The 55619-nt window shown below is 74.0% G+C and carries 54 protein-coding genes, 2 pseudogenes and 1 riboswitch (1 of these 57 cut by a window edge); of the genes and pseudogenes, 22 read left to right on the plus strand and 34 right to left on the minus strand.

The window, feature by feature from the left end; translation table 11 throughout:
* Positions 1 to 5 precede the first annotated feature (5 nt).
* Positions 6 to 818 carry an HAD family hydrolase gene (locus tag H958_RS0132590; RefSeq protein ID WP_037412246.1) on the minus strand — a complete coding sequence of 271 codons (813 nt, stop codon included), beginning with the start codon at positions 816 to 818 and terminating at the stop codon, positions 6 to 8.
* Entirely contained in the window at positions 815 to 1990 is a 1176-nt protein-coding gene (locus H958_RS0132595) for an acetyl-CoA C-acetyltransferase (protein WP_028061719.1), read from the minus strand. Before H958_RS0132595 ends, H958_RS0132590 begins: the two co-directional genes overlap by 4 nt.
* 41 nt (positions 1991 to 2031) lie before the next feature.
* Between H958_RS0132595 and H958_RS0132600 the strand changes: the two genes are divergently transcribed.
* Positions 2032 to 3471 (plus strand): leucyl aminopeptidase family protein, encoded by a 1440-nt coding sequence (locus tag H958_RS0132600; RefSeq protein WP_028061720.1) that lies wholly within the window; start codon positions 2032 to 2034, stop codon positions 3469 to 3471.
* A gap of 8 nt (positions 3472 to 3479) precedes the next feature.
* Here H958_RS0132600 and H958_RS0132605 read toward each other — a convergent pair whose 3' ends face one another.
* From H958_RS0132605 to H958_RS0132620, 3 genes are all read right to left on the minus strand, one after another.
* Positions 3480 to 4373: a methyl-accepting chemotaxis protein gene (locus H958_RS0132605; protein ID WP_028061721.1), complete on the minus strand. Its 894-nt coding sequence runs from the start codon at positions 4371 to 4373 to the stop codon at positions 3480 to 3482.
* A 29-nt stretch (positions 4374 to 4402) separates the two neighbouring features.
* Complete coding sequence (locus H958_RS44555; protein WP_028061722.1) at positions 4403 to 4675, minus strand: HAMP domain-containing protein; 273 nt, start codon at positions 4673 to 4675, stop codon at positions 4403 to 4405.
* Positions 4676 to 4771: 96 nt separating this feature from the next.
* Positions 4772 to 4966, minus strand: a complete 195-nt coding sequence (locus H958_RS0132620; RefSeq protein ID WP_028061723.1) for a hypothetical protein — start codon at positions 4964 to 4966, stop codon at positions 4772 to 4774.
* On the opposite strand from H958_RS0132620, the gene H958_RS0132625 reads away from it, so the two are divergent.
* The 3 genes from H958_RS0132625 to H958_RS42095 all read left to right on the plus strand — a co-directional run bounded on the left by H958_RS0132625 (position 4965) and on the right by H958_RS42095 (position 9104).
* Positions 4965 to 6110, plus strand: a complete 1146-nt coding sequence (locus H958_RS0132625) for an acyl-CoA dehydrogenase family protein (RefSeq protein ID WP_028061724.1) — start codon at positions 4965 to 4967, stop codon at positions 6108 to 6110. The two genes, H958_RS0132620 and H958_RS0132625, sit on opposite strands and share 2 nt — an antisense overlap.
* Before the next feature lie 84 nt (positions 6111 to 6194).
* Positions 6195 to 7592 (plus strand): hypothetical protein, encoded by a 1398-nt coding sequence (locus tag H958_RS0132630; protein WP_028061725.1) that lies wholly within the window; start codon positions 6195 to 6197, stop codon positions 7590 to 7592.
* A gap of 90 nt (positions 7593 to 7682) precedes the next feature.
* The gene (locus H958_RS42095; RefSeq protein WP_051325126.1) at positions 7683 to 9104 is read left to right on the plus strand and encodes a pyridoxal phosphate-dependent decarboxylase family protein; all 1422 of its coding nucleotides are present in this window, start codon (positions 7683 to 7685) and stop codon (positions 9102 to 9104) included.
* A gap of 214 nt (positions 9105 to 9318) precedes the next feature.
* Here H958_RS42095 and H958_RS0132640 read toward each other — a convergent pair whose 3' ends face one another.
* The gene (locus H958_RS0132640; protein ID WP_028061726.1) at positions 9319 to 10536 is read right to left on the minus strand and encodes a TolB family protein; all 1218 of its coding nucleotides are present in this window, start codon (positions 10534 to 10536) and stop codon (positions 9319 to 9321) included.
* A 55-nt stretch (positions 10537 to 10591) separates the two neighbouring features.
* Positions 10592 to 11545, minus strand: a complete 954-nt coding sequence (gene meaB / locus H958_RS0132645; RefSeq protein WP_028061727.1) for a methylmalonyl Co-A mutase-associated GTPase MeaB — start codon at positions 11543 to 11545, stop codon at positions 10592 to 10594.
* Between the two features lie 36 nt (positions 11546 to 11581).
* Between meaB and H958_RS42100 the strand changes: the two genes are divergently transcribed.
* Positions 11582 to 12247, plus strand: a complete 666-nt coding sequence (locus H958_RS42100; RefSeq protein WP_037412252.1) for an acyltransferase — start codon at positions 11582 to 11584, stop codon at positions 12245 to 12247.
* On the opposite strand, the gene H958_RS47995 is transcribed toward H958_RS42100, so the two are convergent.
* The 4 genes from H958_RS47995 to H958_RS0132670 form a co-directional block, all read right to left on the minus strand.
* On the minus strand, positions 12244 to 12906 hold the full coding sequence (locus H958_RS47995; protein WP_028061728.1) for a transglycosylase family protein: 663 nt from the start codon (positions 12904 to 12906) through the stop codon (positions 12244 to 12246). The two genes, H958_RS42100 and H958_RS47995, sit on opposite strands and share 4 nt — an antisense overlap.
* A gap of 13 nt (positions 12907 to 12919) precedes the next feature.
* Positions 12920 to 13081, minus strand: a riboswitch (cyclic di-AMP (ydaO/yuaA leader).
* 61 nt (positions 13082 to 13142) lie between these two features.
* Positions 13143 to 14435 (minus strand): 1,4-alpha-glucan branching protein domain-containing protein, encoded by a 1293-nt coding sequence (locus H958_RS0132660; protein WP_028061729.1) that lies wholly within the window; start codon positions 14433 to 14435, stop codon positions 13143 to 13145.
* Entirely contained in the window at positions 14432 to 15202 is a 771-nt protein-coding gene (locus H958_RS0132665) for a class I SAM-dependent methyltransferase (RefSeq protein ID WP_028061730.1), read from the minus strand. Before H958_RS0132665 ends, H958_RS0132660 begins: the two co-directional genes overlap by 4 nt.
* 47 nt (positions 15203 to 15249) lie before the next feature.
* Positions 15250 to 16623, minus strand: a complete 1374-nt coding sequence (locus H958_RS0132670) for a cryptochrome/photolyase family protein (protein ID WP_028061731.1) — start codon at positions 16621 to 16623, stop codon at positions 15250 to 15252.
* A gap of 47 nt (positions 16624 to 16670) precedes the next feature.
* Here H958_RS0132670 and H958_RS0132675 point away from each other — a divergent pair, with 47 nt between their 5' ends.
* The gene (locus tag H958_RS0132675; RefSeq protein WP_051325158.1) at positions 16671 to 17294 is read left to right on the plus strand and encodes an LON peptidase substrate-binding domain-containing protein; all 624 of its coding nucleotides are present in this window, start codon (positions 16671 to 16673) and stop codon (positions 17292 to 17294) included.
* The gene (locus H958_RS42110) at positions 17291 to 17947 is read left to right on the plus strand and encodes a metallophosphoesterase family protein (protein WP_051325127.1); all 657 of its coding nucleotides are present in this window, start codon (positions 17291 to 17293) and stop codon (positions 17945 to 17947) included. The genes H958_RS0132675 and H958_RS42110 overlap by 4 nt, the downstream gene beginning before the upstream one ends.
* Positions 17948 to 17973: 26 nt before the next feature.
* Here the strand turns inward: H958_RS42110 and H958_RS42115 are convergent, their stop codons facing one another.
* The gene (locus tag H958_RS42115; RefSeq protein WP_037412259.1) at positions 17974 to 18579 is read right to left on the minus strand and encodes an ankyrin repeat domain-containing protein; all 606 of its coding nucleotides are present in this window, start codon (positions 18577 to 18579) and stop codon (positions 17974 to 17976) included.
* 103 nt (positions 18580 to 18682) lie between these two features.
* Positions 18683 to 19327 carry a DUF899 domain-containing protein gene (locus tag H958_RS0132690; protein WP_028061733.1) on the minus strand — a complete coding sequence of 215 codons (645 nt, stop codon included), beginning with the start codon at positions 19325 to 19327 and terminating at the stop codon, positions 18683 to 18685.
* Between the two features lie 82 nt (positions 19328 to 19409).
* Here H958_RS0132690 and H958_RS0132695 point away from each other — a divergent pair, with 82 nt between their 5' ends.
* On the plus strand, positions 19410 to 19868 hold the full coding sequence (locus H958_RS0132695; RefSeq protein WP_028061734.1) for a winged helix-turn-helix transcriptional regulator: 459 nt from the start codon (positions 19410 to 19412) through the stop codon (positions 19866 to 19868).
* A gap of 226 nt (positions 19869 to 20094) precedes the next feature.
* Positions 20095 to 21507, plus strand: a complete 1413-nt coding sequence (locus H958_RS42120) for a TIGR03118 family protein (RefSeq protein ID WP_051325128.1) — start codon at positions 20095 to 20097, stop codon at positions 21505 to 21507.
* Here the strand turns inward: H958_RS42120 and H958_RS0132705 are convergent, their stop codons facing one another.
* From H958_RS0132705 to H958_RS0132715, 3 genes are read right to left on the minus strand one after another with little or no spacing between them, the layout of a single operon-like run.
* Complete coding sequence (locus tag H958_RS0132705; protein ID WP_028061735.1) at positions 21508 to 21909, minus strand: hypothetical protein; 402 nt, start codon at positions 21907 to 21909, stop codon at positions 21508 to 21510.
* On the minus strand, positions 21906 to 22277 hold the full coding sequence (locus H958_RS0132710; RefSeq protein WP_156028457.1) for a hypothetical protein: 372 nt from the start codon (positions 22275 to 22277) through the stop codon (positions 21906 to 21908). The genes H958_RS0132705 and H958_RS0132710 overlap by 4 nt, the downstream gene beginning before the upstream one ends.
* Before the next feature lie 13 nt (positions 22278 to 22290).
* Positions 22291 to 23844 (minus strand): Na+/H+ antiporter, encoded by a 1554-nt coding sequence (locus H958_RS0132715; RefSeq protein WP_028061737.1) that lies wholly within the window; start codon positions 23842 to 23844, stop codon positions 22291 to 22293.
* 16 nt (positions 23845 to 23860) lie between these two features.
* Here H958_RS0132715 and H958_RS42125 point away from each other — a divergent pair, with 16 nt between their 5' ends.
* A complete protein-coding gene (locus H958_RS42125; RefSeq protein WP_037412260.1) occupies positions 23861 to 24100 on the plus strand; it encodes a sulfurtransferase TusA family protein in 240 nt (79 codons plus the stop codon).
* 78 nt (positions 24101 to 24178) lie between these two features.
* Here H958_RS42125 and H958_RS44565 read toward each other — a convergent pair whose 3' ends face one another.
* The gene (locus H958_RS44565) at positions 24179 to 26134 is read right to left on the minus strand and encodes an MFS transporter (RefSeq protein ID WP_051325130.1); all 1956 of its coding nucleotides are present in this window, start codon (positions 26132 to 26134) and stop codon (positions 24179 to 24181) included.
* A gap of 74 nt (positions 26135 to 26208) precedes the next feature.
* Entirely contained in the window at positions 26209 to 26793 is a 585-nt protein-coding gene (locus H958_RS44570; protein ID WP_051325131.1) for an ArsR/SmtB family transcription factor, read from the minus strand.
* On the opposite strand from H958_RS44570, the gene H958_RS0132735 reads away from it, so the two are divergent.
* Entirely contained in the window at positions 26792 to 27697 is a 906-nt protein-coding gene (locus H958_RS0132735; RefSeq protein ID WP_196807674.1) for a dihydrodipicolinate synthase family protein, read from the plus strand. The genes H958_RS44570 and H958_RS0132735 overlap by 2 nt on opposite strands.
* On the opposite strand, the gene H958_RS42145 is transcribed toward H958_RS0132735, so the two are convergent.
* Entirely contained in the window at positions 27686 to 28318 is a 633-nt protein-coding gene (locus H958_RS42145; RefSeq protein ID WP_051325132.1) for an HAD family hydrolase, read from the minus strand. The two genes, H958_RS0132735 and H958_RS42145, sit on opposite strands and share 12 nt — an antisense overlap.
* A gap of 67 nt (positions 28319 to 28385) precedes the next feature.
* Here H958_RS42145 and H958_RS48605 point away from each other — a divergent pair.
* The 4 genes and pseudogenes from H958_RS48605 to H958_RS0132765 form a co-directional block, all read left to right on the plus strand.
* Positions 28386 to 28596: pseudogene (locus H958_RS48605) on the plus strand (catalase); the annotation flags it as partial.
* A gap of 689 nt (positions 28597 to 29285) precedes the next feature.
* Positions 29286 to 29492: pseudogene (locus H958_RS49295) on the plus strand (catalase); the annotation flags it as partial.
* A 109-nt stretch (positions 29493 to 29601) separates the two neighbouring features.
* A complete protein-coding gene (locus tag H958_RS0132760; RefSeq protein ID WP_196807677.1) occupies positions 29602 to 30156 on the plus strand; it encodes a TetR/AcrR family transcriptional regulator in 555 nt (184 codons plus the stop codon).
* 162 nt (positions 30157 to 30318) lie between these two features.
* Positions 30319 to 31695 (plus strand): FAD-binding oxidoreductase, encoded by a 1377-nt coding sequence (locus H958_RS0132765; protein WP_037412263.1) that lies wholly within the window; start codon positions 30319 to 30321, stop codon positions 31693 to 31695.
* 21 nt (positions 31696 to 31716) lie between these two features.
* On the opposite strand, the gene H958_RS42150 is transcribed toward H958_RS0132765, so the two are convergent.
* The gene (locus tag H958_RS42150) at positions 31717 to 32529 is read right to left on the minus strand and encodes an NAD(P)H-binding protein (RefSeq protein ID WP_051325133.1); all 813 of its coding nucleotides are present in this window, start codon (positions 32527 to 32529) and stop codon (positions 31717 to 31719) included.
* A gap of 57 nt (positions 32530 to 32586) precedes the next feature.
* On the opposite strand from H958_RS42150, the gene H958_RS0132775 reads away from it, so the two are divergent.
* Positions 32587 to 33546, plus strand: a complete 960-nt coding sequence (locus tag H958_RS0132775; RefSeq protein WP_156028459.1) for an NAD(P)H-binding protein — start codon at positions 32587 to 32589, stop codon at positions 33544 to 33546.
* A 28-nt stretch (positions 33547 to 33574) separates the two neighbouring features.
* Here the strand turns inward: H958_RS0132775 and H958_RS42155 are convergent, their stop codons facing one another.
* The 5 genes from H958_RS42155 to H958_RS0132800 form a co-directional block, all read right to left on the minus strand.
* The gene (locus H958_RS42155) at positions 33575 to 37327 is read right to left on the minus strand and encodes a phosphodiester glycosidase family protein (protein WP_051325134.1); all 3753 of its coding nucleotides are present in this window, start codon (positions 37325 to 37327) and stop codon (positions 33575 to 33577) included.
* Positions 37328 to 37425: 98 nt separating this feature from the next.
* Positions 37426 to 38457, minus strand: a complete 1032-nt coding sequence (locus H958_RS0132785) for a formimidoylglutamate deiminase (RefSeq protein ID WP_156028460.1) — start codon at positions 38455 to 38457, stop codon at positions 37426 to 37428.
* 11 nt (positions 38458 to 38468) lie between these two features.
* Positions 38469 to 39647 carry an imidazolonepropionase gene (hutI, locus tag H958_RS42160; RefSeq protein ID WP_051325135.1) on the minus strand — a complete coding sequence of 393 codons (1179 nt, stop codon included), beginning with the start codon at positions 39645 to 39647 and terminating at the stop codon, positions 38469 to 38471.
* Positions 39644 to 41254 (minus strand): urocanate hydratase, encoded by a 1611-nt coding sequence (gene hutU / locus H958_RS0132795; protein WP_028061744.1) that lies wholly within the window; start codon positions 41252 to 41254, stop codon positions 39644 to 39646. The genes hutI and hutU overlap by 4 nt, the downstream gene beginning before the upstream one ends.
* Before the next feature lie 79 nt (positions 41255 to 41333).
* Positions 41334 to 41990 (minus strand): IclR family transcriptional regulator, encoded by a 657-nt coding sequence (locus H958_RS0132800; RefSeq protein ID WP_028061745.1) that lies wholly within the window; start codon positions 41988 to 41990, stop codon positions 41334 to 41336.
* 142 nt (positions 41991 to 42132) lie between these two features.
* Here H958_RS0132800 and mug point away from each other — a divergent pair, with 142 nt between their 5' ends.
* Complete coding sequence (gene mug / locus H958_RS0132810; RefSeq protein WP_028061746.1) at positions 42133 to 42684, plus strand: G/U mismatch-specific DNA glycosylase; 552 nt, start codon at positions 42133 to 42135, stop codon at positions 42682 to 42684.
* On the opposite strand, the gene H958_RS0132815 is transcribed toward mug, so the two are convergent.
* Positions 42603 to 43475, minus strand: coding sequence for a helix-turn-helix transcriptional regulator (locus H958_RS0132815; RefSeq protein ID WP_231379422.1), 873 nt, complete (start codon positions 43473 to 43475; stop codon positions 42603 to 42605). The two genes, mug and H958_RS0132815, sit on opposite strands and share 82 nt — an antisense overlap.
* Positions 43476 to 43481: 6 nt before the next feature.
* On the opposite strand from H958_RS0132815, the gene H958_RS0132820 reads away from it, so the two are divergent.
* From H958_RS0132820 to H958_RS0132830, 3 genes are all read left to right on the plus strand, one after another.
* Entirely contained in the window at positions 43482 to 44165 is a 684-nt protein-coding gene (locus H958_RS0132820) for an SDR family NAD(P)-dependent oxidoreductase (protein ID WP_028061748.1), read from the plus strand.
* 4 nt (positions 44166 to 44169) lie between these two features.
* Positions 44170 to 44628, plus strand: coding sequence for a hypothetical protein (locus H958_RS0132825; RefSeq protein ID WP_028061749.1), 459 nt, complete (start codon positions 44170 to 44172; stop codon positions 44626 to 44628).
* Between the two features lie 62 nt (positions 44629 to 44690).
* On the plus strand, positions 44691 to 45002 hold the full coding sequence (locus tag H958_RS0132830; protein ID WP_028061750.1) for a luciferase domain-containing protein: 312 nt from the start codon (positions 44691 to 44693) through the stop codon (positions 45000 to 45002).
* On the opposite strand, the gene H958_RS0132835 is transcribed toward H958_RS0132830, so the two are convergent.
* The 8 genes from H958_RS0132835 to H958_RS47145 all read right to left on the minus strand — a co-directional run bounded on the left by H958_RS0132835 (position 44978) and on the right by H958_RS47145 (position 54365).
* Positions 44978 to 45691 carry a class I SAM-dependent methyltransferase gene (locus tag H958_RS0132835; RefSeq protein WP_028061751.1) on the minus strand — a complete coding sequence of 238 codons (714 nt, stop codon included), beginning with the start codon at positions 45689 to 45691 and terminating at the stop codon, positions 44978 to 44980. The genes H958_RS0132830 and H958_RS0132835 overlap by 25 nt on opposite strands.
* Positions 45692 to 45727: 36 nt before the next feature.
* The gene (locus H958_RS44575; RefSeq protein ID WP_051325136.1) at positions 45728 to 46456 is read right to left on the minus strand and encodes a VOC family protein; all 729 of its coding nucleotides are present in this window, start codon (positions 46454 to 46456) and stop codon (positions 45728 to 45730) included.
* 29 nt (positions 46457 to 46485) lie between these two features.
* Positions 46486 to 47961 (minus strand): histidine ammonia-lyase, encoded by a 1476-nt coding sequence (gene hutH / locus H958_RS0132845; protein WP_028061752.1) that lies wholly within the window; start codon positions 47959 to 47961, stop codon positions 46486 to 46488.
* A gap of 42 nt (positions 47962 to 48003) precedes the next feature.
* A complete protein-coding gene (locus H958_RS0132850) occupies positions 48004 to 49326 on the minus strand; it encodes a hypothetical protein (RefSeq protein ID WP_028061753.1) in 1323 nt (440 codons plus the stop codon).
* A gap of 153 nt (positions 49327 to 49479) precedes the next feature.
* A complete protein-coding gene (locus H958_RS0132855) occupies positions 49480 to 50943 on the minus strand; it encodes a gamma-glutamyltransferase family protein (RefSeq protein ID WP_037412269.1) in 1464 nt (487 codons plus the stop codon).
* A gap of 17 nt (positions 50944 to 50960) precedes the next feature.
* Positions 50961 to 52298, minus strand: a complete 1338-nt coding sequence (gene ftsZ / locus H958_RS0132860) for a cell division protein FtsZ (RefSeq protein ID WP_231379423.1) — start codon at positions 52296 to 52298, stop codon at positions 50961 to 50963.
* A 16-nt stretch (positions 52299 to 52314) separates the two neighbouring features.
* Entirely contained in the window at positions 52315 to 53622 is a 1308-nt protein-coding gene (locus H958_RS45705) for an MFS transporter (protein ID WP_156028461.1), read from the minus strand.
* Between the two features lie 41 nt (positions 53623 to 53663).
* Positions 53664 to 54365: a hypothetical protein gene (locus tag H958_RS47145; RefSeq protein ID WP_156028462.1), complete on the minus strand. Its 702-nt coding sequence runs from the start codon at positions 54363 to 54365 to the stop codon at positions 53664 to 53666.
* Positions 54366 to 54462: 97 nt separating this feature from the next.
* Between H958_RS47145 and H958_RS42180 the strand changes: the two genes are divergently transcribed.
* Both H958_RS42180 and H958_RS42185 read left to right on the plus strand, forming a co-directional pair.
* Positions 54463 to 54999, plus strand: coding sequence for an eCIS core domain-containing protein (locus H958_RS42180; RefSeq protein WP_051325138.1), 537 nt, complete (start codon positions 54463 to 54465; stop codon positions 54997 to 54999).
* Positions 54996 to 55619, plus strand: partial view of an ATP-binding protein gene (locus tag H958_RS42185; RefSeq protein WP_051325139.1) — the 5' end (the start) only. Its footprint extends 1359 nt past the window's final position; the window shows 624 of its 1983 coding nt (coding positions 1-624); its start codon is at positions 54996 to 54998; its stop codon lies beyond the right edge, outside the window. The genes H958_RS42180 and H958_RS42185 overlap by 4 nt, the downstream gene beginning before the upstream one ends.

Here is a 55619-nt window from a genome sequence, read left to right on the forward strand (position 1 = left end):
GATGGTCAACGGACGGCCCTCGCGCGCACCGCGACCGCCGACCCGACGCCGCTCAGCACCGCGGCGGCCGCCGCCACCCGCAACCGCCTGCCCAACCGCTCGAAGCGCATGATCTCCCACCCCTCCTCTCGCGCCACCCGCGCGAGCGCCGAATCCGGATTGACCGCGACAGGATGGCCGACGAGCCGCAGCATCGGCAGGTCGGACTCCGAGTCCGAGTACGCGTAGGACGCGCTCAGGTCGATGTCCTCGCGCTGCGCGAGCTCGCGCAGCGCCTGCGCCTTGCCCTCGCGGTAGGTGAACGGGCCGCCGGGCCTGCCGGTGTAGACGCCGTCGACCACCTCCGCGACCGAGCCGACCGCGCCGTCGAACGTCAGCACGATCGCCATCAGCTCCGCCAGCTCCTGCGCCGCCGCGGTGCAGATGAACACGGGCCGGCCGGCGTCCTGATGCGCGTAGGCGATCTCGAGCATGCGCGGGTAGACGCGCGGCAGCACGCCCGCCAGCACGGCGGGCGAGAGCCGCTGCAGGTCGCGCACGCGCGCGCCCTCGAGCAGGGTGCCGATGCGCTCGCGCAGCGCGTCGGCGGTGGCGTCCGTCGAGCCGCGCAGGCGGAAGAGGAGGTTCTCGTACGCGTCCTGCGCGAGCCGGCGGCGGGAGATCATCCCCGCCCTGTAGGCGGCCCGGCCGAACTGGAACGTGCTCGAGCCGGCGATCAGCGTGCGATCGAGGTCGAAGAAGGCCGCGCCGCGGTCGTCGGCGCGGCGGATGGCGCCCCCGCCCGGAGGCGGGGGCAGAAGGTGGGGGCGTTCCGTCACACGTGCACTATGACGGCGTCGCCCTGACCGCCGCCGGAGCAGATCGCCACGCAGCCGTAGCCGCCGCCGCGCCTGCGCAGCTCGAGCACGAGCGAGCCGAGGATGCGAGCGCCCGACGCCCCGATGGGATGCCCGAGCGCGACCGCGCCGCCGTTGACGTTCACGCGCTCTTCGTCGATGTTGAGCATCCGGACGCTGTTGAGGGCGACCGAGGCGAACGCCTCGTTGATCTCCCACAGGTCGATGTCCGACGGCTGCAGCCCGGCCTTGTCGAGCGCCTTCAGCGCCGCGTTGGCGGGCGTGCGGGCGAGGTAGGCGAACTCGTCGGCGACCGCCGCCTGCGCGATGATCGTGGCGAGGATCTCCTTGCCGTTGCGCTCGGCCCAGTCCTCGGAGGCCAGCACCAGCGCGCCGGCGCCGTCGTTGACGCCCGGCGAGTTGCCGGCCGTGTGGCTGCCGTCCTTGCCGGTCAGCCCCGGGAGCTTGGCGAGCGCCTCGAGGGTGGAGCCGCGGCGCGGCGCCTCGTCGACCTCGACGACGGTGTCGCCTTTGCGGCCGTTGACCGTCACGGGGACGATCTCCTCCGGCAGGCGGCCCTCGTCGGTCGCGGCGACCGCGCGCTCGTGGCTGCGCAGCGCCCACTTGTCGAGGTCCGGGCGGGTCAGCTCGAGCTCGTCGCCGACCTCGGTCGCCTCCTCGAACATCTGCTTGCCGCTGAACGGGTTGCGCAGGCCGTCCTGGATCATCGCGTCGAGCGCCTTGACGTCGCCCATGCGGAAGCCGTCGCGCGCGCCGGGCAGCAGGTACGGCGCCTGCGACATCGACTCCATCCCGCCGCCGACCGCGACGTCGAGGTCGCCGGCGCGGACCGACTGGTCGATCATCCCGACCGCGCGCACGCTCGACGCGCACACCTTGTTGATCGTCTCGGAGGTGACCTCGATCGGGATGCCGGCCTCGATCTGCGCCTGGCGCGAAGGGATCTGCCCCTGGCCCGCCTGCAGGACGGTGCCCATCACGACGTGCTCGACCTGCTCGGGGGCGACGTCGGCGCGCGACAGCGCCTCGCGGATCGCGATGCCGCCCAGGTGAGTCGCCGGCAGGGTGGAGAGGCCGCCGCCGAGCTTGCCGATCGGCGTGCGGGCCGCACTCAGGATCACGGTTCGAGGCATCACCCGAGGATAGATGGCGCTGGGGTAACGTCCGCCGCCTTATGCGTGTACGAGCGACTACTGAGGCCCCTCCGAGCACCGACGCCGACACGATCGTGGTCGGCGTGTTCGAGGACGAGGGGGTCGCGCACGACTACCCCGGCGCCTTGCAGGCCCTTGTGGACTCCGGCGAGGCGCGCAGCGGCCTGCGCAAGCTCGCCGTCACGCACGCCGACCGGCGCCGGTACATCGTCGCCGGCCTCGGCGCCCGCGCGGCGTTCGACCCCGAGCGGGCGCGCGTCGCCGCCGCCACGGTGGCCGGGCGCGCCCGCGAGATAGGCACGAAGGTGCTGTGCTGGGAGGTGCCGCATCACGTCGGCGACGCGGTCGCCGGCGCGCTCGTCGAGGGCACGGTGCTGGCGTCGTACGCGTACACGGCCTACAAGAACGCCGACGACGACGGGCCGGCGCTCGAGTCGCTGATCGTCTCCTCCCACCACGACGTCTCGACGCCGGTCGTCGAGGCCGCGCTGGTCGCCGAGGCGGTCAACTCCGCGCGCGACCTCCAGAACGCGCCCGCGAACGCGATGACCCCGACGCAGCTCGCCGAGCACGCGCGCGAGCTGGAGGGCGTGACGGTCGAGGTGCTCGACCGTCACGGCATCGAGGCGGCCGGGATGGGCGCGTTCGCCGCCGTCGCGCGCGGCTCGGACGAGGAGCCGCGGCTGATCACGATCCGCTACGACCCGGTCGACGTCGCCGGCCCGCTGCTGGGGCTCGTCGGCAAGGCGGTCACCTTCGACTCCGGCGGCATCTCGATCAAGCCGGGGGCGAAGATGGCGGACATGAAGTTCGACATGTCGGGCGGCGCGGCCGTGCTCGAGGCCACCGGCGCGATCGCCCGGCTCGGCCTGCCCGTGCGCGTGGTGGCGGTGATCGGCGCGACGGAGAACCTGCCGTCCGGGCACGCCGTCAAGCCCGGCGACATCGTGCGCGCCAAGACCGGCACGACGATCGAGATCATCAACACCGACGCCGAGGGCCGGCTCGTGCTGGCCGACTGCCTCGCGCACGCCATCGACCTGGGAGCCGAGCGGCTCGTCGACCTCGCGACGCTGACGGGCGCGATCACGGTCACGTTCGGCAAGACCTACGCCGGCCTGATCGGCAGCGACGAGGACTGGTGCTCGCACGTCGCCGCGGCCGGCGAGCGGACCGGCGAGCTGTGCTGGCGGCTGCCGCTTCACGAGGAGTACGCGAAGGCGATCGAAGGCAAGTACGCCGACATCGCCAACTCCGTCGAGACGCGCCTCGCGGGCTCGATCGTCGCGGCGGAGTTCCTCAAGCGCTTCACCGGCGACGTGCCGTGGGCCCACCTCGACATCGCGGGCACGGCGTGGGACCTCGGCCGCGCGTACGCGGCCAAGAACGGCTCAGGCTGGGGCGTCCGCCTGCTCGTCGAGCTGGCCCGCGCCAACGGCGGCGCCCCGGACCTGCACTGAACCGGTGCTCAGAGCCTGAACCCGCCGACGAGCTGGTCGAGCCGCTTCGCGGTCGCGGCCAGCCGCGTCGCGGAGGCGGCGATCTCCTGCGTCGAGGCGGAGGTCTCCTGCGTGGAGGCGGAGACCTCCTGGGCCGACGCCGACGACTGCTCGGCGACGGCGGCGACCTCGACGACGTCGGCCTGGATGCGGGCGGTGCCGTCGGAGATCTGCGCGGTCGCGCCCGCGATCTCCTGGATCCGCGCGGTGACGTCGGAGACGGCCGCCTCGATGCGGGCGAACGCCTCGCGCGTCTGCTTGACGGTCTCGGTGCCCGCGGCGGTGCGCTCGGCGCCGGCCTCGACGACCGAGACCACGCGCGCGGTCTCGGCCTGGATCTGCCCGATCAGCTCGGCGATCGACTGCGCCGCGGCCTGCGAGCCCTCGGCGAGCTGGCGGACCTCGTCGGCGACGACCGCGAACCCACGGCCCTGCTCGCCCGCGCGGGCCGCCTCGATCGCGGCGTTGAGCGCCAGCAGGTTGGTCTGCGCGGCGATGCCGGAGATCGTCTCGACGATCGTGACGATCTCGCCGGAGCGCTGCGCGAGGTCGCGGATCGCTCCCGTGACGTCGCTCGAGGACTCCTGCACGGCCTGCATCGCCTCGAACGCGTCCTGCGCGGTGCCGGCGCCGTCGCGGGCGACGTCGCGCGCCTCGCCGGCGGCCGCCGCCGCGCCCTCGGCGCGCTCGGCGCTGTGGCGCGCCGTGCCGGCGGCGGAAGCGGCGGTCTCCCGCACGGCGTCGACGCTGCGAGCCTGGCGCTCGGCGCCCGCGGCGACCTCGCCGACCGCGGACGCGATCTCGTTGACGGCGTAGCCGGCGTCGGCCGAGCTGGAGGCCATGTGCTCCGAGGCCGAGGCCACCGTACGAGCCGACCCGGCGACCTCGCCGATCAGGCCGGAGAGCGATCGCGCATGCTGTTGTAGGCCTCGACGGAGCCGGCGATGCGGTCGCGGATCCCGTTGGTCGCGGCGGCGATCTGGCCGATCTCGTCGTGGCCGGGGTTCTCGATCGGCGGCGTGCTCGCGACCACCTCGACCGTCAGGTCGCCGGCCGCGACGGCGTCGAGGCCGGCGCGCAGCTCGGTCGCGCAGCGCCGCTCGAGGGTGCGCAGGCGCTCGAGCACCGCGGCCGCCGAGCGGCGGATGCCGCGGCTGACCAGCACCGTGATGGCGATCGCCAGCAGGGAGCCGAGCAGGCCGGCGACGATGCCGGCGCGCGTGGCGCTCGCGGCGGCGGCGTTGGCGCGTGCCTCGTCCTTCTAGCACAGCATCACGGCGAGGACGCCGGCGAAGGCAAGCGCCAGCTTGGATCCCAAGCTGAGGCGGAGGGCGGGAATGCGCATGGTGCCCGGCTGATCGGCACCGCGCCCGGCTTGTTGAGAACGGCACGAGCGGACCAGGTCGTCCGGCTCGAACGTCGCCGCCGGGCGAGCGGTCGCCACAATGACCGCCATGGACTTCGATCTCTCCGACGATCACGAGCTGATCCGCCGCACCGTTCGCGACTTCGCGGAGAACGAGATCGCGCCGGTGGCCGAGGAGCTCGACAGGACCAAGTCGTTCCCCTACGCGATCGTCCGTCAGCTCGGCGATCTCGGGCTGATGGGCATCCCCTTCCCTGAGGAGTACGGCGGCGCAGGCGGCGACACGCTGGCCTACGCGATCGCCGTCGAGGAGCTCACGCGGGTCGATTCGTCGGTCGCGATCACGCTGTGCGCGCACACGTCGCTCGGGACCCAGCCGATCTACCTGTTCGGCACCGAGGAGCAGAAGCGCGAGTGGCTCCCGGACCTCACCGCGGGACGCAAGCTCGGCGCGTTCGGCCTCACGGAGCCGGAGGCCGGCTCGGATGCCGGCAACGTCCGCACGCGGGCGCGGCTCGAGGACGGCGAGTGGGTCATCGACGGCGCCAAGCAGTTCATCACCAACGCGGGGACCGACATCTCCGGCGTCGTCTGCATCACCGCGAGAACAGGGCACCCCACCCACCCGGACGAGATCTCCAACCTGCTCGTGCCCAACGGCACACCGGGCTACGAGCAGGGCGAGCCGTACCGCAAGATGGGCTGGAACGCGTCCGATACGCGGCCCCTGAGCTTCGACGACTGCCGGGTGCCGGAGGAGAGCCTCGTCGGGCGGCGAGGCGACGGCTTCAAGCAGTTCCTGCGCGTCCTGGACATCGGCCGCATCGGCGTCGCGGCGATGGGCGTCGGGCTGGCGCAGGGTGCGCTCGACCAGGCGCTCGCCTACGCGAAGGAGCGCAAGGCGTTCGGGCAGCCGATCTCGAAGTACCAGGCGATCCAGGTCAAGCTCGCAGACATGGCGACCGAGATCGAGGCGGCGCGGCTGCTGACCTACAAGGCGGCGCGGCTCAAGGACGCCCAGCGCGACTTCACGCTGACGGCGGCGCAGGCGAAGCTCAAGACGGGGCGGCTGGCGGTGCGCTGCACCGAGGAGGCGGTCCAGATCCACGGCGGCTACGGCTACATCGAGGAATACCCCGTCTGCCGCATGTACCGCGACGCGAAGATCCTGACGATCGGCGAGGGCACCGATGAGGTCCAGCAGATGGTGATCGCCCGCGCGCTCGGCGCATGACGTGAGAGGCGACGTCTCGCCAAGACGGCTCGCGTCGCCGGGAGCGATCGCCCAGGGGGCGATCCTCCCGGGCGAGGTGATGCGATGAGGCTGGTGGCGCTCTGGCTGATCCTCTTCGCGGCCTACGCCGCGACGCTGGGCGTGCCTGCGCGCCCCGGACTCGACTACGCCGGCTCCGAGCCGCATCACCTGCTGGCGGCGGAGTCGATCGTCTCCGACCATGACGTCGACCTGCGCGACGACTACGCCGACCGCGCGTACGCGAGCTGGTACCCGCGCGAGCTCAAGACCGACGGGCGCGAGATCGGCGGCCGGCTGGTGGAGCCGCACGGCATCGGCTTCGCCGCGCTGATCGCGCCCGCCTACGCGCTCGGCGGCGCGCGCGCCGTCCAGGCCGAGATGGCGATGCTGCTGGCGCTCGCGTTCGTGTTCGCCGCGCTGCTCGCGCGCCGGCTGGTGCCCGAGCCGTGGGCGACCACCGGCGTGGCGCTCGCGGGCCTCTCCCCTCCCGCGCTGGCCGCGAGCACGACGATCGCACCCGGCGTCGCCGCCGCCGCGGCGCTGACCGGCGCGGCGGTCTGCGCGCTCGCGGTGCGCGAGCGCCCGCGCGTGCGCTACGTCGGCTGCGGCGCGCTGCTGCTCGCGGTGCTGCCGTGGCTCGGCTGGTCGTTCGCGATCCCCGGTCTCGTCGTCGCGTACGCGCTCGTGACGTGGACGATGCGCGAACGGCGCCGGCTCGCGGCGCTGATCGCGGGCGAGGCGCTGGCGGGCTCGCTCCTCTTCTACGCCACGCTCAACGACCGCTTCTACGGCGGGATCACGCCGCGGTCCGCGGGCGCGGGGGACGAGCCCAGCTTCCCGCTCGGCTACGCCGCCCGGATCCCGCGCCTCGCGTCGCTGTGGCTGGACCGCGACTTCGGGCTGCTGCGCTGGGCGCCGGTGCTGGGTCTCGTGTTCTTCGCCGCGTGGCTGCTGTACCGCTCGCGGCGCGACCAGCTCGCGCGCGTCGCGCCGGCCCGGCGCGAGACCGAGGCGGCGGCCAAGCTCGCGCTCGGCATCCTAGGCGCGCAGGTCGCCGTGACGGCGTTCGCGGGCATGAGCCCGCTGGAGGGCGCCGCCTTCCCCGGCGTCGCGCTGGTCGCCGCGCTGCCCGCCGCGGGCGCGCTCACGAGCTGGGGGCTGCGGCATGTGCCGCGTCCGCTCGCCGGCGTGCTGGCGGCGGTCACGCTCGGCACCGGCGCCTGGGTGGTGATCGCGGGGCGCGACGGCCACATCGGCGGCTGGCTCGACGTGCGCTCGGATGCCCCTTGGGGACCCCTCGTGAACGGGTTCCCCCACTTCGACGGCGCGCCGGTGTGGCCCGCGCTGGCGTGCGCGCTGCTGCTCGCCGGGCTCGCCGCGCTCGCCCTGCGCGAGCGCCGGGCGGCAGGGGAGTGGCGGCGCTCGGTCGCCGCCGCGCGCACCTCGCGCGCCCTCCACTAGCGGCGGGTGAACCGTCACTCGAGAAGGGCCGCACCCGGCGCCGGACGTGACGCGCCGGCTCGACGCCGCGCGGGCGGCCATGATGACGGCGTGACGACGCCGGAGTTCGTATCCGCAGACCCCGATTCCCACGCCGCGCTGCGCGCGGCGACCGCCGCCGTGGTGGAGGCGCTCGCGCGCACCGCCTCGCTGCCCGGGCCGCGCACGCCGCTGCTGCCCGCCGAGCTCGCGGCGCTCGCCGACGCGCTCGATCCCTGCCCCGACGAGGGCGCGCCGCTCGAGCGCGTGCTCCAGGACGTCGACGGCGTGCTCGCCGGCGGCATCCGCGTGCCCGACGCGGGCTACGTCGCGCATCTGCATCCGCCGCCGCTGATCGCCGCCGCCGCGAGCGAGCTCGCGGTCGCGGTCACCAACCAGTCGCAGGACGCGTTCGACGGCTCGCCGGCCGGCACGTACGTCGAGGACCGGCTGGTGCGCTGGCTCGCGCGCCTGCACGGGCTCGGCGCCGAAGGCTCGGGCGTGATGACGATGGGCGGGACCGCGTCCAACCTGCTCGGCCTGCTGCTCGCGCGCGACCGCGCCGGCGAGCACGTGCGGCGCGACGGCCTGCCGCCCGATCACCGCACGTGGCGGATCGTGGCGTCGGACTCCTCGCATGACAGCGTGCGGCGCTCGGCCGCGCTGCTCGGGCTCGGGCTCAACGCGGTCGCGGAGGTCGAGACCGACGCGCGCGGGGCGATGGACGTCGCGGCGCTCGACGCGCGCCTGGAGGAGCTGCGGGCCGCGGGCCTGCGGCCGATCGCGTTCGTGGGGACGGCCGGCACGACCGATCTCGGCGCCATCGATCCGCTCGAGGCGCTGGCGGACCGCGCGCAAAAGCTCGGCGCGTGGCTGCACGTCGACGCCGCCGTCGGGTCAGGCCTGACGCTCTCGCCCGCGCTGCGCGGGCGCCTGCGCGGCATCGAGCGCGCGGACTCGGTGACGTGCGACCTGCACAAGCTGTGGTGGCAGCCGTTCCCGGCCAGCGCGCTGCTGGTCCCGGGCGTCGAGCGCCTGCGCGCGGTCCACCACGCGAGCGTCTATCTCAACCGGCCCGAGGACGAGGCCGAGGGGCAGCTCAACCTCGTCGGCCGCTCGCTCGACACCTCGCGCCGCTTCGACGCGCTGAAGGTCCTGATCGCTCTGCGCGCGACCGGCCGGCGGCGGCTCGCCGAGCTCGTGGAGCGCTGCGTCGGGCTGGCCGCGCACGGCGCCGCCGCGGTGCGCGCGCGGCCCGCGCTCGAGCTCGTCGCCGAGCCCTCGACGGTGATGGTGTGCTTCCGCATCCGCGGCGAGGACGCGCTCAACACGCGCGTGCAGCGGGAGCTGTTCGCCTCCGGCGAGGCGGTGCTCGGCCGCACCCGCGTGCGCGGCGCCGTCGTACTCAAGCTCACGCTCGTGAACCCGCTGATCGAGCCGGCGCAGATCGACGCGCTGCTCGACCGCGTGGTCAGCGCTTCAGCGGCTGTGTGAAGGCGCGCGAGCGGCCGTCGGGGCCGCTCACGCTCCCGACGATCCGCGCGCTCGCCACCTTGCGCCGCGCGGGAAGCTCGCGCGGCCGTGACGGTCGAGCTTCGGCGCGCCGATCACCGTCAGCTTCGGCGCGGCCGGCTTCGGGGTGACGGTGATCGCGACCGTGACGAGGTTGGAGAGCCTAAGTGATCAGCGCGTGTGCGTCCATTGATCCTCACGCGATGGTCACCGGGATCCGGACCGAGCGCTTGCGGCCGTCCTCGCCCTTCACCGTCCCACGCACCCAGGCGCGCACGAGGCGCCGCCGCTCGGGCGCGCGCATGCGCAGCCGCATGACCGCCCGTGCGCGCAGCCTGCGCGAGAGCGGGCGGCCGTCGATCGTCCTGCCGCCGTGCAGCTTCACCACGAGGCGCAGCGAGACGGTGCAGTCGGCGTCGCAGCGCACGAGCAGCCAGCCGCGGCCTTTGCCGTCCAGGCGCGGCGTGGAGAGCGCGCTGAGGTACGGCGCGCGCGGCGGCGGCGGCGCGACGACGGGAACCGGGAGACGATTCACCGCGCCGGGCGGCGCGCTCGCCGGATCGGCCGGCGGCGGCGCGCCCCCGGAGCGGCAGCTGGTCGTGACGCCGGCCACGCACGGTTGCCAATCGGGCTCGGCCAGCACCGTCTGGCCGTCCGCGGGAAGGAGGACCGCACGCGTCGCGCCGCCGTCCACCGCGCTCACGCGCACGCCGCCGGCGAACGCGTAGACGAGCTCGCGGCCGTCGGGCGCCCAGTCGGGCTGGTCGCCGCCGGTGCGCGTGAGATCGAACGGGTCGCCGTCGCCGCCGGCGGGCGCTATGCGCAGCCGGGCGCCGTCGCGGTAGGCGATCCGCGCCGAGTCGGGCGACCAGGCGGGTTCGCCGAGGTCGGGCCCCGTCGCGAACGCGCGGTCGCCTGCGCCGTCGAGCCCGATCGTGCGCAGCATGCCCGACGTGCCGTAGGCCAGGCGCTCGCCGTCGGGCGACCAGCTGAGCCAGCTCAGCTGGCCGGAGAACGGGATCGGCAGCGGCTCCGCAGCGGTCCCGTCGAGGCGCATCGTGACCGCCTGCGACCCGCGCAGCAGCGCCAGCCGCGCGCCGTCGGGCGCCCACGTCGGGCCGGCCGCGCCCGGCTCGTCGAGCACGGTGCGGGCGGCGCCGGTGGCGAGCTCGAGCACCAGCACGCGCTGCCCGTCGACGACCGCGATGAGGTTGCCGTCCGGCGACCAGCCGGGGCTCGAGAGCCGCTGCCCGGAGAGGATCGTCCGCACGCCGCCGCCGTCGGAGTTGAACGTCACCAGCCGGTCCCCCGAGGGCGTGCGGACGATCGCGATCAGCTGCCCGTCGGTGGCGGCGTCCGCGGGCGCGCACAGCAATGCGAGCGCGCAGCAGAGCGCGCCGATGACCCGCGGCATGGCGCGGAATTAGATCCCGTCGCGCCGGCCGGCGCAACGAGGACTGGACGTTCGGCTATGGGTTGTGGGCCGACTCGCTGCGCGCGAGCACCGCGGTCGCCGCACTCGACGGATCCAGGCGGCGCGCGACGACCTCGTCGAGCAGCTCCTGGATCTCCGGATCCTGCTCCAGCGATGCCTCCAGCGCGCGCCGCATCCGCATCGTCGCGATGCCGAGCACCTCGCTCAACAGGTTGCGCCGGCGGCGCTCGGACAGCGTGCCCTCCGCCTCCACGTATGCGCGGTGCTCGGCGAGCTTGGCCGCCAGCTCCTCCACGCCCTCGCCGCGGGCCGCCTCGGTCTTGACGATCGGCACGCGCCACCCGTGCTGCGGCGCGAGCGAGAGCACGCCGCGGATCTCACGCACCATCGTGTCGGTCAGCGGATGGTCGGCCTTGTTGACGACGATCACGTCCGGGATCTCCATCACCCCGGCCTTGAGCGCCTGGATCGAGTCCCCGGAGCCGGGGATGAGGACGAGCACGACGCTGTCGGCGTGATCGATCACGTCGACCTCGGCCTGGCCGACGCCGACCGTCTCCAGGAACACGTCGTCCTTGCCGGCGGCGTCCATCAGCAGCGCGGTCTGCAGCGCCGCCTCGGCGAGCCCGCCGAGCGCGCCGCGCGTCGCCATCGAGCGGATGAACACGCCGGGATCGAGGAAGTGCTCGGAGAGCCGGATCCGATCGCCGAGCAGCGCGCCGCCGCGGAACGGCGAGGACGGGTCGATCGAGAGCACGGCGACCTGGCGGTCCAGCGCGCGCTGGTGGCGGATCAGCGCGCCGATCAGCGTCGACTTGCCCGCGCCGGGCGGCCCGGTGAAGCCGACGACGGCAGCCTTCCCGGTCCGTGGGTAGACCTCCTTCACGAGCGCCCAGCCCTCGGGGTCGTCGTCCTCGACGAGCGAGATCCCCCGCGCGAGGGCACGCTTGTCGCCCGCCAGGAGGCGCTCGGCCAGGGAGTCCGCCATGAAGGCGAGCAGGATAGGCGACTAGCATCGGGCGGGATGGCGACGGTGACCCGTCCCGCCCCGCCGCCTGTCCACGGCGTCCCCGAGCCCCTCCACGGCGGCCCGCTCGCGCTGCTGCGGTTCATGCGCCGCAACGGGATGCTGAACACGAAGTACGCGCGGCTGCTGGTGCGCTGGGCGTGGCTGAAGCTGCGCTGGGGCAGGCGCCTGCAGACCGACGGCATCTGCTTCGTCGGCCCGGGCGTCAAGCTCGAGCTCGGCCGCGAGGCGGTGCTGCGGCTCGGGCGCTGGTCGTGGATCGGCCACGGGACGAAGATCCGCGTCCACGAGGGCGAGTGCGAGATCGGCGCGAAGACGGTGCTCGGGCAGGAGTGCACGATCTCGGCCTTCCAGCACATCTCGATCGGCCGCGAGTGCATCGTCGCCGACCGCGTGATGCTGATCGACTTCGACCACGGCGTCGTCGAGGTCGAGCGCCCGATCCGCCACCAGGGGATCTACAAGCGCGACGTCGACGTCGGCAGCAACTGCTGGGTCGGCTACGGCGCCTGCATCCTGCGCGGCGCGCAGGTCGGCGACAACGTCGTGATCGGCTCCAACACCGTCGTGACCAAGGACGTGCCGTCCAACGCCGTGGTCGCCGGCTCACCCGCGCGCGTTCTGCGCATGCGCGAGGAGCCGGCGACGCTGCGGTGGTCTTAGGCTCCGCAGACCGGCCAGGGGGCCGTGCCGCGGGCGGCGTAGAGCTTGGCCGCCATCGCGTCCTGCGTGGCCTCGTCGGCCTTCGCGGGATCGCCGGTGCCGCCGAGCGAGCGCCAGGTGGAGCGCGTGAACTGGTACTTGCCGCGGTAGTGACCGTCGCGCGAGACGGCGGTCGGGTCGCCGCCGGACTCGCACTGGGCGATCTTGGCGAGCGCCGAGGCGGCGTCGCCCGAAGCCGGCGCGGTGCCGGCGGAGTCGAGCGAGCGCGAGCCGTCCTGCGTGCCGCCGAGGCCGAGCGCCGCGATCGTGGCGGCGCCGGCGACGCCGTCGGCCTGCAGGCCGTGCGCGCGCTGGAAGCGCTTGAGCGCCCGGCGCGTCTGCGGGCCCGCGATGCCGTCGGCGGCGACACCGAGCGCGCTTTGGATCTGGGCGACGGTGGCGGTCGTCGCCGCGGCCGGCGTGGACGCCGTCGCGCCGCCGCTCTGGTCTTGCGCGAGCGCGCCGCCCGCGGCGATCGTCAGCGAGGCGAGTAGGACCCCGGCGCCCGTGCGGCCGGACCAGCGTCTGCGACGAGCGCGGTTGGCCGCGAAGCGGCGTGCCCGCGAGGCGCGCAGCGACTCGAGCCATGGGGCATGGGACGACAGATCGGTTGATGGCACAGCGTGGAGCTCCCTTTGGTCTCATCACGCCTACGGGGTTAGCTGTCGGGCTCGCGCGATGACCTGCGCTACGCCGTCGCATGACGGCGATTCGCCCCCGGAGCCTTGACCATCGGCTCCTTTGGTTCCCCCGCTCCCCACCGCCTGAGCGGCGGGGACTCGGCTCTTTGAAGGCGCCGTACCTTACACGCCCGCATCCCGGAACGATCGTCCGCGCCCCGGCCGGCGTTGAACCGTCACGGTTGGACGAAGGCCCACTTCGCCGGCCGCGGCGCGAGATTGCGCAGCTCAGGGGCGCCTTCTCCGGCCAGCGCGGCGAGGAACGCGGCGCGGTGTCCCTCGAAGCGCTCTCGCGGGTAATCGCCGGCGGTGCCGGCATCGATCAGGAAGGCCCAGTCGGAGCTCTGCAGGGCCAGCAGCTCGCGCAGCGCGCGCTCGGACGCGGCGCCGCCGAGCGCCGCCAGCTCGGCCGCGCGCTGGGCCCAGGCGAGCTCGCCGCTCCAGGTGCGCAGGTCGCGCCCATTGCCCCACGACGTCGGTGGCGGATCAGGCGCCGGGCGCGGGTCCTCGACGACCGGCGGCGCGAGCTCGACGCCGGCCGCGTCCGCCTGCTCGAGCACGGCGCGCAGGAACGTGACGCCCTCGTGCCAGTGGTGGCCGAACAGCTCGGTGTCGAAGGCGACGAGCGTGTCGCGCTGCAGGTGCCAGAGGAAGTCGCGCGCGTCGGCGGCGGCCTGCTCGGCCGCGCGATCGGGGTCATACGGCGTGCCGTCGACGGCCCATGCCTGGTGGGCGCGCGCGGTGAGGCGGCGGGTGTCGCGGTAGGCGCCGTGTGCCGGGTAGCCGTCCGGCGCCCACACGCGGTCGATCGCGGCGCGGTCGAGCGGGAGCAGCGCGATCCCCGCGGCGCTCAGCCGCGGCGCGTGGTCGTCGGGGCCCAGCACGTCGGTCCAGTCGACGCACGTGACATGGACGCCGGCCTCGGCGAGCAGCCGGTCCAGCCACGGCGCGTGCGCGCACTCGGGCAGCCAGAAGCCGCCGTCCCAGGTGCCGAAGCGCGTGCGGAACGCCTCCACGCCGGTCTCGACCTGCAGGCGCACGCCGGCGTCCGTCGCCAGGAGCGGGAGCACCGCGTGCGTCGCCGACGAGGTCCAGCTCACGTGCGGCGCGAACGCGTCCAGCAGGTCGCCGCGCCGCTCCAGCGCGGCAGCGGCCTGCGCGTACCGGGCGGCGGAGTACTCGAGCGCGGCGCTCGGCGCCTCGGCGAGATCGAGCGCGTGCGACGCGGGCCGGACGTCGCGCAGGAACGCGAGGCAGCGCTCCAGCACCCCGTCGGCCTCGAGCTGGTCGGCCAGCACGGGCGTGATCGAGAGCGTCATGCGCCCGGGCCGCTCGTCGAGCAGGTCCAGCAGCGGGAGGTAGCTCGTGGCGATCGCCTCCCACAGCCACTCCTCGCCGAACGGCCACGTGCCGAACCCCTCGACGTACGGCATGTGGGTGTGCAGGACGATGGAGAGGCGGATGCTCACGGGCGCAGCACCGCGAGCAGATCGAGCGAGCGGTCCAGGCTCCCGCGCCGCAGCGCGAAGTCGCTCGCCGCGATCGCCGGCGTGAAGCGGTCGTAGAACGGCTTGGTGAGGCGCAGCGCGGGATGGATGCGGTCCCACCCGAGGTGCCGGATCGCGACCTCGTGGGCGCGCAGCTTGCGGGCGTGGAAGAGACCGAGCAGGTCGACGCGGCCGAAGTGGCGCTCGCACAGGTCGCGGTACTCCTGCGGCCGGTACTCGTGCACGTGCCACGGGTTGCCCGAGCGCTCCGCGCCCTCGGGCGCGAGCGTCAGCACGTTCGGCGTCGAGACGTACGCGACCCCCTCCGGCCCGATCAGCGCCTTGATGCGCTCGAGCACCGCACCGGCGTCCTGCACGTGCTCGAGCGTCTGCAGGAACACGACGCAGTCGACGTCGCCCTGCCACAGCTCGATCATGTTGCGCTCGAAGCGGACCGCGCCCGACGTGTACTTGGCGCGCGCGTGCTCGAACGCGTCCGGGTTGGCGTCCACCCCGACGACCGACGCGGCCGTGCGGCCGAGCTCGGCGCTGCCATAGCCCTCGCCGCAGGCGAGGTCGACGACGCGGCGCCCGTGCACGCGCTGGGCGATCCAGCGGTACACCGCGAGGTGGCGCTGGAACCAGTAGTTCTCCTCCGGCACGTCGGGCAGCGTGCGCTCGCCGGTCAGGTGCAGCGGCGGGACGCCGGGCGGCTGGTCGCGCTGGACGTAGAGCTGGGTGCTCCCCACGAGCGGGAGCTTACGAGTCAGCCGATCCGCGGGCGGAGCCGGACACGTCAGGCACGCGCGCTGCGGTAGGCGGCGATCGTGCGCTCGCGCTCCTGCGCGTGGTCGACGATCGGCTCGGGGTAGTCGCGGCCGATGACGCAGCCGGCCGCCTGTTGCTCGTCCGCCGTCAGCTCCCACGGCTCGGCAAGCTTCGCGAGCGGCGCGTCGCGCAGCTCCGGCACCCAGCGGCGCACGTACTCGCCGTCGGGGTCGTGGCGGCGCTGCTGCAGCACCGGGTTGTACAGCCGCCGCTGCAGCGGCGCGGGATCGACGCCGACGGACGAGATCCACTGCCAGTTGCCGTTGTTCTGCGCCACGTCGCCGCACAGCAGCAGGCGCATGAAGTGCGCCTCGCCGCGGCGCCAGTCGACGTGCAGGTCCTTGACGAGGAAGCTCGCCGCGATCAACCGCGCGCGGTTGTGCATCCAGCCGATCGTGCGCAGCTGGCGCATGCCCGCGTCGACGATCGGGAAGCCGGTACGGCCCTCCGCCCACGCCGCCAGCTCCGCCTCGCCGCCGCTCCACTCGATCGCGTCGAGCTCGCGCTGGTGGGCGTGGCGCGCGTTGCCGGGGTTGTGCAGCAGCACGTGGGCGTAGAAGTCTCGCCATGCGAGCTGACGGCGGTAGGCCGGCGCGCCGTTCGCCTCGTGCTCGAGCTCACGCGCGCTGAGGCAGCCGAAATGCAGGTAGGGCGAGAGCATCGACGTCCCGCCGGCGACGCGATCGTGGCGCTGCTCGTAGCGCTCGATGCCGTCGCGCAGCCACGAGTGCATCCGCCGGCGCGCCTCCTTCTCGCCGGCCGGCGGCGGCTCGGGCAGCTCGCTCGCGACGTGCGGGATCGGTCCGGCGGCGGGCGCGGAGGGCGCCTCGACGGCGCGCGGGGCGCCGTGCACCTCGCGGCGCTCGAGCCGCTCCCACGCGCGCCAGAACGGCGTGAAGACCGAGAACGGGCGGCCGTCCCTCGTGCGCGGGCGCCCGACGTCGGCGACGAAGTTGCCCGGCGTGCGCCGCGGCTCGACTCCCGCCTCGCGCAGCGCGGCCTCCACGCGCCGGTCGCGCGCCGTCGCGAACGGCGACACGTCGGAGGCGAAGTAGACGGCGCTCGCGCCCGTCTCGCGCGCAAGCCGCGCGAGCTCGCGCTCCGGCGGCCCGGAGCGCACGAACAGCTCGCCGCCGCGCTCGCGCAGCGCGGCGCGCAGATCGCGCAGGCAGTCGAGCATGAAGGCCGCCCGCGAGGGCGACGGGAAGCGGCCGTCGAGCAGGCGGTCGTCGAGCACGAACACGGGGACGACGCGGTCGTGCGCGGCCAGCGCGCGATGCAGCGGCGGGTGATCGTGGACCCGGAGGTCGCGCCGGAACCAGACGAGCGCGGTGGCGACCATGCCAGTCCTACGGGCGCGGCTCGCGCGCGGATCTAGACTCCGTGACGGTGGCGTTGGTGAAGGACTTCCCGCTGTTCCCGCTCGGCCTCGTCGCGCTCCCGTCTGAGCTCGTGCCGCTCCACATCTTCGAGGAGCGCTACAAGACGATGATCGCGCGCTGCCTGGAGGAGGAGAGCGAGTTCGGCATCGTCTGGCTCGCCGACGACGGGCTGCGGCCGATCGGCTGCGCGTGCGAGATCGCCGAGGTGCTCGAGCGCATGCCCGACGGCCGCGTGAACCTCGTCGCGCGCGGCACGCGCCCGTTCCGGATCGAGGCGCGCCAGGACCAGCTCGCGTATCCGGCCGGGACGGTCGAGTTCCTCGCCGACCGGCCCGAGGACCCCGACGCCGACGCGGCCGACGCCGCGCACGCCGCCTACGCCGACCTCGTCGAGCAGGCGACCGACAAGGTGCCCGACGCCGAGGAGGTCGCCGGCATGACCGCCTATGAGATGGCGGCGACGGTCGAATTCGGGCTCGAGGCAAAGCAGGGCCTGCTCGACCTGCGCTCCGAGTCGGCGCGGCTGAGGCTCGTCACGCGGCTGTTCCGGGCCGCGATCAAGCGGCTGGACTTCATCGACCGCGCGCAGGCGCGGGCGCGCTCCAACGGCAAGGTGCACTTCACCGCATGAGGGTCGCGGCGCTGTATGACATCCACGGCAACCTGCCGGCGCTGGACGCCGTGCTCGCCGAGCTGCCTGACGTCGACGCGATCGTCGTCGGCGGCGACGTCGTGCCGGGTCCGCTCGGGCGCGAGACGCTGGACCGGATCGCCGGGCTGGACGGCGTCCACTACGTCATGGGCAACGGCGACCGCGAGTCGGCGGAGGAGTTCCCGGAGGTCGCCGGGTGGCCCGCGACGGTGACGCTCGACGTCGACGGGCTCGGCCCGGTGCTCTTCTGCCACGGCTCCCCGCGCAGCGACACCGAGACGATCACCGTGCTGACGGGCGAGGACCGGCTCGCGCCGATGCTCGAGGGCGTGCAGGAGCGGGTGATCGTCGGCGGGCACACGCACCGCCAGTTCGACCGCACGCTGCTCGGCCGGCGGATCGTCAACGCCGGCTCGGTCGGGCTGCCGTACGAGGGCGTCGCGGGCGCGTTCTGGGCGCTGCTGGGACCCGGCGTCGAGCTGCGGCGGACGGCGTACGACGTCGAGGCCGCCGTCGAGCGTCTGACCGCCGCCGGCGGTCCCGCCGTCCAGTACCTCGAGGAGAGCCTCGTCAACCCGGCCGACCCCGACGAGGTCGCCCGGCACTTCGAGGGCCTCACCATCGAAGGCTGACCAGGCTCGCGCGCCGGTCGCGCTGCTCAACCGTCGAGGGCGGCGGCCGCGGCGCCCTCGGCGAGCGCGCGGGCGTCCCTGCCGTCGTCCGTGGTCAGCGAGGGATCGGCGCCGTGGGCGAGCAGCAGGGCGACCATCTCGGCGTCGCCCGCGTGCGCGGCGCCGTGCAGCGGCGTGAAGCCGCCCCGCTGCGTGACGTTCGGATCGGCGCCGGCCTCCAGCAGCGCGGTCGCGGACTCGCGGTCGTGCGCGGCGACGGCCGAGTGCAGCGGGCGCACGCGCAGCGGGTTCTCCGCGTCCGCGTTCGGGTCCGCGCCGGCGGCGAGCAGCGCGCGCACGGTCGCGGCGCCGCTGAAGAACGCGGCGAGGTGCAGCGACGTGAAGCCGTCGGCGCCGCGGGCGTTGACGTCGAGCTTCGCCGGGTCGCCGAGCGCCGCGGCCTCCAGCGGGCCGATGCGCGCGCCCGCCGCGAGCAGCTCGGCGCGCGCGGCGTCCTGGCGGTGATAGAGCGCGACGAGCACGGCGGAGACGCCGTCCTCCTGCGCCGACGCGAGCTCCGGATCGTCCGCCAGCAGCGCCCGCAGCGCGTCGACGTCACCGGACCTGACGGCGGCGAAGAGGGCCTCGCTCATCTCCGGACACGGTAGGTCAGATGCGTCACGAGTGCGTTGCTCCTGGTCCCGAGCGGCTCGCGCTCGTGGTGTGTGGGCACGAACGGGGTTTCGGTTCTCTACATCAATACTCGTCGTGCTTGCGCCACCATGCGTAGGGCGGCGACTGCGGCCGCCCGGACGGCGTGTCCTCCCACTCCTCCTGACGGCCGAGCGGGGTCAGGTCGAGGAACGTCCAGACGCTGCCCAGCGCCTCGACGCCGCGGCCGGTCGTCTCGTAGGTGAGGAAGACGCGCTCGCCGTCGCGCAGGAAGACCTGGAGCTTGAAGTACTCGGTGGTACCGCAGGCCTGCTGGAACGCGGCGCCGTCGGTGTACCACGGGAACGACCACCCCATCCGCTCCTTGTAGGCCGCGAGCTCCGGCTGCGACGCGCGCGAGACGACGGCGAAGGAGACGTCGCGGGCGTGGAGGTGGGCGAGCTCGGAGACCTGGTCGGAGAACATCGTGCACCCGCCGCACGGGTCCCCGCCGGGCGGGAACCAGAAGTGATAGACGATCAGCTGCGAGCGTCCCTCGAACAGGTCGAGGAATCCGAGCGGCCCGTCGGGGCCCTCGAACTCGAAGTCCGCCGGGAACGCCGTCATCGGTTGGCGCCGGCGCTCCGAGGCCAGCGCGTCGCGTGCCCGCGTGGCCTCCTTCTCCTTCGCCAGCAGCGCCTCGTGTGACCGCTGCCACTCCTCCGGACCGACGATCGCCGGAAGCTGCATCACGGGCCTCCTCCCTGGTCGGGTTCCTCGAAGGAACGCACCGTACCACGGATAGTCTCCTGAGGGAACTAAGATCCCCGTCATGCAACGCACGGACTTCGCCCGGATGGAGTGCTCGATCGCCCGCAGCCTCGCGGTCGCGGGGGAGCCGTGGTCGCCGCTCGTGATCCGCGACGTGTTCGTCGGCATCAACCGCTTCGACGACATCCAGCGCGACCTCGGGATCTCGCGCAAGGTCCTCGCGGAGCGCCTCGCGCATCTCGTCGAGGCCGGGATGCTCGAGCGCCGCCCCTACTCCGAGCGCCCGCCGCGCCACGAGTACGCGCTGACCGAGATGGGCTCGGAGTTCGTCGACGTGCTGATGGCGATGGTCCGCTGGGGCGACCGCTGGACCGCCGGCGAGGCCGGGCCGCCGGTCCTCTACCGCCACCGCGCGTGCGGGCAGATCACGCACGCCGAGCCGCACTGCGCGGCGTGCGGCGAGGTCCTGCGCTCGACCGACGTGGACGTGCTGCCGGGGCCCGGGCTGACTCAGCCGTGAGGAGCCGGCTACTCGATCGCGATCGATCGTCTCCGCGGAGGTGACCTACGAACCTTCGAACAGTTCAAAGGAACGGTCGCGCACCCCTCGCACGGCGTGATCGCGTCGGCCATCACCCACCATTGCGACGAGCGCCGCTTGGTGTGACGGCGACCGAACGCGCGCGGCGCGCCTGCGTATTCCCCGCCGGACGGACCGTTCCCCTTGAGGTAGGAGGCCCATCGCCGTGCAGGTGCTCACACGCTTTGCCCGCGGGACCACGGCCGGCGCGGCGATCGCGCTGGCCGGTCTCGCGTTCGCCGGCTCCGCGCGAGCCGACAGCGACCAGTACGTGGTCCACAACCTGGTCTCGAGCTCGCCGCTCGTGCCCGCCGACCGCTATGACCCGAACCTGGTCAACCCATGGGGGCTCGTCGCGAGCGCCACGTCCCCGTGGTGGCCGGCCCACAACGGGACCGGCACGTCGGGGGTCTATCCCGCGACGAACGTGCCCAACCCGCTCGTCGTGAGCGTCCCAGGCGGGCCGACCGGCATCGTCTCCGGCGGCGTCGCGAACAACTTCCCGATCGCCGGCGGCGTCTCGAGCTTCATCTTCAGCACCGAGGCCGGAACGCTCTACGGCTGGCGCTCCGGCACCGCCGCGCAGCTCACCGCCACCCGCGCGGGCGCGAGCTACAAGGGCCTCGCGATCGCGACGACCGCCGGCGGCCCGCGGCTGTACGCCACCGACTTCAAGAACGCGCGCGTCGACGTCTTCGACGGGCAGTGGCAGCCGGTCACGCCGGCCGGCGGCTTCACCGACCCGAGCTTGCCCGCCGGCTACGCGCCGTACGGCATCCAGACGATCGGCGGCCGCATCTTCGTCACCTACGCCAAGCAGGATCCGGCGGGCGAGGACGAGATCCCCGGCGCCGGACTCGGCTACGTGGACGCGTTCGACACGGCCGGGACCCTGCTCGCGCACGTCGCCTCGGGCGGCGCGCTGAATGCGCCGTGGGGCGTCGCGCAGGCGCCGGCCGGCTTCGGCGCCTTCTCCGGCGACCTGCTGGTCGCCAACTTCGGCGACGGCCGCATCAACGCGTTCAAGGAGGGCCCGGCCGGCACGTTCACGCCGCACGGGACGCTGCAGTCGCCGTCCGGCGGTCCGCTCGCGATCGGCGGCCTGTGGGCGATCCAGTTCGGCGCCGGCAACGCCAACAGCGGGCCGAAGAACGCGCTCTTCTTCACCGCCGGCCCCAACGGGGAGACGGCGGGCGCGTTCGGGCGCGTCGACGCGAACCCGCTGGCCGTCGGCGGCACCGTCCCCGCCACGCTCTCCCTGGCGCTCGGCGGCGCGGCGTCGTTCGGGGCGTTCACGCCTGGCGCCGGGATGGACTACACGGCACAGACGACGGCGACCGTCACGTCGACCGCGGGCGACGCGACGCTGACCTACTCCGATCCCGGCCACCTCGCCAACGGCGCCTTCTCGCTGCCGCAGCCGCTGGTGGTCGAGCTCTCGAAGAGCGCGTGGACCGCGCCGGTGTCCGACGACACCGTCGGGATCACGTTCAAGCAGCGCATCGACGCCACCGACGCGCTGCGCACGGGAACCTACAACAGGACGATCACGTTCACGCTGTCGACGACCAACCCGTAGTCAGTCCCGCCGCAGCCCGCAGACGTCCTCGCTGACGTTCTTGGTGAAGACCTCGAGCTGCGTGAAGGCCGTGGGGAGCGGGCGCGACGTGTCGCTGAACGACACCGTGCCCGCCTCCATCCGCACCTTGTAGGAGAGCACCGACCCGGGCTTCGGCGGCAGGACGAGGTGCAGCTCGGCCTGCTTGGAGAGGTCGCGCGTGAGCCGGCGCGCGTCGAGCAGCTCGCCATTGGAGATCGGGTGCTTCTTGCCGTTGCAGGTGACGGTGCCGTCGTCGGAGACGAGCATCGTGAGGCCGGCGTTGCGATCGGCCCCGCTGCGGCTGACGACGAACAGGTCGGCGGCAGGCGAGCCGCAGCCGGCGGCGGCGAGCGCGAGCAGGGCGGCGAGCGCGCGCTTCACACGACCACCATCTGCGCGTCGCCCGCCTCGCGCAGGAACTGCGGCGTCGAGATCACGCCCGCGAGCCGCTCGTTGACCACCGCCCAGTCGGCGCCGATCGCCTGCACGGCGGCGGCGCACGCCCAGATGCTCGGGGCGGCCGCGTCGCGCAGCTGCGCGAGCGTGCGCGCGAACGCCTCGCGCTCGGCCTCGACGACGTGCGTGGTGGAGAGCGCGCGTCGCTCGAGCTGCGGGTCGAGCAGCGGCGCGAGCGCGCCGAACGTGGCCAGCCCGCGCGCGGGGCGGCCTTCCGACGCGGCGGAGACGAGCAGCGAGAGCCCGGTGTAGAGGCGCTCGGGCTCGCCCGACTCGAGGATGGCGGCAAGCACGCCCACCATCGTGTCAGAGCCGGATCCGGGCGCGGACGCGGGACTCGTCGAGGTCGAGCTCGCGTTCGATCTCGCGCAGCGTCTCGGCCGGGTAGGCGCGCTCGCGGCGCAGCTCGCGCAGGACGTCGCGCTCGGCTTCGATCATCTCCACCAGCAGCCGCGCCGCGAGGTAGATGTCAGTCCCGCGGTCGGTCTGCTCGCCGTCGTCCAGGCGCGCCTGGAGCCGCTCGATGCGCGACTGGTAGCGGTCGCGCGCGCGGTCGACGACGTGCTCAGGCACGCCGTCCTGCTCCGCCAGCTCCTCCAGCCGCTCCAGCGCCGCATGGTTGAGGCGCAGGCGCGCCTCGGCTTCGGCGCGGCGCCGCCCGGGGCTCTCCCCCAGACCGAGCCGCCGCAGCAGCGGGGCGAGCGTGAGCCCGGGCACGACGAGCGTGATCACGATCGTCGCGTACGCGAGGAAGAGGACGAGGTCGCGGTCGGGGAAGCGCGTGCCGTCGACCACCACGGGGATCGCGAGCGCGGCGGCGAGCGAGACGCCGCCGCGCATGCCGCTCCAGGCGATCGCGATCCGCTCGGGCGGCGTGGTGTCGGCGTGCGCGATCCACGGTGCGACCGTCATCCACGCCGCGCGCACGCCCATCACGACCGCGGTGATCAGCAGCGCCTGGCCGGTCAGCGTCAGCGCGTCGGCGCCCTCGATGCGGTCCAGGATCGACGGGACCTGGACGCCGATGAGCAGGAACAGCAGGCCGTCGAGCAGGAAGGTGGTCGACTGCCAGAACGCGAGCGTGCGCAGGCGCGTGCCCGGCTCGAGGACGTCGAGCGAGCGCACGCCCGTGAAGACGCCCGCGGTCACCGTGGCGAGCACGCCGGACGCGCCGATCCGCTCGGCGGGGATGTAGGCGACGAACGGGGTGAGGACCGACAGCGTCACGTCCAGCGACGGATCGGTGACCGCGGAGCGCAGGCGCGAGAACAGCCAGCCGGCGGCGAGGCCGACGGCGATCCCTCCGGCCGCGGCGGCCACGAACTGCACGCCGATGCCAGGCGCCGACGCCGAGGCGCCGACCGCCGCGAGCGCGACTTTGTAGGCGGTCAGCCCAGTGCCGTCGTTGACGAGCGACTCGCCCTCGAGGATCGTCGGCATCCGGCCGCTCACGCCGAGCCGGTTGAGCACCGCGTTGGCCGACACCGGGTCGGTCGGCCCGAGCACGGCGCCGAGTACGAACGCCGCCGCCCACGGGATCCCCATGACGGCGTGGGCGACCGCCGCGACGGCGGCGATCGTGACGATCACCAGCCCGGTGGCGAGCCACAGGATCGGCCGCGCGTTGGCCCGCAGCTCGTACGCGGACGCGGAGACGCCGGCCGAATACAGCAGCGGCGGCAGGAACACGAAGAAGACGAGATCGGGATCGAGCTTGGGCGACGGCAGGCCGGGGACGAGCCCGATCACCAGCCCGCCGAGCACGAGCGCGACGGGGTAGGGGACCTGCAGGCGCATGGCGAGGCCCGCCAGCACCGCGACGGCGAGGACGAGGAAGACGAACAGCTCGATCTCGTGCACCGGCATCATCTACCCCGTGGCGACGGTGTTGGACCTGCGCGGGCTGCGCTGCCCGCTCGTGCTCGTGAAGGCGCGGGCGGAGCTGGCGCGGACGGATCCGGGAGCGGCGCTCGTGGTGCTCGCGACCGACCGTGAGGCGCCGATCGATCTCGCGGCGCTGGCGTCCGACGCCGGACGTCCTTTCAGTGCGGATCGCACCGGCGAGGGGGTGTGGCGATGCACGTTGGACAGCGCCTTTGCCCCGGAGTGCTCGTAGGCCGGGTTGCCCTGCCGGGTTCGGCGGACTTCGCGGTAAGGGAGGCGGGTTGTTCGGCTCGCGCGATGCCTCGCTGCGCTACCCGCCGAGCCCGAGCAGCCCGCTGATGCTGCGCGGGTCGACGCCGTAGCGTCGCTCGTACTCGCGGGCGCGGGCGTCGTCGGCGATCGCGAGCACGAGCTCCTCGCGCGAGGAGCCGTACTTGCAGGCGGCGCGGTCGAGCGCCTTGAGCAGCTGCGCCTGGATGAAGCCCGACACGCCGCCGGTCTGCGGGAGCGCGCGCGGCTTGCACGGGTCCTGAATGACGACCTCCGGCGGCGCGCGGCGGCTCTCCTCGATGGCGTAGACCGCGACGCAGCCGGCCGCGACGATCGCCGCCGCGGCGCCCGCCGCCCACGCGCGGCGGACGAGCAGCGCGGCGGCGAGCAACGCAAGCGCGCCGGCGATCCCATAGGCGATGCCGAACGCGTTCTTCACCGAGGCGACGACGAGGTCGTCGAGGCGGGCCGCGAGGGACGGGTCCTCGGCGAGCTGCGCCTTGCGCTTCTCGAGCGCCGCCTGGAGACCCGCACGCGGGCGTTCCGCGCCGATGCCGTCGAACAGGTCGGGCGCGAGCTCGAGCTTGTCCTGCGGCGCGAGCCGGGCATCGAGGACGAGCGACGTGCCCTTCAGGATCGCCTGGTCGGTCAGGTCGCCGAGGCGGCTGCTGACGACCGGCGCGAGGATCGCCAGGATCAGCACGATTCCGAGATGGCGGGCGAGCAGGGCGTATGCCGCGTCGGTGGCGGTCCGCTCGGGCAGCAGCTCGCCGGCGTACGCGGGCAGCGCCAGTCCCATGCCCGCGCCCGCGAGCACCTGCGGCGCGACGGTCCAGCCGATGGTCGGCTCGGGCAGCAGGGCGAGCGAGGCGGCGCCGCCGGCCATCAGCACCGCGCCGCCCGTGGCACGGGCGACGGGCGAGCCACGGACCGCGCTCGCCGCGAGCGCCGCGATCGGCAGGACCGTGACCCCCGCCGCTGCCTCGAGCGGCGAGAGCGCGAAGCCGGCGACGAGCTCGAGGACGAGCAGGAACAGGACCGCGGTGAACGCCGCCGACGTGAACGCGAGCGCGGCGCCGGCGGGAGACAGGAACTGCGCGGCGGCGGAGGCCGGCGGGTACGCACGCGAGCCGGCGGGAGCCGCGGCGGACGGCGATGGCGGCTCGAAGCCCGACCGCGACGCGGACGCGCCGCCGGCGGGCGGCAAAGGCGGCTCGAAGCCTGACCGCGACGCGGACGCGCCGCCGGCGGGCGGCAAAGGCGGCTCGAACCCTGACCGCGACGCGGACGCGCCGCCGGCGGGCGGCAAAGGCGGCTCGAACCCCGACCGCGGCGCGGACGAACCGTTGCCGCGCGCGAACGGCTCACCGGGGCCCGGCGGCGCGTCGCGGCGCGCCGCCGCGCCGTCGGACCAGAGCGGCCCGAACGCCTCGTGCGTCGCCGGCTCGGGTTCCTCGCGCACCCGCGCGCGGACGCACCCCAGCGCGGCCGCGGCGCAGATCGGGGCCTGGACCGCGAAGATCGCGCGCCAGTCGAGCGCCTCCGTCAACGCGCCCCCCAGCGCCGGGCCCGCCGCGGTGCCGGCGAGGGCGGCGCCGAGCCAGAGGCGGCGGCCGTGCGAGGAGGCTCCCGCGTCGAGGATGTCGAATGCCGCGAGCAGGCCCGCCGCGGCCCCTGCCGCCTGGACCGCACGGAAGACGAGCAGCGGGGTGAGCGAGCCGGCGAGCGCGCAGGCGACCGACCCCGCGGCGAACACGGAGAGCCCGAGCGCGCCGACCGGCGACGGCCCGAACCGCCGCACGAGACGCTCGGCCGGAAGGATCGCCGCCGCGAGCACGAGCGCGTAGACGCCGACGATCGCCGCCACGCCGGTGACCGACGTGTGCATCTCCGCCAGGATCGGCGGGAGCGCGAGCGCGACGATCGAGGCGTCGGCGAGCGCCAGCGCCGCCGCCGTGGCGACGAGCGCCCGCGCTGCGCGGCTCGGGGAATCCATGGGCCGAGCGTACGGGGCGAAGCGGCGAGGGTGCCCCGCTTGCGGCGGGCGGGCGACGCCCGGCGCGCCCCGCCCTACGACGTGCGCGCGAAGTGCAGCAGCGCCAGCTCGGTCGGGACGCCGTCCGCTTCGCCGCGGCGGTCGGCGCTCTCGGCGTTGATCCGGCTGACGCGCTCGGCGGCGGTCGCGATCACCTCGGCGACCTCTTCGAGCCCCCGCTCGTCGAGCTCCAGCGACGTGCGCGTGACCTGGCTCGCCGGGCCGTCGAACCCGCCCGCGTCGACCGCGGCCGTGACGTCGCTGAAGATCCGCTGCAGCGACTGCCCGACGATCCCGCGGCGGGCCGAGCGCGGCAGCCGCGCCCAGTCCTCCTCGCTGAACCACCCGCGCGTGACGGCGCGGTAGAAGTGCTCCAGAGCGCCTCGCCTCGGCTCGGTGCGGACGAGCTCGATCGCGCCGAGGTCCGCGAGCAGCCTGATGTGGTAGCTGACGCGCCCGAGTGGGAGCCCCAGCTCGCGGGCCAGCTCGTTCGGGCTGGCGATGCGGTCGTCCAGCAGGCCGAGTAGCCGGTGCCGGAGCGGGTGGGAGATGGCCTTCAGAAGCGCCTCATCCAGCTCGCCGGTCTCTTGGTGCTCGCGCGTGTCCTTCAACTCGGGCATGAGTGTGACTAGCCGCAAATTTACGCCTACACACCGGGAAAGTCATCATTGCGTCATCACTGGACCGCTCAAAGGCACTGTTCCGGCGGCGATCACGCCGCTGAAAGACGGTGGATCGGCGCTCGACGAGAGCGCGATCGCGCCATATCTCGACTTCCTGATTGCGCACGGCGCGACGGGCGTTCTCGCGATGGGAACGACCGGAGAGGGCATTCTGCTGCGGATCGCGGAGCGGCGCGCGGTGATCGAGCGCTACGTCGAGGCCGCAAATGGGCGCATTCCGGTCGCCGTCCACGCCGGCGCACAGACCACGGCCGACAGCGTCGCGCTCGCGGTCCACGCCGCTGAAGTGGGCGCGGCGGCGGTCGCCGTGATCGGCCCGCCCTACTTCCCGCTCGACGCCGAGGGGCAGTACCGGCACCTTCGGGCGGTCGCCGCCGCCTGCCACCCGACCCCGTTCTACGTCTACGAGCTCGCCCAGGCCGCCGGCTATGCGTTCGACCCCGCGATGCTGCTGCGACTCCGCGACGATCAGGACAACGTCGTCGGCATGAAGGTCTCCGACGCGCCGTGGGAGAAGTTCGAGCGCTACCTGCTCGACGGCTACGACGTGCTCGTCGGCCCCGAGGCGCTGATCCACCGCGGCATGCAGGCCGGAGCCGTCGGCGCCGTCTCCGCGCTCGCGTCCGCGTTCCCCGACCGCGTCGCCGCGGTCGTCAACGAGCCGACAGAGGCCGGCGCCGCCGGGCTGCGCGACCTGCGCGCCGCGATCGAGCGGACCCAGCGCCACGCGGCGCTCAAGCGCATACTCGCCCGCCGCGGCGTCCCGGTCGCGCCCGACGTCCGCGCCCCGCTGCGCGACCTGGACGCCGCCGAGCTCGCGCTGCTCGACTCAATCGAGTAGCGCGAGGATCGCCTCCGCGGTGATGACCTCCACCACCGCGTCGGCCTCCGAGAGATCCACCGCGCGCTCGCGCTGAACCCCGAGCGTCGGCATCCGCGCCGCCCGCCCCGCGGCGACGCCCGGCACCGAGTCCTCCACGACCACGCAGCGCGCCGGCGGCAGCTCGAGCCGCTCCGCCGCCGCCAGGAACATGTCCGGCGCCGGCTTGCCGTGCTCGACCTCGTCGCCCGCGACGGTGACGGCGAACGACAGCCCGGCGCGCGCCAAGGTCCGGTCCAGCCGCTCGCGCGGGGACGACGACGCCACCGCGAGCCGCACGCCGCGCGCGTGCAGCTCCGCCGCCGCCTCCACGGCATCGGGGAACGGCACCAGCTCCGCGTCGATCAGCGAGAACAGCTCGTGCTTGAGCAGCGGCCAGAACTCGTGCGCCTCCGGCAGCTCCGCGCGCTCGGAGAGATAGGCGTGCGTGCGGGCGTAGGGGATGCCCATGCACGCGGCGAGGTCGGCGTCGGTGACCTCATAGCCGTAGGGCGCGACGGTCGCCTTCCACGCGCGACCCGCCAGCGGCTCGGAGTCCACCAGCGTGCCGTCGCAGTCGAAGATCACGGCGTTCGCGGGCAATGATTCGCAAGCCTATTTGGCGCATGCCTGCACCCGTCACCTGGGACGAGTCCCAGATTGGACCGTCGGGGTCTTCGAGGCGACCGGCAAGTGGGGCGACGAGCCGATCTCCGAGTACACGCGTGCCAAGCGCTTCCAGGAGGCGGGCAGAGAAGACCGAGGTGGCGGTGCGCTTCTCCACCGTCGCCGGCGGCCGTGACTCCTCCGAGGCGGTGCGCGATCCGCGCGGGCTTCGCAACGTGAAGTTCTACACCGAGGACGGCAACTGGGACCTCGTCGCCGGGAAGCGATCCGCCGGACCGATCGGAGGGACGAGTCGCGTCCCGAGCGCTGCCGACGCGGCGGGCAGAGCGAGCGCCGCGCGCGTTGCCTGCTGGAGCCGCGGCGACGCCGGCGATGACGCGTGCGCGGCGCGGTGGTCATCGTGGCGCGGCCGTTGCGCGGCGCAAGCCGTCGTTGCCGCGGCGGGATCGGCGAACGGCGGGCAGTAAGGAGGTGGGGGCGGGTTGCCTTCCCGGCTCGCGAGGCCGCGTGATCGTTTTTCGCGGGGGCGGCGAGCGGCGCGAGCGAGCGTGATCGAAGATGCGCGTTCACCGGGACTGAGTGAGAGAACGTGGTCGATCGTCGCGGCGCGGTCCGACACTCGCGGTGATCGAGCGGGGCGACCGCACACCGCGCGTCCGCGTCTCCGCTCCGCGCGGACAGGCGCGCTCGCGTCGCCGGCGGCGGAGACGGCGCGGTCGTCCTCCTGAGCGGCCGGACGCAAGACAGCCGCTCTCCTTAGTGCGCAGTTCCGAGCCCGGAGAGCGGCCGCGCGGGCAACCTTGCGCGCCGGGCAGGAGGCGCGCGTAGGTCGCCGGCGGGATTGCGGCGCAGGCCCGCGGAGATCATGCGGGCCACGGGGCGCCCGGCCGCCGAGGGAGGGCGCGCGGCGGTCGCCGGTGGGGTCGCCGCGCGGGCCGGCCCGCTGACACGGCGCACGTTCAGCTACTCCGACACGCAGCGCTACCGCGTCGGGCGGAACTACCTGCGGCTGCCGGTGAACAAGCCGTCCGGATAGGACGCCGGGTCCGGCGAGCGCATCCAGCAGCGCATGGTCTGGCACCTGTTCCTGATCGAGAACGAGCTCGTCCGGCGCCTCGGCGACGGCCTCGGCATCAGCGCCGACGACGTCCACCACCCGCCGCGCGAGGTCGGACGAGGCGATTGCGGACAACGCCGTCACCGCCTGACGAGATAGGCCGTTTGCGAGGTCCCCGTCCGCGGGGACCTCGCACACCATCGTGTTGCAGCGCGTCCCGAGTGCCGAGGCGCACCGGCGGATCGTCTCGGCGACCGGCCGGCTGCTGGAGGACCGCCGCTTCCGCGAGCTGACGGTCGAGTCGGTGATGGTCGAGGCGGGGCTCGCGCGCACGGTCTTCTACCGCCACTTCGAGTCGCTCGCCGACGTCGTGGTGGCGCTGCTGGACGAGGCCGTGGTGGTCGACGCCATCGCCGCGCCGGATCCCTCCGACCCGGACGCCCTGCGGCGGATGCTCGCGCGCTCCGTCGACCTCTACGCGCGCCACGGTCACCTGCTCGTCGCCGTCGAGGAGGCGTCCCACCACGACGCCGAGGTCGAGCGTGTCTACCGCGACGCCTTCGAGCGCTCCGTCGAGGCGACGGCCGAGCTGCTGTCCGCCGCCGGCTACGACGTCGCCCCGGTCCCGCTGGCCCGCGCGCTGATGCACCTCAACGCCGGCTATCTCGGCGACGTCCTCGCCCGCGACCCGAGCGGAGACCGCAAGCAGGCGCTCGCGACGCTCTGGACGATCTGGTCGCGGCTGCTGGCGCGCTGACGCGCCCGTCGCCCCCCGCGCGTAACACCGCGAAGTCCACGCAGGTGGAGAGGTAGCACCACCACACCTTTAGGGCTTCCACCGATGCGCGGCGACTCCCGACCGGGGAGCATCCGCCAACTCCCCAGACTTCCCCTCCCCTCCCCAGGAGCTTCACGGACGATGCTGATCACCAACCGTCCCGACGCCGACGTCGGGACCCTGCGCGCGCGCCTCGACGGCGCGGTCTACGGTCCGGCCGACGCCGGCTGGGACCAGGCCCGCCGGGCGTGGAACCTCGCCGTCGACCAGCGCCCCGCCGCCGTGGCGTTCCCCGTCACGGACGCCGACGTCGTCGCCGCCGTCGAGTTCGCCGCCGAGCGGGGCCTGCGCATCGCGCCGCAGGGCACCGGCCACGGCGCCGCCGCGCTCGCGCCCGACCTCGAGGGCGCGATCCTGCTGAGCACCGCGCGCATGCGCGGCGTCCGGATCGACCCGCGGGCCCGCCGCGCCCGGGTCCGCGCCGGTGCCCAGTGGGGCGACGTCAGCCTGCCCGCGTCCGCGTACGGCCTCGCCCCGCTGGCCGGCTCGTCGGCCGACGTCGGCGTCGTCGGATACACGCTCGGCGGCGGCCTCAGCTGGCTCGCGCGCAAGCACGGGCTCGCGTGCAACAGCATCGTCTCGCTCGAGGTCGCCACCGCCGGGCGCGGCCTGGTCAAGGTCGACGCCGAGCACGAGCGCGACCTGTTCTGGGCGCTGCGCGGCGGAGGCGGGAGCTTCGGCGTCGTCACCGCGATGGAGCTGGAGCTCTACGCCGTCGACGACCTCTACGCCGGCGCGATGCTGTGGCCGTGGGAGCGCGCGGGCGAGATCTTCGACGCCTACCGCGCCTGGGCGCAGACGGTCCCCGACGAGGTCACCTCGCTGTGCCGCCTGCTGCAGGCCCCGGACCTCCCGGACGTCCCGGCGCCGCTGCGGGGCCGCCGGTTCGTCGTCTTCGAGGCCGCGGTCAGCGGACACGAGCCCTACCGGCGCGACATCGTGGAGCCGATGCGCGCGTTCGGGCCGGAGCTCGACATGTTCGCCGTCATGCCGCCCGCCGGACTGGTCGAGATCCACGGCGACCCGAAGCACCCCGTCCCCGCGATGGGCAACGGCCGGCTGCTCAGCAACGTCGGCGACGCGGCGCTCGACGCGCTGCTCGAGGCGGCCGGCCCGGGCTCGGGCTCGCCGTTCGTGTCGGTCGAGCTGCGCCAGCTCGGCGGAGCGCTCGCCCGCCGCGACCCGAGCCACGGCGCGCTCGCCTCGCTCGACGCCGACTACTCGCTGTTCGCCGCCGGCGTCGTCACCGGCGCCGAGGCCGCCATGGCGATCGACGGCGCGCTCGCCGAGCTGCTCGACACGATGGCGCCCTGGGATGCCGGCACCGGCTATCTGAACTTCGTCGAGGCCCCCGACCACCCGCGGCGCTTCTTCGATGCCGAGACCTACGCGATCCTGAAGGGCATCAAGGGCACGGTCGACCCGGGCGGCGTGTTCCTCTCCAATCACCCCGTGTAGCCGGCTCCGGAAGCCGCAGGCTCAGGGAATCCCGGGCGCGGGGTCGTCGTTGCCGACCAGCTCCGGCGGCAACGGCCCCTCGCCCTCGTAGTCCACGTCCGCGTCCAGCGGCGAGGCATCGGGCAGCAGCATCTCCGGGTCAGGCGGCGGGTTGTCCGCCTGCCCCGCGCCCAGCCCCGAGTTGTAGACCGGCGGCAGCGGAGCCGGCTCGACGGCGTCCAGCGCGTCGGCGACGTGCCGGTCGCCGCCGATCACGTGCACGACGCGACGGGCGAGCCGGTCGCGATCCAGCGCCTCGGCGACCGCGAGCGCGGCGTCGTCGCGGCTCAACGTGACGGGCGTGCCGGGCGGAACGACGGTGCTGATCCTGCCCGTGCCGGTCGCGTCCGTGAGCCGGCCGAAGCGCAGGATCGTCCAGGGCATGTCGAGGTGCTCCAGCCGGCGCTCGGCATGGTGCTTGGCGGCCAGGAAGTCGCGCAGCGGCCCCTGACGGCGCTCGGGCGCGCCCGCGCCGACCGCGCTGCAGAGCACGAAGCGGCGCAGCCCGAACCGGTCGGCGGCCTCGGCGAGCTTGGCCGCCCCGCCGCCGTCGATCGCCTCCAGCTGCGCCCGGTGGCGCGCGCCGGCGGCGAAGATCGCCGCGTCGCACCCGTCGACCGCCCACTCGATGTCGCCGCGCAGGTCCCCGACGACCGCGGCGGCGCCGATCTCCTCGAGCGCCCCTGCCTCGTCCTGCCGGCGCACCAGACCGCGCACGGTGTGGCCGCGGCCGAGCAGCAGCGCGACCAGCAGCCCGCCGAGCCGCCCGTTCGCGCCGGCGACGAGGACGATCATCGTGCTGACCGGGGCTCGGCCACGGCTCAATCCTACGGGGACGAGGCGGACGGTACCGTGAAGGCCGGTGGAGCCGGCGTCGACACCAGGCCGCTGATGGCGGGCGCCGTGCTCGTCACGGGGGCGACGGGCTTCGTCGGCGGGCGCCTCGCCGCGGCGCTCGCGAGGGACGGGCACGAGGTGCGCTGCCTCGTACGCGACCGATCCCGTGCCCGCGCGCTGGAGGCGGAAGCCTTCGCGCTGCACGAGGGGGACGTGCTGCGCCCGGAGACCCTGCGCGGAGCGGGCCGCGGCGTCGACGTGGCCTACTACCTGATCCACTCGATGGGCCGCGGCGGCACGGCGAGCTTCGCCGAGCGCGAGCGGGCGGCCGCGACGGCGTTCGCCCGGATGGCGCGGGCGGAGGGGATCGAGCGCGTCATCTACCTCGGCGGCCTCGGTGACGGTCCTCGCTCCGAGCATCTGCGCAGCCGCCACGAGTCGGCGCTCATCCTCGCCGAGCACGGGCCGCCCCTGACGTACTTCCGCGCCGGGATGGTGGTGGGCGCGCAGAGCGAGTCCTACCGGACGCTGCGCCACCTCGTGGAGCGGCTGCCGGCCATGATCGCCCCGAAGTGGCTGCAGAACGCCACACAGCCGATCGCGATCGACGACACGCTGCGCTACCTCGCGCAGGCGCCGCAGGTCGAGGCGTCCAGCGGCAGGGAGATCCAGATCGGCGGCCCCGACGTGCTCTCCTACGGCGAGATGCTGGACCGCATGGCGGCGGTCCTGGGCCTTCGCCGCCGTCCCCGGGTGCCGGTCCCGCTGATCACTCCGTGGCTCTCGTCGCTGTGGATCGGGCTCGTCACGCCGGTCGACGCCGACGTGGCGCGGCCGCTGATCGAGGGCCTCGCCGTGCCCACCGTCGTGACCGACCCGTCGGGCGCCGCCCTCTTCGGCGTAGAGCCGCTCGGCTTCGACGAGGCGCTGCGCCGCGCAGTCGCCGAGGACGCCGGACGGCGGGCCGCCCCCTGAAGGGCGGCCCGCCGCCGAGATCAGCGGGCTACGGGTGCTGCGTGGACAGCGTGAACGTGACCGTCGCGCTGTAGTCCCCGGTGCGCAGCGGGTCGTTCGCGCCGATCGACTGCTTGAAGCCGATCGAGAACGCGTCGGCCGTGGCCGGGCCGGTCCACGCCGTCTTCTCCGGCGTGATGACGACCGGCTGGGCGAGCGTGAAGGCGCCGTTGGCCAGCTTCGCCGGGGAGGCGGTGAGAGCCGCGTCGCCCGCGGTGGAGGTCACCGAGGCCGTCGTGGACGCCGTGTACTCCCTCTCGACGCCCGGCGTGAACGCGCCGAACGAGGCGGGGGCGCCGAGCGTGAGCGCCAGCGTCGCCGGCACGTCACCGCCGGCCGGGGCGTCCTGGCTGGAGTGCGTGACCTGCGTCTTGATCGTCTTCTCCGTGCCGATCGGGGCCAGCGACGCGTCGCCGGTGTACTCGCGCATCGAGTCGTTGGTGACGCGGACCGTGACCTCGCCCGAGTGCAGCGCGGTGACCTTGCGCGTGAGCGGGTCCAGGTACGCGTCCTTGCCGGCGGCCCGAGCCGCCTCGATGCCGCCGCCGATCGCGAGGTTGTCCGACCCGCTCCAGTGGACCGACATCGGGTAGCGCAGCGGCACGACGCGCGTGCCGTTGGTGACGCCCTGCGGCTGGACGATCGAGCCGTCGAGCTGCGCGGACTCGCCGACCTCGAGCGCGTCAGGCGCGTTGAGGGTGATCGACTGCGCGAACGCGCGCACGTCGGCGGTCAGCCACTGCTGTCCGGCGGACGCGTCCTTGTCGACGTGCCAGTCGAGCCAGCCCGTGAAGCCGCCGCGGTCCGGCGTGCCGTACGGGTCCTTGCCCGAGGAGGGAAGCACGGTGTAGGGGACGCCTTCGATGCGGTGCACGTCGGCGATCTGCGCGTGCGAGCCGACCATCGCGACGCCCTTGTCGGAGTGCGCGCGGAAGTCGGACAGCATCTTCTCGACCAGCGCGACCTCGGTGCGGTCGCCGAGCTGGCTGGCGTCCGACACGTCCGGGTCGTCCACCGGGTGGTGGGCGAAGACCATCACGTTCTTGACGGCCGGGTTGGTCTCGGCGTCGTTGAGCGCCGCCTGGAACATCGGCATCTGGGCCCACGACGTGCCGCGCAGCGTCCCGTAGGAGCTGGCGAGCAGGATGAAGCGCGTGCCGTCGTGGTCGAACGTGCCGTAGGGCTGGCCGAACTCGGCCTGGAACGGCGCCAGGTCGCCCTGACCGGAGGCCCGGTAGGACTCGTGGTTGCCGGGGACGTAGTAGCACGGCGTCTTGCCGGCGGTCGGGGCCGGCGTGTCGTCGGAGCCGATCGCCGACGTCAGCGGGATCAGCCGGCAGCCGCCCTGCTCGAGCGTCTGGCGCGCGAGCGTCATGTCGTCGGCCGCGCCGAGGTCGGTGACGTCGCCGTTGAGGACGATCAGCTCGGGGTTCGTCTTGCGGATGCGCTCCAGCGCGGCGACCCCGACCTTCGCGAGCGTCGGGTTGGCGGCCGTGAACTGGATGTCCGACAGCGTGCCGAAGGACCAGTCGTCCTTGCCGTTGGTCGTGCCGTCAGGCGAGAACAGCGCGTCGGGCTCCAGGGCGTCCTGGGGCGGGCTGGGCACCGTCGCGGAGTTGTCCGCGTCGATGCTCTTGAACGTCACCACGCCGTCCTTCTGGTTGGCGACGTTGGTCTCGATCGCCTGCGAGGCCGTGATCGTGACCGGGAACGCGACCGTCGTCGGGAACGAGAAGACGAGATCGTTGTCGCCGGCCTTGATCGGCGAGCCGAGCGGGCCGCTCGTGACCCCCTTGGCGTCGCGGTAGGAGATGTAGGAGAACTGCAGCGCCTGCGTCGAGTTGAGCTTCAGATGCACGCGCAGCGGGGAGCCGGGGACCTGGATCTGGAAGCCGGTCTTGGCGCTGATGCCCGAGTTGCGCTCGGCCTTGTAGGTCAGCGTCAGGTAGCCGTCGGAAGACAGGCCGAGCTTCTGGTTGGCCGAGCTCGTGCCGTTGAGGCTCCAGCGCGAGACCTCGTCGGCGTGGTTGAACGTGTAGACGTTCGACTGGACGACGCCGATCGTGATCGGGAGCTTCTCCTCCTGGTCTGAGACCTTGACGTCGAGCGTTGTGCCGCCGGCCTGCAGCGGGGTGAGCTTCAGCGAGCCCGGGGCGGTCTCGTCGATCCTGATCACGGCGTGGTCGTAGTCGAGCGTCATGTCCTGCAGCTCGATCGGGGCGGTGTAGCCCTGGTCGTCGCGGCCGGTGACCTTCAGCGTCTGCGCCAGGTTCGCCGTCGCGTCAGCGTAGGAGAGCCGGGAGCTCGAGAGCTCCAGCGTGCGCAGCGCGTGCAGGACGGTGACCTTCGTGTCCTGCTTGACCGCGCCGGAGGTCGCGGTGACCGTGATGCCGTCCTTGGCGTCCGACGGGGCGTGCAGGTCGCCGCCCTCGGCGGTGCCGGCGCTCGCCGACCACGCGACGTCATCGGCCTTGACCGGCACCTGGTGGTCGTCGAGGCCGCTCGCCATCAGCGTGCGGTGCAGGCCCGGGAAGACGCGGGCGTCGTCGCCGGACGGGTTGACGACCAGGCTGTCGACCTTGCCGTCGCCCGGGCTGACGAAGAGGCCGATGCCGGTCGGATCGGCGCGCTCGGTGCCGTCGGAGGGCGTGTTGCGCAGCGTCGCCGAGGTGCCGCCGAGCGGGCGCGCGACAAGCGTCGTCGAGCCGCCGCCGTCGAGGTTGAGGCCGGTGTCGGCGCCGAGGTCGAGCAGCATCTGCGCGGTCTGGGCCAGCGTGGTGCCGGTGACCTGCGTCTGGCGGCCGTCGGTGATCAGCAGGAACATCGTCTTGCCGCCGTCCTTGAAGCCGATCGCGGTGCGCGGCGCGACCGATGTGTCGCCCTGCGGCACGGCGACGCCGTTCTGGATCAGCGGCTTGTTGGTGCCGATCGCCCACTGCATCTGCTGTGCGGCGGCGTCCTTGAGCCCATAGGTCAGCGTCACCGGGTCGCCGGGCTTGAGCGCCTTGATGGCGGCGGCGCCCGCGTCGCGGCCGACGAGGTAGAACGCGCCGTCGGGGATCGCGCCGGAGCCGGCGGTGTTGTTGACCTGGACGACCTTGCCGTCCTGGACGAGCACCTCGGCGACGTTGGCGACGCCGGCGACGCTGCGGCCGCGGGTCTGGCTGCCCCACGCCGACGTGTAGGCGATGATGCTGCCGGCGGGGACCCCGCCGGAGCTGGCGGCGTTGAGCGTCACGACCGGCGTGTCGGTGCCGTTGAGGTTGGCGGTCGCCTGCAGCGTCATGTCGACGAGCCGTCCGAGGCCGTCCTTGCCGACGCCGACGTGTGCCCAGCCGCCGAAGTCGGCGCTCTTGATCAGCGAGCCGTTCTGGATCTCGCCGCCCAGCGACGCCTGCGTGCTGTCGATGTCGAAGAAGTCGCCGTTGACGCCGGCCGCCGCGCCCGCGCGGCCGGCCATCGACGTCAGCGCCTCGCCCTGCGCCACGTGCGGGGCGGTGAGGAGGTCCGACTTGATCGCCGAGTTGGACAGATCGACGGTCAGGACCTGCTCGTCGTACCAGCCGGACGAGTCGAGGAACTTCTGATGGTGCAGCGAGATGCCTGGGCCGACGGCTTCCGTGGCGTCGATCAGCGAGAGCTGATCGGCGGCCGCATGCGCTGCGGGCGCGGCGATGAGCGCCGCCGCGAGGGCGGCGACGGTCGCGCGCAGCCAGCGCGAACGGGGTACTGCTTCGAGCATCCGGGCTCCTTAGGAGAAGAGACGACCTATGGGGAGAGCCCCGCGATCCAATCGGACGCGTTGCCGCTCTCCGTGACCGGCTCGTGACGCTGCGGTTATCAGTCGGTGAAGGGTGAGAGCACGACGTCCGCGCCCGCGCAGGTGGCCAGCGCGCGCGGCAGATCCTCGTCCCCGACGCCGGCCAGTCGCGGGTGCTCGCGGTCGACCTCGATCGTGCCGGGGTCGCCGATCCCCAGGCTCGCCGCGCCCGCCTGCGCGACCGCCGCCCAGAGATCGCCGTGGTGGGCGAGCAGGGCGTGGCGGGTGCGGCGCTCGCGGCGCGCGAGCGTCTCCAGCTCGCGGACCTCCTCGAACGGGTCGAGCACGAGGTTCTCGTCGGTGCCGATCGCGAGCGGGACGCCGGCGTCGCGATAGGCGAGCGCGGGCGGGAAGCCATCGCCGAGGTTGCCCTCGGTGGTCGGGCAGGAGACGACGGTCGTGCCCGTCTCGGCGAGCAATGCGATATCGCGCACGCTCACGTGGATCCCGTGGACGACGCTCGCGCGCGGGCCGAGGAAGCCCGTGCGGTGCAGCAGCTCGATCGGCGAGCAGCCGTGCTCGGCCTGGCATTCCTCGAGCTCGCGCGGCTGCTCGGAGGCGTGGACGTGGCGGACGATGCCCTTCGCCTCGCTGTACTCGGCGATCTCGCGCAGCCAGCTCTCGGGCACCGCGCGGGCGCTGTGCGCCGCGACGCCGTGCGGCTCCGGCAGCGCGTCGACGCGGGCGAGGAACGTGTCGACGTCGGCGTCGCGGAAGCGCGGGCGGCCGCCGCGCGCGTAGGCCGCCGGCAGCAGGACGATCCGCAGGCCCGCGTCCCGCGCCGCGCGCGCGACCGCGAGCGCCATCGCGTTCGGCTCGTCGTACGGGGTCCCGTCGGGGTTGTGGTGGACGTAGTGGAACTCCCCCACCGTGCCGTAGCCGGCGGCGCGCATCGCGGCGTAGTTGCGCAGCGCGACCTCGTACATGCCGTCCGGGTCGAGCGCGTCGGCGAGCGCGTACATCGCGCCGCGCCAGCCCCAGAAGTCGTCGTCGGAGCGCTCGCCGACCCCGCGCAGATCGCGCTGGAACGCATGCGAGTGCGCGGAGACCATGGCGGCGATCCTCACGGGCGTCGCCACGCGACCTCCCCGTCGCGGATGACCGTCTTCACGGGGTCGTGCCCGAAGCGGTACGGGATGTGCTCGACCGGGCCGTCGAGCACGACGAGGTCCGCGCGCTTGCCGACCTCGAGCGAGCCGCGATCGGGCAGGTCCAGCACCCAGGCGGCGTTGATCGTCGCCGCCGCGAGCGCCTCGCGGACGCTCCAGCCGTAGCGGCGCACGGCGAGGCCGACGATCACCGGCATCGACGCGACCGGGCTCGTGCCGGGGTTGCAGTCGGTCGCGAGCACGCAGATGGCGCCGGCGTCGGCGAGCGCGCGGGCGGGCGGCGTGTGCTCCGCGCCGAGGAACTCGGCGCCCGGGAGCAGGACCGCGGCGCACTCGGCGCGCGCGAGCGGCTCGAGGTCGTCCGGGTGCAGGCACGCGAGGTGGTCGACCGAGCGCGCGCCGGCGGCGAGCGCGACCGGCACGGAGCGGTTCGCGTTGAACTGCTCGACGTGCGCCCGCAGCGCGACGCCCTCGCGCCGGGCGATCTCCCCCAGCCGCGCGAGGTCCTCGTTGCGGAACGCGACCGACTCGACGTAGATGTCGAGCGCGTCGACGTCCGCCTGCGCGGCGAGCGCATCGACCACGTCCATCCAGGCGCCCGGGTCGTAGCCCTGCGGGACGCTGTGCGCGAACAGGCCGGTGAGGCGGTCGAGCTGGAGCTCCCGGCCGAGTCGCGCCAGGCGCAGCTCCCCTTCGGCCGAGAGCCCGTAGCCCGTCTTGCCCTCCAAGGTCGTGGTGCCGAGGCGCAGCATCTCCTCCCGGATCGCCCGCGCCTGTGCGAGGACCTGCTCGTCGCCTGCCTCCGCCAGCGCCCGCGCCGAGGCCGCGATGCCGCCGCCCGAGCGCGCGATCTCCTCGTATGGGACGCCGGTCACCTTCATCTCGTATTCGCTCGCGCGCCAGCCGGCGAACGGGAGGTGCGTGTGGCAGTCGACGAAGCCGGGGATGACCGCGGCGCCCGCGGCGTCGATGATCACGTCCGCGCCGGGATCGTCCTCGAACGCGGCGATGACGCCATCGCGGACGGTGACCGATCCCGGATCGAGCGTGAGCGCCGCGTCGCGCAGGTACGGCGCGCCGTCCTCGGCCGGGCGCAGGAGCTGACCCGCGTTGCGGATCGAGATGGAGGTCATCGCATCGGGATCCGGACCCCGAGGCGGTCGGCCGCGTCGAGCGCCTCCGGATACCCGGCGTCCGCGTGGCGCACGATCCCCATCCCCGGGTCGGCCAGCAGCGTTCGGTGGATGCGCTCCCCGGCCAGCGGCGTCCCGTCGGCGACGCACACCTGCCCGGCGTGCAGCGACTTGCCCATCCCGACGCCGCCGCCGTGGTGGAACGAGACCCAGCTCGCGCCCGTCGCGACGTTGACCATCGCGTTCAGCAGCGGCCAGTCGGCGACCGCGTCGGTGCCGTCGCGCATCGCCTCCGTCTCGCGCTGCGGCGACGCGACCGAGCCGGCATCCAGGTGGTCGCGGCCGATCACGACCGGGCCCTTCAGCTCCCCCGACGCGACCATGTCGTTGAAGCGCAGTCCCGCCAGATGGCGCTCGCCGTAGCCCAGCCAGCAGATGCGCGCGGGCAGGCCCTGGAACCTCACGCGCTCGCTCGCGAGCTCGATCCAGCGGCGGATGTGGTCCTGCTCGCCGAACAGGTCGAGGATCGCGGCGTCGGTCGCCTCGATGTCGGCCGGATCGCCCGACAGCGCGACCCACCGGAACGGGCCCTTGCCCTCGCAGAACAGCGGCCGGATGTAGGCGGGGACGAAGCCGGGGTAGGCGAACGCGTCGGCGTCGCCATGCTCGCTCGCCACGCCGCGCAGCGCGTTGCCGTAGTCGAAGGCCTCGGCGCCGGCCTTGCCGAGCTCGCGGATCGCGGCGACGTGCGCGAGCACGCTCTCCCCCACGCGCCGCAGGTACTCGTCCGGGTCGCTCGCGCGCAGCGCGCCCGCCTGCTCCAGGGTCAGCCCCGCCGGCACGTAGCCGTTGAGCGGGTCGTGGGCGCTCGTCTGGTCGGTCACCACGTCGAGCTCGGCGCCGCGGCGGGCCAGCTCGGGCAGGACCTCGGCGGCGTTGCCGAGCAGGCCGATCGAGAGCGCGCGGCCCTCGCGGCGCGCCTCGTCGAGGCGCGCGAGCGCGTCGTCCAGCGAGCCCGCGCGCTCGTCGAGGTAGCCCTCGCGGATGCGGCGCTCGATGCGCTCCAGGTCGACCTCGATGCAGAGCGCGCAGCCCTCGTTCATGGTCACCGCGAGCGGCTGGGCGCCGCCCATCCCGCCGAGCCCGGCGGTGACCACGAGCCGGCCCTTCAGCGTCCCGCCGAAGCGCTTGCGCGCGATCGCCGCGAACGTCTCGTAGGTGCCCTGGAGGATGCCCTGCGTCCCGATGTAGATCCAGGACCCGGCCGTCATCTGGCCGTACATCATCAGCCCGGCCGCATCGAGCCGGCGGAACTCGTCCCAGCTCGCCCAATCGGGGACGAGGTTGGAGTTCGCGATCAGCACGCGCGGCGCCGCCTCGTGCGTCTCGAACACGCCGACCGGCTTGCCGGACTGCACCAGCAGCGTCTCGTGCGACTCCAGCCGCTGCAGCTCGGCCTTGATCGCCGCGAGGCTGGCGTGGTTGCGGGCCGCCTTGCCGATGCCGCCGTAGACGACGAGCTCGTCCGGCTTCTCCGCCACGTCCGGGTGGAGGTTGTTCTCGAGCATCAGGAGCGCCGCCTCCTGCTGCCAGCCCTTGCATCTCATTGCCCGCTCCCTTTCGTCGCGCCGCGGGAGCGAGCCCCCGGGCGAGTTCCCGCCGAAGCATGCGAGCGCACAGCGCGAGTCATGCGGCCCCCAGTTCTCGTGACAGCTCGTTCGCGTGCTGGACGACGGCGCGGCCGTGCGCCGCCGCGTCCTCGCCCGAAGTCCTGTAGGTCGGCGCGGTGATGCTCAGCGCGCCGGCGATCGCCTCGGAATGGTCGCGGAACGGCGCGGCGATCGCCGTCACGTCCGGCTCCACCGCCGCGCTGACCACCGCGAAGCCCTCCGCGCCGACGTCGCCGCGCAGCGCCGCGCCGATCGCCGTCCCGCGCAACGGGATCGAGCGCCCGACCCAGCTCTCGGCCCGCACCGTCCGCGGGCTCGCCGACTGGCGCAGGTACACGACCCCCTGCCGGTCCGCCCGCACGCCGAGGCTGGCAGTCTCGCCGGTCGCCTCGCTGAGCGCCGTCAGGTGCGGCCCGGCGAGCTCGTACGCGGGCTCCGCGCGCAGCGTCGCGGCGGCGATCCGCACCAGTTGCGGCCCGGAGCGGAAGCGCCCGTCGTCGCCCCGGCGCACGAAACCGTGCCGCTGCAGCGCGCCCAGCAGGCGCGAGGCCGTGCTCGGCGCCAGCTCGGCCCCGCGGGCCAGCTCGGTCAGCGTCGACGGCTGCCCGACGGCCGCGGCGAGCAGGCCGAGGGCGCGGTCGACGGCGCGCGTGGGGGCGAGCGACTCTGCCATTGGACGGAAGCGTATCCCATCACATGGGAGTCGCTTGACCGTGCCGCACGAGCGCCGTCGCCCGCTCGCCTGGTTCGCGCGGGCGGTGATCGCGATCATCGTCGTCATGGCCGCCGCCCTCGCCGTGACGCTCGGGTGAGACGTGGGACTCGGAGCGATCCTCGCCCCCGGACTGCGCGTCCTCTTCGTCGGGATCAACCCGTCCCTGCGCTCAGCGGAGGTCGGCCACCACTTCGCGCGCCCCGGCAACCGCTTCTGGGCCGCGGTGCACGACGCCGGCTTCACGCCGCGGCGGCTGCGGCCGGACGAGGACGGCGAGCTGCCGGCCTACGGGGTCGGCATCACGAACTTCGTCTCCCGCCCCACCCGCGACGCGGCGCAACTCGGCGCCGCCGAGCTGCGCGCGGGCGCGGCCGAGCTGGAGCGGGTGGTCGCCCGCTGGGAGCCCCGGCTGGTGGCGATCGTCGGCCTCGTCGCCTACCGCACCGCCTTCGCGCGCCCTCGCGCCGTCATGGGGCTGCAGAACGAGGCGATCGGCGGGCGCCCCGTCTGGGTGCTGCCGAACCCGAGCGGGCTCAACGCCCACTACAAGCCGGTGGACTTCGCGCGCCTCTACGCCGAGGCGCGCGCGTATGCCGACTCGCTCAGCGACGCGAGCACGTCGGCGTCCGGCGAGCCGGGCGGGGCGGTATAGACGATCAGCCGCAGGTCGCTGCCGCGGACGTTGAGGATGTCGCAGTCCAGCGTGATCGGGCCGAGCTCCGGGTGGATGAACGTCTTGCGGTCCGCGCGCCGCGGCGCGACGGGACGCTGCTCCCACAGCTCGGCGAAGAGCGGGCTGGCGGCGCGCAGCTCGGCGATCAGCGCCCGCAGCTGATCATCGTCCGGGTAGCGGCCGAGCGCGTCGTGCAGGTCGGCGACCGTCTCCTGCCGGAACCGGTGGTCGGCCTCCGGGTCGCGGGCGATGCGCGATCGGGCGCCCATGAAGTGGCGCCGGACGATGTTGCCCTCGATGTCGCCGAGCAGGGCGTGCGCCACGGCGTTGGCGGCGATGACCGTCCAGGCCGCGTCGGCGACGAGCACCGGCACGTCGGCGAGCCCGTCGAGCACGCGCCGGACGCCCGGCGTCAGCCGGCGGTCGATCCAGCCGGCGCGCGGCTCGGCCTGCCCCGCCACGCGGAACAGGTGCGCGCGCTCGTCGTCGCTGAGGCGGAGCGCTTGCGCGAGCGCCCCGAGCACCGACGGCGAGGGGTTCGTCGCGCGACCCTGCTCGAGCCGCGCGAGGTAGTCGACGGAGAGGCCGGCGAGCGCCGCGAGCTCCTCGCGCCGCAGGCCCGGCGCGCGCCGGCGGCCGCCGTCGGGCAGTCCGGCCGCCGCGGGGGTGAGCCGGTCGCGCCAGGTGCGCAGGCAGTGCGCGAGCTCGTCCATCGCGTCCATGGTGGCACTGAGAGTCCTCTGGTTGAGCCGGCGGTCGCGAGCCAGCATCAGGGCATGAGCACGATCCTGATCACCGGTGCCAACAAGGGACTCGGACACGAAGCGGCGAGGCGGCTGCTCGAAGCCGGCCACGACGTCTGGATGGGCGCGCGCGACGCCGGCCGCGGGCGCGCCGCGGCCGATGCGCTCGGCGGGCGCTTCGTGCAGATCGACGTCACCGACGACGCGAGCGTCGCGGCGGCCGCCGAGACGGTCGGCACGCTCGACGTCCTGATCAACAACGCCGGCATCGGCGGCGCCCGCAAGCCGCTGCCGGAGACGACGCCCGACGACGTCGCGCAGGTGCTGGAGACCAACGTTCTCGGCATCGTGCGCGTGACGCGCGCGTTCTTGCCCCTGCTCGAGCGCTCCGCGAGCCCGGTCATCGTCAACGTCTCCAGCGGCATGGGCTCGATCACCGTCACGAGCGACCCCTCGCGCGTGGAGTCGACCATCGCCGGCCTCGCCTACCCGGCGTCCAAGACCGCCGTCAACATGATGACCACGCAGTACGCCAAGGCGCTCCCGCAGTTCCGCGTCAACGCCGTCGATCCGGGCTACACGGGCACCGACTTCAACCAGCACCGCGGCACCCAGACGGTCAGCGAGGGCACCGACGCGATCGTCGCGATGGCGATGATCGGACCGGACGGCCCGACGGGCACGTTCGTCGACCGCAAGGGGCCCGTACCCTGGTGAGGGTATGGCGTACATCACCGCTGAAGCGCGGCAGCAACTGCTCGACGACCTCGCCGTCGCGATCGAGGCGCTCGGCGCGTCGCTCGCCGACCTCGGCGCCGCCTACGAGCTGCTCGACGAGCAGACCGCCGACCGGGTGGAGGAGCAGCTCTTCCGCCCGGTCCAGCAGGCGTACGGGCGCGCGCAGCGCACGCACGGCGAGTTCGCGGGGCGCTACGGGCTCACGGCGCGCGCCTTCCCGCCGGCGAAGCCCGGCGCCGCCTCGCAGGGCGCCCGCGCGCTGCTCGACCGCGCGGTCGACGCCGTCGCGGAGGCCGACGACGCGCTGGTGGAGCTGCAGGACTCGATGATGCCCGTCGAGGTCGGCGATCCCGAGCTGCGCGCGGGTCTCGCGAACGTGCGCGAGCTGGTCGAGAACGTGCGCGGGCGGGCGCGCGAGGTCGTGCGCACGCTCGGGCGCTAGGCGTCGAGTCGTAGGTCCAATTGCCGATGGTGCCGGGGCGCCGCCTTGACGACGCTTGAGGCATGACTGCCAGCGAGCGAATCACCACCGAGGTCACCGCGTGGCCGGGCGTGACCGCCGGACCGGGACGGCGCGGCGAGTTCGCGTTCAAGGTCGGGCGCAAGGAGATCGGTCACCTGCACGGCGACCACGCCGCGCACTTCGGCTTCCCGCGCGAGGTCTTCGACGACCTCTTCGCGCAGGGCCGGGTGACGTATCACCCGGTGTTCCCGGACAAGCACGGGCCGGCAGCGCGGCGGATCGAGGGCGAGGACGACGTGCGCGACGTGATCGCGCTGCTGCGCCTGAACTACGAGCGCGTCGCGACCACGTAGCGGAAGCGGTTCTCGAAGCGGTAGGAGCCGTCGGCGCGGCGGTACGGCGCGGCGGCCTCGCGCACGCGGTCCTCGGTCGCCAGCTCGAACCCCGAGCCGTCGCGCAGGGCGACGACCAGCGTGGCGAGGTCGGGGACCTCGTAGGGCGTGGGAACGTCGGCCGTCGCCTGCGGCGCGAGGCCGGCGGCCCGCATCAGCTCCTCGAGCACGCCAGGATCGCTCAGCCGCGGCAGGGCGTCGCGGCGCGGCGACGGCACGCTGACCGCGTTGAACATCACGGCCAGGTCGCGCTTGCCGCCCCAGTTGCAGATCGCGACGGTGCGCCCCACGCGCGCCAGCTCGGCGATCGCGGCGGGGATGTCGTCCGCGAACTGGACGGCGTTGAAGGCGGTCACGACGTCGAACGCGTCGTCGTCGTAGGGCAGCCGCGCGATGTCGCCCACGCGGAGGTCGGCCTCGGGCGCCCGGCGGCGCGCGAGCGCGAGCATGCCCTCGGAGGCGTCGATCCCGCTGACGCGCGCGCCGAGCGCGAGCGCCTGCGCACAGAACTCGCCCGTCCCGCAGCCGGCGTCGAGCACGCGCGTCCCGGCGCCGATGCCCGCGGCGTCGGCGACCGCCGCGCGAGCGGGCTCCGACAGCCGTGTCCAATGCGCCGACCAGGCCTCGGCGCGTTCTCCCCAATCGCCCATGCCCCAAGGATGGGGGATGGGTCCCGGCCCGCGCGCCTAGCGATGGTGGTCGACGACCTCGATGTTGTTGCCGTCGGGGTCGAAGACGTAGGCCGCGTAGTAGCCCGGGTGATAGCGCGGCCGCTCGGCCGGCTCGCCGTTGCCGCGGTAGCCCGCCTCCACCGCCTGCGAGTAGAAGCGGCGGATCGCGTCGTCGTCGCCTCCGAACGCGACGTGCAGGTGCTCGGTCACGGGTCCGGCCACGAGCGTGTAGAAGCCTCCCGACTCGCGGGCCGCGAGCGTGAGCCGCGAGTCGCTCGCCGCGCGGACGTCGAGCGCGGCGGCCTCCGCCACCCCGCCGTAGAACGCCGTCGCCGCCGCGACGTCGGCGACCCGCACCACGACATGGTCGATGCTCCCGCCGCGGCGCAGCCCTTCGCGGTGCACGGCCTCGAAGCTGTTGTCCTCGCCGTCGCGCAGGAACGCCGCGTAGTAGTCGGCGCTGTAGCTCGGGCGCGGGCCGGGAGGGCCGTCGTCGCGCAGGCCCGCCTCCACGCCCGCCTGCCAGTACGCGTCGACCGCCTCCCGCGAGGGCGCGACGAACGCGACGTGCGCGCGGCGCGTGAGCGGATTCGCGTCGTCCGGCTCGGTCAGCGCGAAGTCGCCCCACATCGCGAACGTCCTCGAGCTGAACGTCTCGTCGAGCGAGAGCTCGTCGAGCAGCCGCTGGAAGCGCCGCTCCGCCTCGGCCAGATCGGGGACGCGGAGGGTGACGTGATCGAACATGCGGGCTCCTTGGCGTGGATCCAGCTCGACTAGGCGAGGCGCAGGGCGCCGCCGTGCAGGGCGGCAGCGAGCGCCTCGAGCTCGCCGGCCAGCGACCGGTCCTCTTCGAGCCGCGCGACGTGCCCGCGCACGCCGGCGAGCGCGCCCTCGAGCGCCTCGGTCGAGCGCAGCGGACGGTGGAACTCGAGCCCCTGGCACGCGCAGACCAGCTCGGTCGCGACGACGTGGGCGGCGTACCGCACGACGGTCGTCGCCTTCAGGGCGGCCAGGGCGCCCATCGAGTTGAAGTCCTCCTGCCCGGCGCTGGTGGGGATCGACCCGGCGCCGGCCGGATGCGACAGCACCTGGCACTCGTTCACGAGCGCCGCCGCCGCGTACTGGGCGATCATCAGGCCCGACGAGAGGCCTGGGCGCGGCGTGAGGAACGGCGGCAGTCCCGCGTAGGACGGCGAGAGCAGCGCGAACGCGCGGCGCTCGGAGAACGAGGCCAGCTCGGTCATCGCCAGTGCCAGGTGGTCGAGCGGCAGCGAGAGCGGCTGCCCGTGGAAGTTGCCGCCGGAGAGCACATCGCCCTCGTCGGGGAAGATCAGCGGGTTGTCGGTGACCGCGTCGAGCTCGCGCTCCAGCGCGCCCGCGACGTAGTCGAGCGCGTCGCCGACCGCCCCGAGCACCTGCGGCGCGCAGCGCAGCGTGTACGGGTCCTGCACGCGCCCGCAGTCGGCGTGCGACTCGACCACCGGCGAGCCGTCCAGCAGCGCGCGCAGCCTGGCCGCGACACGGGCTTGCCCCGGTTGCGGGCGCAACTGGTGCAGGCGGGCATCGAACGGGACCGTCGAGCCCTTGAACGCCTCGAGCGAGAGCGCGACCGCGACGACCGCGGCGTCGAAGACGCGCTGGGCGGCACGGATCGCGAGGCCGCCCGCCGCCGCCATCAGGTGCGTCCCGTTGATCAGGGCGAGCCCCTCCTTGGCGGTCAGCCGCACCGGTTCCAGCCCTGCCCGCGCGAGCGCCGCCGCGCCGGGCATCCGCTCGCCTTCGAAGACGGCCTCGCCTTCGCCCACCAGCACGAGCGCGAGGTGCGCGAGCGGCGCCAGGTCGCCGGAGGAGCCGACCGAGCCGCGGCTCGGGATGACCGGCGTCACGCCGCGCTCGAGCAGCGCCAGCAGCAGCTCGACGAGCTCGATGCGCACGCCCGAGCGCCCGCGCCGCAGCGAGCCGGCCAGCAGCAGCACCATCCCGCGCACGATCTCATCGGCCAGCGGCTCGCCGGAGCCGACGGCGTGCGAGCGGATCAGATTGAGCTGCAGCTGCGCGGTGTCCTCGGGCGCGATCGAGACTGTGACCAGATCGCCGAAGCCCGTGTTGACGCCGTAGACGGTGCGGCCGCCGCGCAGCGCGTCCTCCACGACGCCGCGCGCGGCCGCGATGCGCGCGCGGTCGCCGTCGTCCAGCGGCGGAGGCGCCGCGCCGCGCGCGACCGCCTCGAGCTCCTCCAGCGTGGGCATGGCGCGAGACGGTAGCGGGCGGCTCGTTGTCCGTTGCGGCGCCTACGGCGCGGGCCGGTATGCCGTATCGATCTCGGCCGGCGCGCCGTTCGGGATCGCCGCCGTCGACCATGCGGTCACGATCGTGTTGGTGGCGGAGTCGAAGGCCACGGACGGCCGGACGACGAACCGGTCGGCGCCCGACACGTTCTCGACCGGGCCGAACGCGTTCCCGCCGGCCGGCCAGACCGCCGCCTGGATCTGCGCGTGGTCGCCGGCCTTCGCGGTCCAGGTGACGACGGCGCGATCGGCGTTGGGCGAGGTCGCCAGGTCGCCGAGGCCGAACCCGCCGGTCTCGTCGGCCGCGACGGGCGCGAGCAGCTGCGGCGTCTGGATCAGCCGCCCGTCGACGCGCGAGACCTGCACGCCCGCGCTGCCGCTCCACCCGATCAGCCCCATCCCGTTGCCGGTGTAGGCCGCCTCGATGCCCTCGCCGCCGGAGAGCTTGTCGACCCCGTAGGTGTCGAGCTGCTTGGCCGGCAGGAAGCCGCGGCTCGCGCTGCGCGCGGTCGCCATGACCTTGCCCTTGGCGGCGCCGCCCTCGCTCACGCGCTGGTCGACCCACGCGACGATCGCGCGCCGGCCGGCGCCCATCGCGGCGCTCAGGTGCGAGGCCACGTCGGCGGTGCCGAGCTTCTGCACGGCGGTCAGGCGCTTGGAGCTCGCGATCCAGTAACGCGCCTCGATCGTCCCGCTCCGGTCCCAGGCGACGAGCACGTCGCCGGCCGTGTTGACCGCGACGGCGACTGAGTGGATCCGGCCGCGGCTCGAGAGCTTCTGCGTCGGCTGCAGGGCCCGCGTGCCGGGCTGGCGCACGAGGTACACGTAGCCCAGGGAGCCGGAGCCGAACGTGCTGAACACCGCTGCCGAGCCGCCGTGCGGTGCTGCCGCGGTGGCGGAGCGCGCCCCGCCGGTGGTCGGCCCGCGCAGCTCGCCGCGCCAGTCGTCGCGCGGCCCGGGCGCGACGGCCACGCGCACGCGCTTGTTGCCGTTGGAGCCGGCGTAGATGATGCGGTCGGCGGCCGCGAAGGAGCCGAAGGAGCTGTCGAAGTCGGGCGCCTTCGGCCACGGGGAGAACGCCTGCGGCGCGAAGCCGTCGCCGAGCAGGCTGCGCTCGAGCGCGACGCCGGGGAACGAGCCGGCCGCGTTGTACGCGATCGCGCCGCCGCGCGTGCGGGTGAGCAGGACCTGGGCGGCGCCGCCGCCCGGCCCGGCACTGCCGGGGACGGCGGCGGGCGCCGACCACGGCGCATCGGCGTGGGCAGCGGACGGGATCGTCAGCGCGGCCGCCAGGGCGGCCGCGGGGAGAATTCTGCGTAACGGCATGGCAACAGCATGGGACGCGATGCCGACGCTCAGGTCCACCTAGGTGTGGGCGCGCCTCCCCCTGGGCGCCGTAGGGTGGCCGGCGTGATCCGCGACGGGCTCGCCAGGAGTCGATCGAGACGTTCGGGCTGGTCGTGAATCGCGTCCACGGGCTCAGGCCGCGACCACGGCGCCGCCGCGGCGCGGGTCGCCGCCGCCGGTGAACCCGCGGCCCTCGACCGCCTGGCAGCCGCCGAAGAACAGGTTGCGCTCGCGGAACCAGGCAACGGTCTGGGTGACGCCCGCCGTGTCCGCTCCGGGCTCCGCATAGAGGATGCCCTCCTCGAGGTGCACGCGCGGCGCGTCGACCGCGGCCTGCGCGTCCATCCCGCGGTCGAGGACGTTGACGATCACCTGGAGGATCGCCGAGCGGATGCGGTTGGAGCCGGCCGAGCCGAGCACGAGCTCCGGCGCGCCGCCGGACATGACGACGGTCGGCGCCATCATCGACGGCAGCCGCCGCCCCGGCGGGTAGGTGAACCAGCCGAGCGGCGAGAGATCCTGCTCGCCCATCATGTTGTTGACGTGCACGCCGGTGCCGGGCACGACCAGCCCGGAGCCCTCGCCGTTGGTCGACGTCACCGCGCACGCCCAGCCGTCGGCGTCGAGCACGGAGACGTGCGTCGTCGAGCCCAGGCGCGAGGCCAGGAACCGCTCGCGGAACCCGGGGGCGGCGAGTCCCTCGAGGAACTCCGGCGTGCGCTCGGCCTGCGCCGCCGCCATCGCGCGCACGAGCTCCGCCACCGCGGGCGGGTGGTCGGGATCGGATCGCTCGAGCAGCGCGAGCGCGTAGGCGATCAGGATCCCGCCCGCGCTGGGCGGGGGGTTGGTGAGCACGTCGCGGCCGCGATAGGAGACGCGCACCGGCTCCCGCGGCACCGCGTCGTAGGCCGCGAGATCCGCGCGCGTGAGCAGCCCGCCGGCGGCGAGCACCGCGTCGGACACCGCCGCGCCGACGTCGCCGGTGTAGAACGGCGCCGCGCCGTCCGCGGCCAGCCGCTCCAACGCGTCGGCGAGCTCCGGGTCGCGCAGCACGTCGCCCTCGCGCGGCACGCGGGCGCCGTCGCAGTAGCGGGCGCGCGACTCCGGCGTGGCGACGACGATCGGCTCCAGCAGCGTCCACAGATACGCCTGCTGGCGATTGACCTCGACGCCTCCGCGCGCGAGCGCGACCGCCGGCGCGACCAGCTCCTGCAGGTCCAGGCTCCCGAACCGCGAGGCGGCCGCCGCGACGCCCGCCGGCAGCCCGTACACGCCGCACGACGGCCCGCCGATGTGGAACGTCTGCACGGCGTCGCCGAAGTCGACGAGCACCGCCTCCAGCGCGCCCCGCGCGGCCGGATCGGCGCCGCGCCCCGGCGCCTCGACCATGAAGTCGAGCAGGACGGGCTCGCCGCCGGGCGGCGCGACGAGCATGTACCCGCCGGCGCCGAGCCCGGTCAGCAGCGGCTCGGTCATGAAGGACGCCAGCAGCGCCGCGAGCGCGGCATCGACGGCGTTGCCGCCGGCGCGCAGGACGCCGGCGCCGGCCTCCGCGGTCAGAGGGTGGCCGGCGGCGACGATGCCGCGACCAGCCACCCCCACCGCTCTCCCACTCAGAATCTCGGGATGAACTCGGGCACTTCGACGTCCACGCCGCGCGAGGCGGCCGCGCGGACCGGCTCGCGATTGCGCGTCACGCGCGGCTCGCCGGCGGGCTCGCGGAACGACTCGCGCTCGCGCGCGGCGGGCTTCGGATCGCCGTAGCCGGTGGCGACGACGGTGATCCAGACCTCGTCCTCGAGCTTCTCGTCGATCATCGCGCCGAAGATGATGTTGGCATCGGGGTGCGCCGCCTCCTGCACCGTCTTCGCCGCCTCGTTGACCTCCCACAGCGAGAGGTCGCGTCCGGCGGTGATCGACAGCAGGATCGCCTTCGCACCCTCGAGCGTCGTCTCCAGCAGCGGCGACGACGTCGCCTGCGCCGCGGCCTCGATCGCTCGCCGCTCGCCCGTGCCCATGCCGATGCCGAGCAGCGCGTTGCCGGCGTCGGCCATGATCGTGCGCACGTCGGCGAAGTCGAGGTTGATCAGGCCCGGGAGCGTGATCAGGTCCGAGATGCCCTGGACGCCCTGTCGCAGCACGTCGTCGGCGACGCGGAAGGCCTCGACCATCGACGTCTGCTTGTCGAGCACCGACAACAGGCGGTTGTTCGGCACGACGATCAGCGTGTCGACCTCTTCGGCCAGCCCGGTGATCCCGGTCTCCGCGGCCTGCAGCCGGCGCGAGCCCTCGAACCCGAACGGCTTGGTCACGATTCCGACAGTCAGCGCGCCCAGCTCCTGCGCGATCCGCGCGACGACCGGCGCGGCGCCCGTGCCCGTGCCGCCGCCCTCGCCGGCCGTGATGAAGACCATGTCGGAGCCCTTGAGGAGGGCCTTGATCCTGTCGTAGTCCTCCATCGCGGCGTTGCGCCCGCGCTCGGGATCGGAGCCAGAGCCGAGGCCGCGCGTGATGTCGGCGCCGATCTGCAGCGTGACGTGCGCCGCCGACTGCTGCAGCGACTGCGCGTCCGTGTTGAGCGCCACGAACTCGACGCCGCCGATCTCGGCCTCGATCATCCGGTTGACCGCGTTCACGCCGCCGCCGCCCACGCCCACCACGCGGATCTGCGGCGTCCCGACCCCGTCCTCGTGCACCGAGCTCCACTGGTAGTCGGCCGCCGACGGGGGCGGAACCTGGCGAACAGGTTCGTCTTCGACGGGCGCCATCACGTCTCCAGGGACATCGGTCGAGAACGCGTGCCGGAGGCGCTCCTCCGGCGTCGGGGTGGAGCGCTCCGCCTGGTGCGCGGCCGGCGGGCGGGAATCCTCGGCCGGCTCCTGACGAGGAGCGTCTCCGAGGCCGTCGGTCTCCGTCTTGCGGAACAGGGCGGCCAGGGGGCCTTCCCTCATGCTCGCCCGCTTACCGCTACCCATTCGAGAGCACCTCCTTCGCCAGACGGCGATACGCGTCAGCCGCCGCACCCGTCGGGTCGTACTTGAGCACGGACATGCCCTTCACGGGCGCCTCCGCGAAACGGACGGTCTTCTTGATGCGCGCGCCGAAGACGCGGTCCCCGAAGTTCTCTTCGAGGATCTCGATCGCCTCCTTGGCGTGGAGCGTCCGCGTATCCACCATCGTGGGCAGGATCCCGGCGATGTCCACGTTCGGATTCAGGTTCTCCCGGATCATGGAGAGGGTGTGCTGAAGCTGTAGCAGCCCGCGCATCGATAGATACTCGCACTGCACCGGGACGATCACCTTGTCGGCCGCCGTGAGCGCATTCACCGTCAAGAGTCCCAGAGAGGGCGGCGTATCGATGCACACGAAGTCGTAATCATCGCGAACCGCCTTGAGCGCGCGGTCGAGCGAGCGCTCGCGGCCGATCTTCATCGACATCGCGATCTCGGCACCCGCGAGATCGATCGAGGCGACTGCGACGTCGACCTCGCAGGTGCGGGTGACCTCGCTGATCGGCAGGTCGTGCACCAGCACGTCGAACATCGACCGCTCGAGCGTCTCGGGGTCGATGCCCTGCGACATCGTGAGGTTGCCCTGCGGGTCCATGTCGACGCACAGGACGCGATGCCCCTCCTCGGCGAAGGCGGCTGCGAGGTTCAGCGTGGTCGTCGTCTTCGCGACCCCGCCCTTCTGGTTGGCGAAGGCGATCACCTTGGCCTGGCCGGTCACGTCAAGTCTCCGTTTCGGGGTCGCGGGAACCTCATCGGACCTCCTCGTTCGCCCTCGAGCCGGCGAATCCTCCCGCGCGCGCACCGAGGCGACGGGGCGCTCGACCGGCGCGACCCGCATGACCGCCTCGGTCAGCACGGTGTCGATCACGCCCAGGAACGCGCCCGCGGAGATCACCGCGACGGCCAGCAGCAGGCCCCAGCCGAAGAACACGAAGCCCAGCTCGTGCGCGCTCATGTGCAGCGGGAACGGCGTGTAGGCGAGCAGCGTGAAGAAGCCGAAGTTGTAGAACAGCGCCACGACGCCGGTGATCAGCAGCCCGCGATGGCGCAGGGCCTTCAGCGGATCCACCAGCGAGACCTTGCGCGCGGGCTTGGGCAGCGGCTCGAGCAGGACGACGATCGCGACGAAGCCGACCGCCATCAGCGCCGGGGTGCCGAAGAACGGGCCGCGCCACGAGATCCCGCCGAGCAGGCCGCCGACGAGCGGGCCGGAGGCGATGCCGAGGCCGAGCGCGGCCTCGTAGAGGATGATCGCGCCCGACACGCCGCCCGACGCGGGGCCGCCCCCTCCCCGCCGGGCCGGCGCTACGCGCCGCCCGGCGCGCGGCAGGCGACCGGGAGCTGCACGACCGTGCGCGGATCCGGGATCAGCTTCTCGCCCGGGAACTGCTCGGTCCGGCACCACACGTACGTGAACCTGCCGAAGTCCACGACCGCCCGGAACGGGTAGCCGATCGCGCCCGGCGACGTGCGGTCGCTCTTCGCGATCCGCTGCGTGACGGTGAAGCAGTCGAAGACGCCGATCCTGCCGCCCGCCCTCGTGCCGGGCGTCGTGGCGCACGTCGTCGGGCCCTCGACCCTGCGGATCTCGCCCGCGCGGGAGCGCGCGGCCGCGTCCGCCATGATCGAGGATTCGACCCGCCCCATCAACTCCCTGCGCGCGCTCGCGACCTCGGCGGCGGACGCGCCCGCCGGCGGCTTGAGCGCGGCGGCGGTGCCGTACTGCGGGCGCTGCACGTGCATGACGCGGGCGCGGTTGGCCGCGCGCGCGTGTGCCTGCTCGATGGCGGCCTGCTCGGCGCGCGAGTGCTTCCCGGAGTCGATCCGGGGCACCAGCACGGCGAGCGCGGCAGCGAGGACGACGAGGCCGGCGACGGTCCAGTAGGCGAGCTTGCGCCACGGGACGGGCGGGATGTCGACGTCTCGCGGCGGCGTCCACACGCGCAGCCAGGCCCCGACGATCTCGGGGACCGACGCGTGCCTCGGAGTCTCACCACCAGTGGCCATGTGGTGGTGAAAGGTACAGGCGCCGGCGGAGTCCGTCCAGCGACGGGCGCGGCAGCGCCCCTTGCGCGCCCGAACGCGGCGACCGTATGCTCGCCGCGTGGATCAGGATCGCCTTCACGAGCACGAGAAGCCGCGGGCGCCCGAGCACAAGCCGGAGCCCGCCGACGATCCCGCCGGCCCGCTGCGCGAGCTCGCGTCCGGCGTCGGCAACCGCGCCTTCGGCTCGGCCGTGGCGCGCCAGGGCCACGGGATCATGCCCAGCGGCGAGGTCACGCCCGAGGTGCAGTCGGCGATCAACTCCAGCCGCGCGAGCGGCGCCGCGCTCGACGCCGGCGTCTCCTCGAAGCTCTCGCCCTCGCTCGGTGACCTGTCGGATGTCCGCGTGCACACCGACGCGACGGCGCACGAGCTCAATCACGCGGTGTCCGCGCGCGCGTTCGCGACCGGCTCGGACGTCTACTTCGCCCAAGGCGAGTACAAGCCGAACACGACCGACGGCGACAAGCTGATCGCGCATGAGCTCGCCCACGTCGTCCAGCAGCGCGGCGCCCCGTCGAGCGGGCCGCTGACCGTGTCCGAGCCCGGCGACTCGATGGAGCGCGAGGCGGACGCGGTCGCCGACCGGATTGCATGAGCGAGACCGCGCCGGTCTCGATGTCGTTCGGCTTCATCGACCGCCGCGTCATGGCGGCGGTCGAGCGGGTCGCCGGGACCGATCCTGACCCGGGCGACCCGTTCCGGGGGCTCTACATCTCCGACGAGCTCGCGCTGCGGCTCACGCAGGGCGACTCCGGCTCGGACGCCGACGAGCGGCTGCAGGCCGCCGTCGAGGCGCTCGGGCTCGACCTGCTGGAGGCCGCCGTGCTCGCCGTCTGCGCCGCCGCCGAGCTCAACCCGCGCTACGGGCGCCTGTACGCCTATCTGCAGGACGACGTCACGCGCAAGCTCCCCAGCCCGCGGCTGGTCGGCCAGCTGCTCGAGGACGAAGGGCTCTCGAGCGCGGACGTCATGGCGGCGTTCGATGCCGGCGGCAAGCTCCGCCACCTGGGCGCCGTGAAGCTGCTGGGCGACGCGCAGACACCGCTGGCCGAGCGGCCGGTGAAGGTTGCCGACCGGCTCGCGGCGGCGCTGCTCGGCGGGCGGATGGACGAGTCCGCGCAGAGCGCGCGGATGCGGTTCGTCGACCTGCCCGTGCACGCGCCCGGGCGCGAGGAGGCCGTGGAGATCGTCACGGCGCTGCTGTCGCGCCCGAGC

Origin of the sequence: Candidatus Solirubrobacter pratensis (assembly GCF_000425945.1) — a bacterium.
Lineage (GTDB): Bacteria > Actinomycetota > Thermoleophilia > Solirubrobacterales > Solirubrobacteraceae > Solirubrobacter > Solirubrobacter pratensis.

Bases quoted from the DNA above. Each gene is read 5' to 3' on its own strand.
- H958_RS0132595 (WP_028061719.1), bottom strand. From the start codon at position 1,990: ATGCCTCGAACCGTGATCCTGAGTGCGGCCCGCACGCCGATCGGCAAG.
- H958_RS0132600 (WP_028061720.1), top strand. From the start codon at position 2,032: ATGCGTGTACGAGCGACTACTGAGGCCCCTCCGAGCACCGACGCCGAC.
- H958_RS0132625 (WP_028061724.1), top strand. From the start codon at position 4,965: ATGGACTTCGATCTCTCCGACGATCACGAGCTGATCCGCCGCACCGTT.
- H958_RS0132620 (WP_028061723.1), bottom strand. From the start codon at position 4,966: ATGGCGGTCATTGTGGCGACCGCTCGCCCGGCGGCGACGTTCGAGCCG.
- H958_RS0132630 (WP_028061725.1), top strand. From the start codon at position 6,195: ATGAGGCTGGTGGCGCTCTGGCTGATCCTCTTCGCGGCCTACGCCGCG.
- H958_RS0132640 (WP_028061726.1), bottom strand. From the start codon at position 10,536: ATGCCGCGGGTCATCGGCGCGCTCTGCTGCGCGCTCGCATTGCTGTGC.
- meaB (WP_028061727.1), bottom strand. From the start codon at position 11,545: ATGGCGGACTCCCTGGCCGAGCGCCTCCTGGCGGGCGACAAGCGTGCC.
- H958_RS42100 (WP_037412252.1), top strand. From the start codon at position 11,582: ATGGCGACGGTGACCCGTCCCGCCCCGCCGCCTGTCCACGGCGTCCCC.
- H958_RS0132670 (WP_028061731.1), bottom strand. From the start codon at position 16,623: ATGGTCGCCACCGCGCTCGTCTGGTTCCGGCGCGACCTCCGGGTCCAC.
- H958_RS42110 (WP_051325127.1), top strand. From the start codon at position 17,291: ATGAGGGTCGCGGCGCTGTATGACATCCACGGCAACCTGCCGGCGCTG.
- H958_RS42115 (WP_037412259.1), bottom strand. From the start codon at position 18,579: ATGAGCGAGGCCCTCTTCGCCGCCGTCAGGTCCGGTGACGTCGACGCG.
- H958_RS0132690 (WP_028061733.1), bottom strand. From the start codon at position 19,327: ATGCAGCTTCCGGCGATCGTCGGTCCGGAGGAGTGGCAGCGGTCACAC.
- H958_RS0132695 (WP_028061734.1), top strand. From the start codon at position 19,410: ATGCAACGCACGGACTTCGCCCGGATGGAGTGCTCGATCGCCCGCAGC.
- H958_RS44565 (WP_051325130.1), bottom strand. From the start codon at position 26,134: ATGGATTCCCCGAGCCGCGCAGCGCGGGCGCTCGTCGCCACGGCGGCG.
- H958_RS0132735 (WP_196807674.1), top strand. From the start codon at position 26,792: ATGAGTGTGACTAGCCGCAAATTTACGCCTACACACCGGGAAAGTCAT.
- H958_RS44570 (WP_051325131.1), bottom strand. From the start codon at position 26,793: ATGCCCGAGTTGAAGGACACGCGCGAGCACCAAGAGACCGGCGAGCTG.
- H958_RS0132765 (WP_037412263.1), top strand. From the start codon at position 30,319: ATGCTGATCACCAACCGTCCCGACGCCGACGTCGGGACCCTGCGCGCG.
- H958_RS42150 (WP_051325133.1), bottom strand. From the start codon at position 32,529: ATGATCGTCCTCGTCGCCGGCGCGAACGGGCGGCTCGGCGGGCTGCTG.
- H958_RS42155 (WP_051325134.1), bottom strand. From the start codon at position 37,327: ATGCTCGAAGCAGTACCCCGTTCGCGCTGGCTGCGCGCGACCGTCGCC.
- H958_RS0132785 (WP_156028460.1), bottom strand. From the start codon at position 38,457: ATGGTCTCCGCGCACTCGCATGCGTTCCAGCGCGATCTGCGCGGGGTC.
- hutI (WP_051325135.1), bottom strand. From the start codon at position 39,647: ATGACCTCCATCTCGATCCGCAACGCGGGTCAGCTCCTGCGCCCGGCC.
- hutU (WP_028061744.1), bottom strand. From the start codon at position 41,254: ATGAGATGCAAGGGCTGGCAGCAGGAGGCGGCGCTCCTGATGCTCGAG.
- H958_RS0132800 (WP_028061745.1), bottom strand. From the start codon at position 41,990: ATGGCAGAGTCGCTCGCCCCCACGCGCGCCGTCGACCGCGCCCTCGGC.
- H958_RS0132815 (WP_231379422.1), bottom strand. From the start codon at position 43,475: ATGCTGGCTCGCGACCGCCGGCTCAACCAGAGGACTCTCAGTGCCACC.
- H958_RS0132820 (WP_028061748.1), top strand. From the start codon at position 43,482: ATGAGCACGATCCTGATCACCGGTGCCAACAAGGGACTCGGACACGAA.
- H958_RS0132825 (WP_028061749.1), top strand. From the start codon at position 44,170: ATGGCGTACATCACCGCTGAAGCGCGGCAGCAACTGCTCGACGACCTC.
- H958_RS0132830 (WP_028061750.1), top strand. From the start codon at position 44,691: ATGACTGCCAGCGAGCGAATCACCACCGAGGTCACCGCGTGGCCGGGC.
- H958_RS0132835 (WP_028061751.1), bottom strand. From the start codon at position 45,691: ATGGGCGATTGGGGAGAACGCGCCGAGGCCTGGTCGGCGCATTGGACA.
- H958_RS44575 (WP_051325136.1), bottom strand. From the start codon at position 46,456: ATGTTCGATCACGTCACCCTCCGCGTCCCCGATCTGGCCGAGGCGGAG.
- hutH (WP_028061752.1), bottom strand. From the start codon at position 47,961: ATGCCCACGCTGGAGGAGCTCGAGGCGGTCGCGCGCGGCGCGGCGCCT.
- H958_RS0132850 (WP_028061753.1), bottom strand. From the start codon at position 49,326: ATGCCGTTACGCAGAATTCTCCCCGCGGCCGCCCTGGCGGCCGCGCTG.
- ftsZ (WP_231379423.1), bottom strand. From the start codon at position 52,298: ATGAGGGAAGGCCCCCTGGCCGCCCTGTTCCGCAAGACGGAGACCGAC.
- H958_RS47145 (WP_156028462.1), bottom strand. From the start codon at position 54,365: ATGGCCACTGGTGGTGAGACTCCGAGGCACGCGTCGGTCCCCGAGATC.